This is a genomic window from Dyella japonica DSM 16301 (assembly GCF_001010355.1).
GTDB lineage: Bacteria > Pseudomonadota > Gammaproteobacteria > Xanthomonadales > Rhodanobacteraceae > Dyella > Dyella japonica.
Window position 1 is genome coordinate 1 of record NZ_JPLA01000035.1, and the last position, 42,562, is coordinate 42,562.

20 protein-coding genes, 1 tRNA gene and 1 pseudogene are annotated in these 42,562 nt (G+C 63.0%); 14 read left to right on the forward strand and 8 right to left on the reverse strand.

The annotated features are described in order from the left end of the window. Positions 1–360: 360 nt before the first annotated feature. Positions 361–1,239: an aldo/keto reductase gene (locus Y882_RS12965; RefSeq protein ID WP_046972357.1), complete on the forward strand. Its 879-nt coding sequence runs from the start codon at positions 361–363 to the stop codon at positions 1,237–1,239. 155 nt (positions 1,240–1,394) lie between these two features. On the opposite strand, the gene Y882_RS12970 is transcribed toward Y882_RS12965, so the two are convergent. The 3 genes from Y882_RS12970 to Y882_RS12980 form a co-directional block, all read right to left on the reverse strand. Next, positions 1,395–2,324 carry a 5'-nucleotidase gene (locus Y882_RS12970; protein ID WP_046972358.1) on the reverse strand — a complete coding sequence of 310 codons (930 nt, stop codon included), beginning with the start codon at positions 2,322–2,324 and terminating at the stop codon, positions 1,395–1,397. Positions 2,325–2,454: 130 nt separating this feature from the next. Continuing rightward, positions 2,455–3,216, reverse strand: coding sequence for an NAD kinase (locus Y882_RS12975; RefSeq protein ID WP_046972359.1), 762 nt, complete (start codon positions 3,214–3,216; stop codon positions 2,455–2,457). Between the two features lie 127 nt (positions 3,217–3,343). Then, entirely contained in the window at positions 3,344–8,278 is a 4,935-nt protein-coding gene (locus Y882_RS12980; protein WP_046972360.1) for an NAD-glutamate dehydrogenase, read from the reverse strand. Positions 8,279–9,107: 829 nt separating this feature from the next. Here Y882_RS12980 and Y882_RS12985 point away from each other — a divergent pair. Continuing rightward, complete coding sequence (locus Y882_RS12985; protein ID WP_046972361.1) at positions 9,108–10,322, forward strand: efflux RND transporter periplasmic adaptor subunit; 1,215 nt, start codon at positions 9,108–9,110, stop codon at positions 10,320–10,322. Positions 10,323–10,337: 15 nt separating this feature from the next. Continuing rightward, a complete protein-coding gene (locus Y882_RS12990) occupies positions 10,338–13,622 on the forward strand; it encodes a multidrug efflux RND transporter permease subunit (RefSeq protein WP_046972362.1) in 3,285 nt (1,094 codons plus the stop codon). Positions 13,623–13,762: 140 nt separating this feature from the next. Here Y882_RS12990 and Y882_RS12995 read toward each other — a convergent pair whose 3' ends face one another. Both Y882_RS12995 and Y882_RS13000 read right to left on the reverse strand, forming a co-directional pair. Beyond that, the gene (locus Y882_RS12995; RefSeq protein ID WP_046972363.1) at positions 13,763–14,707 is read right to left on the reverse strand and encodes a GGDEF domain-containing protein; all 945 of its coding nucleotides are present in this window, start codon (positions 14,705–14,707) and stop codon (positions 13,763–13,765) included. Positions 14,708–15,172: 465 nt separating this feature from the next. Then, positions 15,173–16,333 (reverse strand): acyl-CoA dehydrogenase family protein, encoded by a 1,161-nt coding sequence (locus Y882_RS13000; protein WP_046972364.1) that lies wholly within the window; start codon positions 16,331–16,333, stop codon positions 15,173–15,175. Between the two features lie 343 nt (positions 16,334–16,676). On the opposite strand from Y882_RS13000, the gene Y882_RS13005 reads away from it, so the two are divergent. From Y882_RS13005 to metH, 3 genes and pseudogenes are all read left to right on the forward strand, one after another. Then, a complete protein-coding gene (locus Y882_RS13005) occupies positions 16,677–17,603 on the forward strand; it encodes an ArsR/SmtB family transcription factor (protein ID WP_046972365.1) in 927 nt (308 codons plus the stop codon). A 16-nt stretch (positions 17,604–17,619) separates the two neighbouring features. Continuing rightward, positions 17,620–18,699, forward strand: coding sequence for a homocysteine S-methyltransferase family protein (locus tag Y882_RS13010; RefSeq protein WP_046972366.1), 1,080 nt, complete (start codon positions 17,620–17,622; stop codon positions 18,697–18,699). Between the two features lie 133 nt (positions 18,700–18,832). Next, positions 18,833–21,593 (forward strand): annotated as a pseudogene (metH, locus tag Y882_RS13015) (methionine synthase). A 269-nt stretch (positions 21,594–21,862) separates the two neighbouring features. Here metH and Y882_RS13020 read toward each other — a convergent pair. Then, positions 21,863–22,204, reverse strand: coding sequence for a lipid-A-disaccharide synthase N-terminal domain-containing protein (locus Y882_RS13020; protein WP_046972367.1), 342 nt, complete (start codon positions 22,202–22,204; stop codon positions 21,863–21,865). Between the two features lie 132 nt (positions 22,205–22,336). Here Y882_RS13020 and Y882_RS13025 point away from each other — a divergent pair. The 7 genes from Y882_RS13025 to Y882_RS20085 all read left to right on the forward strand — a co-directional run bounded on the left by Y882_RS13025 (position 22,337) and on the right by Y882_RS20085 (position 38,485). Continuing rightward, a tRNA-Val gene (locus tag Y882_RS13025) sits at positions 22,337–22,411 on the forward strand. 631 nt (positions 22,412–23,042) lie between these two features. Beyond that, the gene (locus tag Y882_RS13030) at positions 23,043–24,689 is read left to right on the forward strand and encodes a ShlB/FhaC/HecB family hemolysin secretion/activation protein (RefSeq protein WP_082121107.1); all 1,647 of its coding nucleotides are present in this window, start codon (positions 23,043–23,045) and stop codon (positions 24,687–24,689) included. Between the two features lie 60 nt (positions 24,690–24,749). Continuing rightward, positions 24,750–34,406, forward strand: a complete 9,657-nt coding sequence (locus tag Y882_RS13035) for a two-partner secretion domain-containing protein (RefSeq protein ID WP_046972368.1) — start codon at positions 24,750–24,752, stop codon at positions 34,404–34,406. Between the two features lie 684 nt (positions 34,407–35,090). Beyond that, positions 35,091–35,588, forward strand: coding sequence for a hypothetical protein (locus Y882_RS20070; protein ID WP_156171463.1), 498 nt, complete (start codon positions 35,091–35,093; stop codon positions 35,586–35,588). A 9-nt stretch (positions 35,589–35,597) separates the two neighbouring features. Continuing rightward, positions 35,598–35,870: a hypothetical protein gene (locus Y882_RS20075; protein WP_156171465.1), complete on the forward strand. Its 273-nt coding sequence runs from the start codon at positions 35,598–35,600 to the stop codon at positions 35,868–35,870. A 675-nt stretch (positions 35,871–36,545) separates the two neighbouring features. Continuing rightward, complete coding sequence (locus Y882_RS20080) at positions 36,546–36,830, forward strand: hypothetical protein (RefSeq protein WP_156171467.1); 285 nt, start codon at positions 36,546–36,548, stop codon at positions 36,828–36,830. Positions 36,831–38,212: 1,382 nt separating this feature from the next. Next, positions 38,213–38,485 (forward strand): hypothetical protein, encoded by a 273-nt coding sequence (locus Y882_RS20085; RefSeq protein ID WP_156171469.1) that lies wholly within the window; start codon positions 38,213–38,215, stop codon positions 38,483–38,485. Positions 38,486–38,586: 101 nt separating this feature from the next. Here Y882_RS20085 and Y882_RS13040 read toward each other — a convergent pair whose 3' ends face one another. Further along, on the reverse strand, positions 38,587–38,901 hold the full coding sequence (locus tag Y882_RS13040) for a HigA family addiction module antitoxin (protein WP_046972369.1): 315 nt from the start codon (positions 38,899–38,901) through the stop codon (positions 38,587–38,589). Between the two features lie 1,017 nt (positions 38,902–39,918). On the opposite strand from Y882_RS13040, the gene Y882_RS13045 reads away from it, so the two are divergent. Next, positions 39,919–40,827 carry a transporter gene (locus Y882_RS13045; RefSeq protein ID WP_046972370.1) on the forward strand — a complete coding sequence of 303 codons (909 nt, stop codon included), beginning with the start codon at positions 39,919–39,921 and terminating at the stop codon, positions 40,825–40,827. Between the two features lie 58 nt (positions 40,828–40,885). On the opposite strand, the gene Y882_RS13050 is transcribed toward Y882_RS13045, so the two are convergent. After that, positions 40,886–42,370, reverse strand: coding sequence for a tetratricopeptide repeat protein (locus Y882_RS13050; RefSeq protein WP_052949991.1), 1,485 nt, complete (start codon positions 42,368–42,370; stop codon positions 40,886–40,888). Positions 42,371–42,562 lie beyond the last annotated feature (192 nt).

The following is a 42,562-nucleotide window of genomic DNA, read 5'->3' on the forward strand; positions in this document are numbered from 1 at the left end:
CCCGGAAGGCGCGTCATCCGGGGGGCCCTTCTCTTTGGTTACTTTCTCTTGGGCAAGCAAGAGAAAGTAACCCGGCCTCCGGCAGGAGGACGGAAGCCCGCGGCAGGCGAGCCAGGTCGCCGTATCGCGAAAACCAAGCGCACAGTCACTGGATGACCAGCCATTCGGCTGTTGAAAAGCGCCTCCTGCTTTCGCAGGAATGACGAGTAAAAGCGCGCCTGCACCGCGATCACGAGCAACGAAACGTAGCCCAGTGCTCGATGCTCAACCAGTCAATCCAATCAATCTAAAAAGCGACCCGCTGGCGACAATCCCCCCACCTTGTCAAACTCCCGCCAAACCCACCTCAGCCATCGCCAAATGCCAACCCCCAACCTCCCCCTCTCTCCCATCGTCGCCGGCCTCTGGCGCATCACCAGCTGGCAATTCAGCGTGCCGGAGCGCGTGCGCTGGATCGAGCAGGCGCTTGAGCTTGGCATTACTTCGTTCGACCACGCCGACATCTACGGCGACTACCAGGCCGAAGCGCAGTTCGGCGAGGCACTCAAGGCCGCACCGTCACTGCGTGCACGCATGCAGCTGATCACCAAATGCGGCATCCGCCTTCGCTCCGCGCAACACCCCTATCGCATCAACTACTACGACAGCTCCGACAGCTACGTGCGCCAGCAGGTGGAGCAATCGCTGCGCAACCTGCACACCGAGCAGCTGGACCTGGTGCTGATCCATCGCCCCGACTATCTGATGGACGCGGCGGAGCTGGCAGAGACGTTCGACACGCTCACGCGCGAAGGCAAGGTCGCGCACTGGGGCGTGTCCAACCACACGACCAGCCAGTTCGCGCTGCTGCACCAGCATCACCCGTTGCTCACCAACCAGATCGAACTGTCGCCGCTGCAGATGGATGCTTTGGACGATGGCACGCTCGACCAGGCGCAGCAGCTGGGCCTGCGCCCGATGATCTGGTCGCCGCTGGGTGGTGGGCGGCTATTTACCGGCGAGGATCAACAGGCGGTGCGCGTGCGCGCTGAAATGACGACGATCGCGGATCGCTACGGCGTCACACTCACCACGCTGGCCTTTGCGTGGTCGCTGCGCCATCCGTCGCGTCCGCACGTGATCACCGGCACGGGGCGTATCGATGGTCTGCGCGAGGCGGTGGCGGCGCTGGATGTGAAGCTGGATGCCGAGGACTGGTATGCGATATGGACCGCCAGCAAGGGGCATTCGGTGCCGTAACTGCACTTGTGGGAGCGCACCCTGTGCGCGACTGCGACACGGCGACCTATCCTGCTGGCGGCCAACATGAAGGTGCCGCTCAACCGAGCGTGACTTTGCACTTGGGGGCTGTCGCGCACAGGGTGCGCTCCCACAGGGTGCCCTGAGGTCAGCGCTTAGCGGTTGCTCACACCATGCGGCACATGTCCCGTCGCCACATGCTTGCGCGCGGACTCCACATTCGCCGGCGAATCATCGAAGAAGATATCGGCGCCGAACGCGTCGAGGAACGGCCCCTTGTCACGGCCGCCGAGGAACAGCGCCTCGTCGATACGCACACCCCAGCGCCGCAACGTGAGGATCACCCGCTTGTGCGCCGGCGCGGAGCGCGCAGTGACCAGGGCGGTGCGGATGGGTGAATCCTCGGCCGGGAACGCTGCCTGCAGGCGGTGCACGGCGGTGAGAAAACCGCGGAACGGCCCCACCGAGAGCGGCTCGTTGGCCAGCTTGTGTTCGCTGCGATGAAACGCTTCCAGCCCTTCCTCGCGCGACACGCGTTCGCCTTCGTCGCCAAAGATCACCGCGTCGCCGTCGAAGGCGATACGCAGTTGCTCGGTGGCGCGTGGTGGCGCGACCGAGGGCAGGATGGTGGCCGCCGCCACACCGGCGGCCAGCGCACGGCCCACGTCTTCCGCATTGGCGGAAAGAAACAGGTCGGCCTTGAACGGCGCGATGTAATCGGAGGTGGGCGCGCCGCTGGTGAAGGCGGCGCGGCTGATCTCCAGCCCGTAATGCTGGATCGCGTTGAAGATGCGCAGCCCGGTGTCGCCGGAGTTGCGCGACAACAGGATCACCTCGACCGGCGGCACATCGCCCGCCAGCTTGTTCAAGCCCAGCAGCTTCTGTACCAGCGGAAACGCGACGCCCGGCTTGAGCAGCTCGTTCTCGTGCTCGATCTGGAACGCGCGATACGCATCCAGCCCCTGATGCTCGAACAGCTCGTGACTGTCGCCCAGGTCGAACAAGGCACGCGAGGAAATGGCCACCACCAGGCGGTTGTCGCCGGCAGAGGAAGGATCGTGGGCGTCGGACGCGGGGCGGGTCATGGGGGCAATTTAGCGCAAAAGGCGAGGAGTGAGTGGGAGGAGTGAGTGGAGAGGAGTGAGGAGTGAGAGAAAGCACAAGATCTGCCGCACGACTCTCACTTCTCACTCCTCTCCACTCACTCCTGCCCTTTCAGTCCGGAGCGAATTGCTCATCCAGAATGCGCTGTTCCAGATTGTGCTCCGGATCGAACAACAGGCGCACACCCTGCCCCGCCGACTGGCGGATCTCCACTTCCCGGATGTCGCGCACTTCGTGGTAGTCGGCGGTGGCGCTGACCGGGCGCTTATTGGGATCGAGCACGCGCATGGTGACCAGGGTGCGGTGCGGCAGGATCGCGCCACGCCAGCGGCGCGGACGGAATGGGCTGATCGGGGTCAGCGCGAGCACATTGGCATCCAGCGGCAGGATCGGCCCGTGCGCGGACAGGTTATAGGCCGTGGAACCGGCAGGCGTCGATACCAGGATGCCGTCGCAGACCAGGTTGGGCAGCTTCACGATGTCGTTGAGCTTCACTTCCAGGTGCGCCGCCTGATTGCTCTGGCGCAGCAAGGACACTTCGTTGAACGCCAGCGCGTGATGCACGTCGCCATTGACATCGACGGTGCGCATCTCCAGCGGATAGAGCACCGCGGCATGCGCGCGCGAAATGCGCTCTTCCAGCTCGTCGATGCGATGCTTGTTCATCAGGAAGCCGACGCGCCCCAGCTTCATGCCGTACACCGGCGCCGGCAGCGCGCGATAGGCGTGCAGCGTGCGCAGCATGAAGCCGTCGCCGCCCAGCGCCACGATCACATCCGACTGCTCAGGCTGCGCATCGCCATAGCGGTCGATGAGTTTGCGTCGGGCCTGTTGGGCGACATTGGTTTCGCTGGCGACAAAGGCGAAGCGCATAGGGTCGGGCAACGGTCAGGGCGAGGACGCCAGTTGAGCGTAGATGGACGAAGGGCGCAAGACCGTCGCCGGTTTGCGCCCTTCGTTGACCTTCACCGCGCCGGCGCCATGAGACGCCGGGTGGGCATTACTGGTTCACCGGCACCTGCGCCAGCTGGGCCAGGCGGCGGACCGCCACCGAGGCGATCGGGTAGTCCGCCTTCTCGGTGAGGATTTCCGCCAGCATGTTGCGCGTGTACTTGAGCGTGGCGTCGTCACGCTGCAGCCACGCCTGCACCGGCGAGACGTCCTTGGCGCTGCCGGTCATCGACAGCACCTGCAGGGCCAGCGCGCGATGCTGGTGGTTAAGCTCATCCAGCAGCGAACCGCGAGCCTGGGCGTGCCATGCACCTTCCACCGGCAGCGCTTCGATCTGGTTGCGCAGCCATTCCAGGTCCAGCGCCTCGCCCAGTTCGTAGAACACGCCGGCCACCTTGGCGATCGGCTGGCCGCTCTGCTGTGCCACTTCGACGATGTCGAGCATGGCGCGCAGTTCGGGCAGACGGGCCATGCGCAGGGCGAGTTCGCCCGGCATGCCCAGACCGTCCCACTTTTCCTGGCTGGTGGCGAAGTCCTGCTTGCCGGTTTCGGTGAGCACGTTCGGCAGGGCCGCACGCAGCTCGGTCACGCCGGTCTGGTAGCGCTCCACGTTGGCGTTGATGTCCAGCGTGCCGCCCGGGCGGTTCAGCAGCCAACGGGTGGTGTGACGCAGCAGCGACCAGATCTGCAGGATGGCGTCGATCTGGGTGTTCTCAGCGACCTTGCCGTCCAGCGCCTCGATCTGGGCCCACAGTTCACGCGCATCGAGGATCTCGCGCGCTGCCGTGTACGCCTTGGCGATGGCTGCCGGACCCTGACCGGTGTCCTCCTGCATGCGCATCATGAAGGTGGCGCCCATGCGGTTGATGGTGGAGTTGGTCACGGCCGTGGCGATGATGTCGCGCTTCAGGCGATGGCGCTGCATGTGCTCGGCGTACTTGCCGTGCAACGGCTCGGGGAAGTAGCGCACCAGCTCCTTGGAGAGGTAGGCATCTTCGGGCACATCCGAGTCGAGCAGCTGCTGGTACAGCTTGATCTTGTCGTACGACAGCAGCACCGACAGTTCCGGACGCGTCATGCCGATGCCGCGCGACTTGCGCTCGGTCAGCTCCGCTTCGCTGGGCAGGTTTTCCACCTGGCGATCGAGCAGGCCTTCCGATTCCAGCTGGCGGATGAAGTGCGCCATCGAACCGATGCGATGCACCGACTGGTGCTCCATCAAGGTGATGGCCTGGTTCTGGCGGTAGTTGTCCCACAGCACCAGCTGGCCCACTTCGTCGGTCATGCTGGCCAGCAGCGTGTTGCGCTGCTCGGTGGTCAGCTCGCCGCGCTGCACGGCGTCGCCGAGCAGGATCTTGATGTTCACCTCGTGGTCGGAGGTGTCCACGCCGGCGGAGTTGTCGATGAAGTCGGTATTGAGCAACACGCCATGCTGGGCGGCTTCGATACGGCCCTTCTGGGTAAAGCCCAGGTTGCCGCCCTCGCCCACCACCTTGCAGCGCAGCTCCACGCCGTTGACGCGCAGCGCGTTGTTGGCGCGATCGCCCACATCGGCATGCGTTTCGGCGCTGGACTTCACATAGGTACCGATGCCGCCGTTCCACAGGAGGTCCACCGGCGCCTTCAGGATGGCGCTGAGCAGATCGTTCGGCGCCAGCTGGGTCACGTCCGGCTTGAGGCCGAGCACCGCACGCACTTCCGGCGAGATCGGGATCGACTTGAGCGTGCGCGGATACACGCCGCCGCCCGCGGAAATCAGCTGCTTGTTGTAATCGTCCCAGCTCGAACGCGGCAGCTTGAACATGCGCTCGCGCTCGACGAAGGAACGCTCGACATCCGGGTTCGGATCGAGGAACACATGGCGATGATCGAACGCCGCCACCAGCTTGATATGGCGCGACAACAGCATGCCGTTGCCGAACACGTCGCCGGACATGTCGCCGACGCCCACGCAGGTGAAGTCCTGCGACTGGCTGTCACGGCCCAGTGCACGGAAGTGGCGCTTGACCGACTCCCACGCGCCCTTGGCGGTGATGCCCATGCCCTTGTGGTCGTAGCCATTCGAGCCGCCCGACGCGAACGCGTCGCCCAGCCAGAAGCCGTGTTCGACCGAAATGGCGTTGGCGATATCCGAGAAAGTCGCGGTGCCCTTGTCGGCAGCCACCACCAGGTACGGATCGTCGTTGTCATGGCGCACCACGTCGTGCGGCGGCACCACCTTGCCTTCGATCAGGTTGTCGGTGATGTCGAGCAGGCCGCTGATGAACATGCGGTAGCACGCAATGCCCTCGGCCAGCTGCGCGTCACGGTCGCCGTTCACCGGCGGACGCTTGACGAAGAAGCCGCCCTTGGAGCCCACCGGCACGATCACGGTGTTCTTCACCATCTGCGCCTTCACCAGGCCCAGCACTTCGGTGCGGAAGTCTTCGCGACGATCCGACCAGCGCAGGCCGCCACGCGCCACGGCGCCAAAGCGCAGGTGGATGCCTTCGACGCGCGGCGCGCTGACGAAGATCTCGCGGTACGGCACCGGCTTGGGCAGGTCCGGCACGCGGTGCGAATCGAACTTGTAGCTGATGTAGCTGCGGTACTGATCGTTCCACTGCTGGAAGAAGCTGGTACGCAAGGTGCCGCGGATCAGCGCCACGAAGCTGCGCAGAATGCGGTCATCGTCGAGGCTGGAGACGGTTTCCAGCAGCGTGCCGATGGCTTCTTCGACCGCCGCCAGCTGTTCGCCGCGCGGCTGGGACAGCGCCGCCACCAGGCCGTCGATCAGGGCCGGATGCGCGTGACGCAGCGACTCGGGGATCAGCACCTGCATTTCGTTGCGCAGCAGCTCGCCGGCGCGCTTGAGCTCATCCGTGGACAGCGACTCGCGGCGCGGATCGAACTTCGCCAGGAACAACTCCACCAGCAGGCCGGCAATTGCCGGGTAGCGGTTGAAGGCGTCTTCCATATAGCTCTGCGAGAACGCCACGCCGGTCTGCAGCAGGTACTTGCAGTAGCCGCGCAGCATGGCGATCTGGCGCCAGCTCAGCTTGGCGCCGAGCACCAGGCGGTTGAAGCCGTCGTTCTCGGCATTGCCGCGCCAAATCTGCTCGAACGCGTCCTCGAACAGCGTGCCCACCTGTTCCACGCTGAAAGCGAGGCTGCCGGCGGTCTGCACTTCGAAGTCCTGGATGTACAGCATAGTGCCGCCGACATGGATGTCGTACAGGTGCTCGGTGAGCACGCGCAGGCCCAGGTTCTCCAACTGCGGCAGCACTTCGGACAGCGCGATGTCGCCGCCGCTGCGATAGATCTTGAAGCGCAGTTCTTCCGGGCGCGAGGCCGGGTGGTAGAACGACATGCGCACGGCGTCGTCGCCCTTGAGCAGCGACAGCTGGTGCACGTCCTCGGCGGCGGTGGCCGGCGAGACGTCTTCCACGTAACCGGCGGGCAGCGCCTTGGCGTAACGGTTGGCCAGCACCACGCCGTCGTGGTCGCCCAGCGTGCGCACGAGTTCGTCGCGCACGTCATCATGCCAGTTGCGCACGATGGTGGCCACGCCCTTCTCGAGTTCGGCCACGTCGTAATGCACCTGGTCGCCGATCTTCGGACGCACCACCACATGCAGGCGCACCAGCGCGGCTTCGCCCATCAGCACGGACGAATCGAGGCTCTCGCCGCGCATGGCGTCCTTGAGCAGCGCTTCGATGCGCTCGCGCACCGTGGTGTTGAAGCGGTCACGCGGCACGTAGACGATGCAGGTGACGAAGCGGCCGTAGCGGTCGCGGCGCACGAACAGGCGCGTGCGTGCGCGCTGGCGCAGTTCCAGCGTGCCCATGGCGGTGGTGTAGAGCTCTTCGTCGCTGCTCTGGAACAGCTCGTCGCGCGGCAGCGTTTCCAGGATGTGGCGCAGCGCCTTGCCCGAATGCGAGTCGCGCTTGAGGCCCGAGCGCTCCATCGCGTACTCGAACTTCTGGCGCACCAGCGGCACGTCCTGCGGACGCGCCATATAGGCGTTGGAGGAGAACAGGCCCAGGAAGCGCTGTTCGGCCACCGGCTTGCCGTTGGCGTCGAACTTGAGCACGCCCACGTAATCCATGTAGCCCGGACGATGCGCGTGCGAGCGCGCATTGGTCTTGGTCAGGATGATGGCGTCGGTGGAACCGGACTGCGGCAGGTCGCTGGCCACCAGCGAACGCAGCGAACGCGGGGCGAGCGAGCGTTCGCTCTTGTGCAGGATGCCCATGCCCGAGCTTTCGTTGGCGCGCAGCACTTCCTCGCCATCGGCTTCGGTCACTTCGTATTCGCGGTAACCGAGGAAGGTGAAGTTGTCATCGGCCAGCCAGCGCAGGAAGGCGGAGGCCTCCTTGATGGCGGCGGCGTCCAGCGGCAGCTGGCGCGACGGCAGGTCGTCGGCGGTGGCGAGCGCCTGGTCGCGCATCTTCTTCCAGTCGGCCACCACCACGCGCACGTCTTCCAGCGCGCCTTCCAGTTTCGCCTTGAGCTTGGCCAGCTCTTCGTCGTCGGCCACGCGGTCCACTTCGAAGTGCATCACCGACTCGCTCTGCCCGTCGGCGGCGCCGATCTTCAGCAGCTTGCCGGAGGCATCGCGCGCCACCTCCACCACCGGATGGATCACGGCGTGGATCTGCAGCTGGTCGGCCGCCACCATGGTGACCGTGTCGACCAGGAACGGCATGTCGTCAGTGACGACCTGGATGTAGCTGCGGCCGGCGTGGCCGGTGGCCGGATTGACCACGCGCACCGAGGCGCGGCCCGGCTGGCGCTGCTGCACGAAGGTGAGCAAGTCGGCGATCAGGGCGGCCCACTCGCGGGCGGTGTGGAGTTCGAGATCGCCATCGGCGATGCGCGCGAAGAAAGCGCTGATAAAAAATTGCGCCTCATCAAGGCGCCCGGTAGGAAATCCGCTTTGCTTCAGTTCTTCGAAAACAACAGTGGGGAACGAGCTGTTGCTAGCCGCACGAATCGCGTTCATGGCATCTACTGTGTTGGGGAGACGGAATGAGGCTAAAAAAGCCTCAAAAGAATACGCCTCGCGCCATGCCTTATCCACACTTGCGAAAGATGCACTTCAGCTAGCGGCAGGTCATGACGCCCGTGCAGCAATGAGCCTGCATCGCTTTCCATGCGACGTTTGCATGACAACCAAGCGCTTGCGCACTTGGACGAAAACTTGCCGCGCTCGCGTGTTGCCGCTGCAACGCTGGCGATTCGTGTCCACCGCGGATCAGCCGATACCCCTGCGTATGTCATGGCGACGACGCATTCAAAACGTTGCAGCGCAGCAGATGAAATGGTCGACCTATGGACCGCCATGCCTGCTTCGGGCCTGCCCGTCCGCTCGCGCGACCGCTTGTTGCCAGCAAGCGCGCGACCGCCGCAACCGGACCATCGGCACAGGCTTTCGCAAGCCGCCGCAGGCACCATCCGGGCGACGGCCGTCCCCTGTCTTAGTGGCCGACACCCTTCCTTCACGGAATTCAGCCAAAATTAGGTCGCACGTCCCGTTGGGAGTACAGCCACCCAACCCAGCGGAACACATAGGACGCGTCTGAATGGCCCAGGGAGGCCGATCCGGCGTATCAGGGGTGTCTCTACAAATTGTAAACTGTACGGTATAGTCCAAGCTCGCCTGCCTGAACGAGCCACGGCTTTACCGACCCTGCCCTTCCTTGCCTGCCCGTTTACGGGACGCTCGGACTAGCGGGGCCGCTGCGTGTTCGTTGCAAGCCCCTTTTGTCGCCGCCCGGAGAGGCGTCGACGCGCTGCATCCCCGACCACATTAAAAAAGAAATGGAGCCCACATGAAGTCCACGTCACTGCGCACACCTCTGCTGTGCCTTGGCCTGCTCTCACTGGCCGCCTGTGGCAAAGGCAAGGATCAAGGCCCGCCGCAGGCGCCGCCGCCGGAAGTCGGTGTCGTCAAGGCCCAGGCCCAGAGCACGCCGCTAGCCAAGGATCTCGTGGGCCGCGTGTCGGCTTACCGTAGCGCCGATGTGCGCGCCCGCGTGTCGGGTGTGCTGCTCAAGCGCGTCTATCAGGAAGGCACCGACGTCAAGGCCGGCCAGGTGATGTTCGAGATCGACCCGGTGATCTACCAGGCAGCGCTGGACTCGGCCAAGGCCAACCTGGCCGCGGGCCAGGCGACCTACGTGAACTTCCACAACCTGGCCGAGCGCGACCGCAAGCTGCGCCCGCAGAACTACATCTCGCAGTCCGACCTGGACGCCGCCGAAGCCAACGAGCGCAGCGGTGCCGCCTCGGTGAAGCAGCTGCAGGCCGCCGTGGAAAGCGCCAAGATCAACCTGAGCTATACCCGCGTGGTGGCGCCCATCGACGGCCGCGCCGGTCAGCAACAGGTGACCGAGGGTGCCATCGTCGGCAACGGCGCCGCCGATTCCGGCTCCAGCTCGACGCTGTTGACCACGGTCGACCAGCTCGATCCGCTGTACGTGAACTTCACGGTCAGCGCGGCCGATCTGGACCGCCTGCGCGCGGCCCAGGCCGCTGGCAATGTGTCGCTGAGCGATCAGGGCAAGACCACCGTGAAGGTCACCCTGCCCGACGGCAGCAAGTACGACCAGGACGGCACGCTGGACTTCTCCGGCGCCACGGTCGATCCGACCACCGGCTCGATCAACCTGCGCGCCCTGCTGGCCAACCCGCAGCGCCGTCTGTTGCCGGGTACCTACATCACCATCACCGCCAACCTCGGCGAGCTACACAACGTGTTCCTGGTGCCGCAGGCGGCCATCCAGCGCGACGTGGTCGGCGCCTATGCGCTGGTGGTGGGTCAGGACGGCAATGTCGCCCGCAAGAACGTCACCGCGGACAACCTGGCCGGTTCGAACTTCATCGTCACCAGCGGCCTGAGCAGCGGCGACCAGGTGATCGTCTCCGGCCTGCAGACGGTGCAGCCCGGCAAGCCGGCCAAGGCGGCGCCGTTCGATCCGAACAAGAAGCCCGGCGAGCAGGGTCCACCGGCAGCAGCGGGTCATGCTGCTGGCGGCAAGCAGTAAAGGGAGTCGACCAACATGCCGAGTTTCTTTATTGACCGTCCCATCTTCGCGTGGGTGGTGGCCATCCTGATCACCCTGGTTGGCACCATCTCCGTGTTGAACATGGGTATCGAGTCGTATCCCAACATCGCGCCTCCCCAGGTGGTGGTGTCCGCGACGTATCCGGGCGCCAACGCCGACACCATGGAGAAGAACGTCACCCAGGTGATCGAGCAGCAGCTCACCGGTATCGACCACCTGCTGTACTTCTCCTCCTCCTCCAACTCCAACGGCACCAGCTCGATCACGCTGAGCTTTGAGACCGGTACCGATCCGGACATCGCCCAGGTGCAGGTGCAGAACAAGGTGCAGCTGGCCCAGCCGCGCCTGCCGACCGCCGTGACCCAGCAGGGCGTGGTGGTGGCCAAGAGCAACCCGGACTTCCTGATGTTCGTGTCGCTGGTGTCCAACAACCCGGACATCGACGGCAACCGCCTGGCCGACGTGATTGCGTCCCAGGTGGCGGACCAGGTCGGCCGTATTCCCGGCGTGGGCGCCACCCGCCTGATCGGCGCCGAGTACGGCGTGCGCATCTGGCTCAACCCGGACAAGATGCACGGCTACGGCTTGTCGCCCAGCTCGGTGTTCTCCGCCGTGGCGGCGCAGAACGTGCAGTTCGCCGCCGGCTCGCTGGGCGCCGATCCGTCGCCGAAGGAACAGGGCTTTACCGCCACCGTCTCCGCTGAAGGCCGCTTCTCCTCCCCGCAGGAGTTCGGCAACATCATCCTGCGCGCCAACAGCGACGGCACGGTGGTGAAGCTCAGCGACGTGGCGCGCATCGACTTCGGCCCGCAGAGCTACGGCCTGGGTGCGACGTGGAACGGCCAGCAGGTCGGCGGCCTGGGCGTGCAGCTGCTGCCCGGCGCCAACGCGCTGGACGTGGCCGACGCCGTCAAGGCCAAGATGAACGAGCTGTCCAAGGACTTCCCCGAGGGCGTCACCTGGTTCGCTCCGTACGACACCACCCCGTTCGTGACGATCTCCATCAAGGAAGTGGTGCACACCCTGATCGAGGCCATCATCCTCGTGTTCCTGGTGATGCTGATCTTCCTGCAGAACTTCCGCGCCACGGTGATCCCCACCCTGGTGATTCCGGTGGCCCTGCTGGGTACCTTCATCGGCCTGGTGGCGTTGGGCTTCACCATCAACCAGCTGACCTTGTTCGGCATGGTGCTGGCCATCGGTATCGTGGTGGACGACGCGATCGTGGTGATCGAGAACGTCGAACGCATCATGAGCGAGGAGCAGCTCTCGCCCAAGGAAGCGACACGCAAGGCGATGGGCCAGATCACCGGCGCGGTGGTGGCCATCACCGTGGTGCTCGCGGCGGTGTTCGTGCCGTCCGCCTTGCAGCCGGGTGCGTCGGGCGTGATCTACAAGCAGTTCGCGCTGACCATCGCCGTGTCGATGGGCTTCTCCGCGTTCCTCGCGCTGTCGTTCACGCCGGCCTTGTGCGCCACGCTGCTCAAGCCTGAGCACGAGCACAAGAAGAACATCGTCTACCGCAAGTTCAACCAGACCTTCGACTGGGTCACGCGCACCTATGGCGGCCACATCGGCAGTGCGACGCGCCATGCGCCGCGCTGGATGATCGTGTTCGCCCTGGTCGCGGTGCTGGCCGGCTTCCTCTACACGCGCCTGCCCACCAGCTTCGTGCCCAGCGAAGACCAGGGCTTTGCCCTGGCCATCGTCAACCTGCCGCCGGGTGCCACCCTGCACCGCACGCAGGACGTGATGGCCGAGATGCGCGAACGCGTGAAGAAGAGCCCGTACAACGATGACATCATCGGCATGTACCAGATCAGCGGCTTCAGCTTCATCGGCCAGAGCGAAAGCACCGGCATGGCCTTCATCAAGCTCAAGGACTGGGATTCGCGTGCAATTACCGCCGATGAGCTGATCATGAAGTTGAACGGCGTGTTCCACGGCATCCGCGACGCGCAGATCTTCGTGGTCAACCTGCCCACCATCCGCGGCCTCAGCCAGTTCGGCGGTATCGACATGTATCTGCAGGCCCGCGCGGGCCAGACGCATGGCGAGCTGATGCAGGCGATGGCCATGGCTGTCGGCAAGGCGAAGGACAACAAGGCCCTGTTCGGCGTGCGTCCCAACCAGCTGCCCGATGCGCCGCAGTGGGATATGAAGGTCGATCGCACGCAGGCTCAGGCGATGGGCATGTCGGTCAGCGACGTGTACACGGCCATCCAGCTCACGCTGGCGCCGGTGTACGTCAACGACTTCGTCTACGGTGGCCGCGTGAAGCGCGTCTATCTGCAGGCGGACCAGGCTTACCGCATGGGCCCCGACGCTCTGCAGCACATCTACACGCCCAGCAGCCTCGCGCCGGGCGCGGCGGCCAGCAGTTCGTCGACCTCCACGTCGTCGTACCAGGCTACGGTCAATCCGTACAACATGATTCCGATCTCCAGTGTGGTCAACACGAAGTGGGACATGGGCTCGCCTGCCCTGACCCGCTACAACGGCTACGCCGCGGTCGAAATCGTGGGTAACGAAGCGCCGGGCTACTCCACCGGTCAGGCCATGAACGCCTTGCAGGGCATCGTCGACCACGACCTGCCCAAGGGCTTCGGCGCGGACTGGACGGGTCAGTCGTACCAGGAAATCCTGGCCGGCAACTCGGCCACCCTGCTGCTGGCGCTGTCGATCCTGATCGTGTTCCTGTGCCTTGCCGCACTGTACGAGAGCTGGTCGATCCCGGTCGCCGTGCTGCTGGTGGTGCCGCTGGGCCTGCTTGGCACGGTCGTGTTCTCGATGTTGCGCGGCTTGCCGAACGACATGTACTTCAAGATCGGCATGATCACGGTGATCGGCCTGGCGGCGAAGAACGCGATCCTGATCGTGGAATTCGCGGTGGAGCAGCAACAGGACGGCAAGTCGCTGTTCGATGCAGTCATCACGGCGGCCCGCCAGCGACTGCGTCCGATCCTGATGACCTCGATGGCGTTCATCCTCGGCGTGTTCCCGTTGTTCATTTCGACGGGCGCCGGCGCCAACTCCCGCCATGCCATCGGCACGGGCGTGATCGGCGGCATGATCTTCGCCACCTTCCTGGGTCTGCTGCTGATCCCGGTGTTCTACGTGACGGTGCGCCGCGCACTGGGCGACAAGCTGGACGAACCGTCCCGCAAGATCCGCCCGGCCCATGGCGAAGCTGCCGCGCCGCAGGGCGGCGGTGGTACCGGTGGTACGCCGAGCAGTGCGATGCAGCCGTTCGATTCGGACCCGCGTCGCGGCGGTTAATCCGGACCTACGGTAGTCAAACGAAAGCCCCGGTCGAAAGACCGGGGCTTTTTTTGGCCCTACGCGGAGCGCCAGGAAAGCGACGCTGCTTTCCTCGTCATTCCGGCGCAGGCCGGCATGACGAGTTGAAGGTGCGTGCGTCAGTCGTCACTGCTGACCGTGGTGTTGCGACCCGCCTGCTTGGCCTGATAAAGGCGCCGGTCGACCAGTTCGAGGAACGACAAACGCTCATCGCCATGCATCGGCACCACCGTGCCCGCGCCAATGCTCATGGTCAGCGACTTGCGCGCCATCGAGCGCTCATGCGGAATCCACTCATGCTCGATCAGCGCGTGGCAGCGCTCGGCCACTTCGCGCGCCGCGGCTGCATCGGTATCGGGAAGCACCAGCACGAATTCCTCGCCGCCGAAGCGGGCCAGGAAATCGTGCGAACGACGCACGGCCTTCTCCAGCACCTTGGCCACCAGCTTGAGCGTGTAATCGCCCTGCACGTGGCCGTAGTGATCGTTGTACTGCTTGAAGTAATCGATATCGAGCATCAGCAGCGACAGCGGCTTGCCACTGCGGCGCGCCTGCTCCCAGTCCTCCTCGAACACGCTGTCGAAGCGGCGGCGATTGGCGATGCCGGTGAGGCCATCCTTGAAGGACAGCGCTTCGAGCTCACGCTGCAGTTCAATCAGGCGCTGCTCGGTGCGCTTGCGCTCGCTGATGTCGAACATGAAGCCGACCAGCGCGTCCACGCTGCCATCGTCCTTGCGCACCACATGCACCACGTCGCGGATCCACACATAGCTGCCGTCCTTGCACAGCGCGCGGTAATCGGCCTCGTGATCCACGCCGGCCTTGGACTGCGCCACGCAGAAGTTGACCGCCCAGTCGCGATCTTCGGGATGGATGCGCTCGGCCCAGTCCTGCACGCTGACCCAGCTGTCCGGCGCCCAGCCGAGCAAGTGCTCGATCTGCGGGCCGATATAGGAGAACGACAGGCTGTCCCACTGGATGCGCCAGGGAATGGCCTTGGTGGACTCGAGCAGGGTCTTGTAGACCATGCTCTCTACTTCCAGCTTCTCAACGACATCGGTCATGGGCGGCTCGCGGCAGGTGGTTTCAGATCCCTGGTGCGAAGCAACCATCGTGCCGTGGTGATGCTCGTGGGAGAAAGCCTGCAAAAGCCGCGTATGTCGCGCTTTGCGCCATCGGGCCAGTGGGCCCGCTTGAAGTCCGTGTAGCCCTGCTCGGTCAGTTCCCGACGCGGCGTGGCGAACGCGGTTGGGAGAGAGTCGCCATCCTTGGCGGGAGGGGACCTGTCTCCGTGGTGGTCGCAAGTATTTGCGATTGACGCGGCAACCGTCAACCAAACCGCCCCAAACCCACCGATGGAAATGGACCTTTGTGGGAGCGCACCCTGTGCGCGACGGTCCGAGGCGGCCTCGGACGCCACGCCGTCGCGCACAGGGTGCGCTCCCACAAAAAACACAGATTGCGATGCCCGGAAAAGAAAAGCCCCCGGTTCTCACCGAGGGCTTCTCCGCACGTAGAACCTGGCCGACTTAGCGCAGCCCCGTCTCCGCACGCGCAATCACAATGCGCTGAATCTCACTCGTACCCTCATAGATCTCGGTGATCTTGGCATCGCGGAAATAGCGCTCCAGCGGCATTTCGCGGGAATAGCCCATGCCGCCATGGATCTGCACCGCCTGATGCGAAATCCACATGGCCGCTTCCGAAGCGGTCAACTTGGCCATGGAGGCCTCGGTGCCGAAGCGGCCGCCGTTCTTCTCCGTCTCGCCCTTGGTCCATGCGGCGCGCAAGGTGAGCAGCATGGCGGCATCGAGCTTGCACTTCATGTCGGCGATCTTGGCCTGGGTCATCTGGAAGGTGCCGATAGGCTGGCCGAACGCCTTGCGGTCGCGCGACCACTGCACCGAAGCCTCGTAGGCGGCGCGCGCAATGCCCACGGCCTGCGAGGCAATGCCGATGCGGCCTGCATCGAGCAGGCTCATGCCCATGGCAAAGCCCTTGCCCTCGTCGCCCAGCATGTTTTCCTTCGGGCACACGTAGTCGGTGAACTCGATTTCACAGGTGGCCGAGGCGCGAATGCCCAGCTTGGGCTCGCTCTTGCCCGCATGAAAACCCGGCAACTGCGTGTCGATGATGAAGGCCGATACGCCCTTGGCACCAATGCCCGGCGTGGTGATGGCGAACAGGATGATGTAGCGGGCCACCATGCCCGAAGTGATCCAGCTCTTCTTGCCGTTGATCACCCAGTCGCCGTTGGCGTTCTTGGTGGCGCGGGTGTGCATGGCCGACGCGTCGGAGCCGGACTGCGGCTCTGTCAAAGCGTAGGCACCAATGGCTTCGCCCTGGGCAATCGCACGCACGTACTTCTGCTTCTGCTCTTCCGTGCCATGCTTGAGGATGCCGGTGCAGAACAGCGAATTGTTGACCGACATGATGGTCGCCGTGGCCGCATCGGCCGCAGCGATCTCAATCATGGCCAGCACGTAGGCAATCGGGTCCATGCCCGCGCCGCCGTACTCGGTGGGCACCTCGATACCCATCAGACCCAGCTGGCCCATCTCACGGATGTTGTCCAGCGGGAACTCCCCCTTCTCATCCAGCTCGGCGGCCACCGGCACAATGCGCTTCTGCGCGAAGTCGCGGGCAATGGCCTGGATGGACAGCTGATCGTCGGTAAAGCGGAAATCCATGGAAGGCTCCAAGGGGGATAGGGAAGCCCTCCATTTTAACCCGCTCTGCCCGCGGGTCAGTGTGCAGGTGCAGCAAGGCAACCGTCCCCTGTAGGGATCGCGCCACCCCAGAAGGCCGCCCCTCCGCCCGACTGTCGCCCACAGGGTGGGCTCCTACAGATAAGCAGCAAGGCCCCCGCCCCCTTGTAGGAGCGCACCCTGTGCGCGACCGCGGCCTCCAGGCTCGCCCCTCCGCTCGGCCGTCGCCCACAGGGTGGGCTCCTACAAAAGAACGGCTCGACTTGACGCCCCGCCCCCCGAAGCCTAGCCTTATGTATCTCTGCATCGCGATATAAGGATAACCATGGACTTGGCCACCGCCTCCAGCGTCTTGCGCCTGCTGGCGGATCCGACCCGGGTTCGCCTGCTGGCCTTGCTTGAGCGCGAGGAGCTGACCGTGGCGGAACTGGCTGCGGTGCTACATCTGGCGCAGCCGCGCGTGTCCACCCATCTGGCCAAACTCAAGGAGGCCGAGCTGGTGCGCGACCGCCGTGCCGGCGTGTCTGCCTATTACCGGGCCAACGCCGAGACGGACGAACACCTGCAGGTCTTGCTGAGGTCCCTGCGCGACAACATCGACGATGCCCTGCTGCGCGAAGATGCCGCGCGCCTACCCGGCGTGCTGGCCGAACGCGCCCGCGAAGAAGGCTGGGCCGACACCGTCGCCGGCGACATGGAGCGCCATTACTCCCCCGGCCGCACCTGGGAGACGCTGGCGCGCTCGCTGCTGCAATTGCTGGAAACCGGCGACGTGCTGGACATCGCTTCCGGCGACGGCATCACCGCCGAGCTGCTGGCGCCGCATGCGCACTCCATCGTCTGCGTGGACAGCAGCGAGCGCGTGACCGAGGCCGCCGCGCAACGCCTCAAATCCTTCGGCAACGTGGAAGTGCTCAAGGGCGACATGCATGCGCTCGACCTGGGCGAACGACGTTTCGACCTTGTGCTGATGCTGCACGCCCTCACTTATGCCGAACAGCCGGCCAAGGCTGTCGCGGAAGCCGCACGCGTGTTGCGCAGCGGCGGACGACTGCTCGCGGTCACCCTGGGCAAGCACGATCACCGCGCCGTGGTGGAACCGTTCGATCACCGCAATCTCGGTTTTTCCTCCGACGAATTGACCGGCTTCGCCAAGCAAGCCGGGCTTGAGTCCATGAGCTGTACCCGCTTGAGCCGCGAACGCAAGGCACCTCACTTCGAAGTGATCAGCCTGCTCGCGCGCAAGCCTTGAAGCGAGGCATCCATCCATGAGCACCCTCCCCTGGCTTCACCCCGAACGCGTCGCCCTGCTGGAACGCCTGCTGCGCGAGCGCATCCTGATCATCGATGGCGGCATGGGCACCATGCTGCAGCAGCATCCGCTGGACGAAGCCGCGTTCCGCGGCGAGCGTTTCGTGGAAGGCCACGACAGCTCGCACGCGCATGACCACCCCGGCAGCTGCGACCTGAAGGGCAACAACGACCTGCTCACGCTCACCAACCCGGACATCATCCGCGGCGTGCACGTGGCCTATCTCGAAGCCGGCGCGGACCTGGTCGAAACCAATACCTTCAACTCCACCCGCATCAGCCAGGCCGATTACCACCTCGAACACCTGGCCTACGAGCTGAACCTCGAAGGCGCCCGCCTCGCTCGCGCCGCCTGCGATGCGGTGGAAGCGAAAACGCCGGACAAGCCGCGCTTCGTGATCGGCGTGCTCGGCCCGACCAGCCGTACTGCGTCGCTGTCGCCGGACGTCAACGATCCAGGCTTCCGCAACGTCACGTTCGAAGAGCTGGTCAGCAACTACATCGAATCGGCCAGCGGCCTGGTCGATGGCGGCGCCGACCTGATCATGGTCGAAACCATCTTCGATACGCTCAACGCCAAGGCTGCGCTGTTTGCGGTGAGCGAGCTGTTCCGCGAACGCGGCGCGCGCCTGCCGGTGATGATCTCCGGCACGATTACGGACCGCTCCGGCCGCACGCTCTCCGGCCAGACCGCCGAAGCGTTTTACTACTCGGTGCAGCATGCGCGCCCGATTTCGGTGGGCCTCAATTGCGCGCTGGGCGCGGCTGACCTGCGCCCGCACGTGCAGGTGTTGTCGCAAACGGCCAGCTGTTTCGTCAGCACGCATCCCAATGCCGGCCTGCCCAACGCCTTTGGCGAATACGACGAAACACCCGAGCAGATGGCTTCCGTGATCGGCGGCTTCGCGCGCGACGGCCTGCTCAACATGGTCGGCGGCTGTTGCGGCACCACGCCTGCGCATATCAAGGCCATCGCCGAAGCGGTAAGCAACATCGCGCCACGCGCGCTTCCCGCCGCAACGCAGGAGGCTGCGTAATGCTCCCTCTCCCCTTTGGGGAGAGGGCTGGGGTGAGGGGCCAATCTAGCCTCACCCTCGCACTTTCGCACCTCGCCGCAAGGCCCGCCCCCTCACCTCAATCCTCTCCCCGTCGGGGAGAGGAGGAACAAGCATGATGCCTCGCTACACCCGACTCTCCGGCCTCGAACCGCTGGTCATCACGCCCGACCTGCTGTTCGTCAATGTCGGCGAACGCACCAACGTCACCGGCTCGGCGCAGTTCCGCAAACTGATCAAGGAAGAACGCTACGAGGAAGCCGTCGACGTGGCGCGCCAACAGGTGGCCAACGGCGCGCAGATCATCGACGTCAACATGGACGAAGGCCTGATCGATTCGGAAGCGGCGATGACGCGCTACCTGAACCTGATCGCCGCCGAGCCGGACATCGCCCGCGTGCCGGTGATGGTCGACTCCTCCAAGTGGACCGTGATCGAAGCCGGCCTGCGCTGCCTGCAAGGCAAGGGCATCGTCAATTCCATCTCGATGAAGGAAGGCGAAGAGGTTTTCCTCGAACACGCGCGCAAGGTGCAGCAGTACGGCGCCGCCGTGGTGGTGATGGCGTTCGACGAGCAAGGCCAGGCCGACACCTGCGAGCGCAAGGTGGAAATCAGCTCGCGCGCGTATGAGCTGCTCACCACCAGGCTCGACTTCCCGCCCGAAGACATCATCTTCGATCCCAACATCTTTGCCATCGCCACCGGCATCGAGGAACACAACAACTACGCCGTGGACTTCATCGAAGCCACGCGCGAGTTGAAGCGCCGCTTCCCGCATTCGCATGTGTCGGGCGGCGTATCGAACGTGTCGTTCTCGTTCCGCGGCAACAACATGGTGCGCGAGGCGATCCATTCGGTGTTCCTCTACCACGCCATCAAGGCGGGCATGGACATGGGCATCGTCAACGCGGGCGCGTTGATGATCTACGACGATCTGCCCGAGGACCTGCGCGAGCGCGTCGAGGACGTGGTGCTCAACCGCCGTCCCGATGCGACCGAGCGCCTGCTGGAAGTCGCCGATCAGTTCAAGGCGAAGAAGGGCGAAGTCATCGTCGAAAACCTCGCCTGGCGCGACAAGCCGGTGCGTGAGCGACTGAGCCATGCGCTGGTGCACGGCATCGACCAGTTCGTGGTCGAAGACACCGAAGCGGCACGCCAGCAATCCTCGCGCCCGCTCGACGTCATCGAAGGTCCGCTGATGGACGGCATGAACGTCGTGGGCGACTTGTTCGGCGCCGGCAAGATGTTCCTGCCGCAGGTGGTGAAATCCGCCCGCGTGATGAAGAAGGCCGTGGCCCACCTCATTCCCTATATCGAGGAAGAGAAGGCGCGCACCGGTGATGCCGGCAAATCCAACGGCAAGATCGTGATGGCCACCGTCAAGGGCGACGTGCACGACATCGGCAAGAACATTGTCGGTGTGGTGCTCCGCTGCAACAACTTCGACGTGATCGACCTGGGCGTGATGGTGCCCACGCAGAAGATCCTGGAAACCGCGATTGCCGAGAACGCCGACATCATCGGCCTGTCCGGCCTGATCACGCCGTCGCTGGAGGAAATGAGCCAGGTCGCGCGCGAAATGCAGCGCCAGAATTTCACCATACCGCTGATGATCGGCGGCGCCACCACTTCACGCGCGCATACCGCGCTGAAGATCGACCCGCACTACAAATCGCCCACCGTGTGGGTGAAGGACGCCTCGCGCGCCGTGGGCGTGGCCCAGTCGCTGCTGAGCAAGGAGCTGGTCGACAACTTCATCGCCAAGGTGCAGGCCGAATACGCCGAAGTGCGCGAACGCCACAAGCATCGCGGCGCGGGCAAATCGCTGGTGTCGCTGGAGAAGGCGCGAGGGCAACGCTACACCACCGACTGGGCGAGCTACGACCCGCCGCAGCCCCGGCAGCCCGGCATCACCGTCTTCAACGACTACGACCTGGCCGAACTGCGCCAGTACATCGACTGGTCGCCGTTCTTCAATGCGTGGGAACTGGCCGGCCGCTACCCCGCGATTCTCACTGACGAGATCGTGGGCAAGCAGGCCACCGAACTGTTCAACGATGCGCAGGCGATGCTGGACAAGCTGATCGCCGAAAAGTGGCTGACGGCGCGCGGCGTGATCGGCTTTTGGCCAGCCTATTCAAACGGCGACGACATCACACTTCTCCCTCTCCCCTCCNNCCCCCCCCCCCCCCCCCCCGCGGGGGGGGGGGGGGGGGGGGGGGCCCCAAGACTTGCCCGAACCCACGGGCAAGCCCATCGCCACGCTCCACCACCTCCGCCAGCAAGCCGACAAACCCGCCGAACGCCCCGACTTCTGCCTCTCCGACTTCATCGCGCCCAAATCCGCGAAGAAGCAGGACTGGGTAGGCGGCTTCGCCGTCACCGCCGGCATCGGCATCGACGAACATGTGGCACGCTTTGAGGCGGCACACGACGACTACTCGGCGATCCTGCTCAAAGCACTCGCCGACCGCCTCGCCGAAGCCTTCGCCGAGCGCCTGCATCAGCGCGTGCGCCGCGAATTCTGGAGCTACGTGCCCGACGAGTCGCTCGACAACGTCGCCCTGATCGACGAGAAATACACCGGCATCCGCCCCGCCCCCGGCTACCCGGCCTGCCCCGACCACACGGAAAAAGGCACCCTGTTCAAGCTGCTCGACGCCACCGCCAACGCCGGCATCGAACTGACCGACAGCTACGCCATGTTCCCCACAGCCGCCGTTTCCGGCTGGTATTTCTCTCACCCGGACAGCCAGTATTTCGTGGTGGGCCGCGTCACCCGCGAACAGGTCGACGATTACGCCAAGCGCAAGGGCTGGACGCGCGAGCAAGCGGAGCGCTGGCTGGCGCCGAACCTGGATTACGATCCGGATTGATCAAGCACGCCTATTGGCATCTGTCTGCGAAAGCGCTCCCCTCTGCGGGAGCGCTTTTTTGTGGGAGCGCACCCTGTGCGCGACGGCCCAACGAAGTGGCAGCACCCAACGCCGCGGTCGCGCACAAGGTGCGCTCCTACAACAGGTATTAGGTCGTGCTGCGACCCTGAAGGAGCGCACCTTGTGCGCGACCGCAGAGCCTCGTCGTCACCGCTCCGCCCGCTTGTCGCGCACAGGGTGCGCTCCCACAGGAGAGGCCAGACGCCCTCTCAAACCTCACTCTCAACCAACTCCCGCCGCCTGACCTCACGCATATGCACCACGAGGTTGTAGATCGACACAAACGCCGGGAAGAAATTGGACAGAATGCCCACCGAGTCATTCTTGCCAAAAATGAAATACGACAGCAGCAAGGCGCTGCCAATCACCGACAACCACCAGAACGACAGCGGCATCACCACCCGCTTGAGCTTGCGGGTGTAGTACAGCTGCACAAACCAGCGGCTGGTGAACATGATCGAGCCCAGCAGACCCACCACCTTCCAGGGCGTAAGCTCAAAGCGGCGCAGGGCTTCGAAGACATGGCTGAGTTCGTGGGTCAGGAAGTCCATGGACGGCTGCCGGTTAGCTGAAAAGCCGGATATTGTACTCGCCCACCTTTCAATCGCCTGCCATCCCGAGGACTTTTTTTGGCCGGGAGGCTTGACCTGTTGGGCGGCTCCTAATATATTTCCGGGCTCGGCGGGCGATTAGCTCAGCGGTAGAGCACTGCCTTCACACGGCAGGTGTCGCAAGTTCGATCCTTGCATCGCCCACCATCGAATCAAAGACTTAGGCCGCCTAAAAAGGGCGGCCTTTTTCTTTTCCGGTCTGCCACGTCGGAAAAATCGGACCCAAAAGTCGCTCTCTCTGCCGACTGATGGTCCGCCGTCGCCACGCCCCTTCGAGAGCGCGAACCGCGAAAAACCTCAGCGAGTGTCGCAGCATTTCCGGCGGCCGCCCTCTTCATCGACGCCACTGCGATACGTCAACGTATCCAAAACTGGCTGCCCAAGCCACGCGCGGCATCCTTTGGCGGCGCCTTCCCGGCGATGGCGCCCGCGTTCCGCATGAGTCCGCCACGCCAGCACATCACGATAAACCTCGTGCGCTCTTTAGGACGCGTCCGATAGCCGTCGCACCAGCCGATCCATAGGCTGCACTTGCCCTCTGGCGCATCGGTTTCTCATCCCCCGATCCGGCAGGACCGATGCGCTGGAAGGCGCTGTACGCGGAGAGGCGCGCCGCTTCGATAGCCCCGGCAAGCACCCTTCGGTTCATGGCATTCATCACGTGATGGCTACGACTTTCGGTCGTGGCCATTGCGCGTCCGCGCGGGAAGGTGTGCAAGTGACTCAAGGAACGAAGACCCTCAGCTCGTGGCTGGTATTGGCGAGCGTGTGCCTGCCAATGACCGCGGCAATGGCGCAGTCAGGCGACACTGCCGCGCAGGAAATCCTGCGGCAGCAGGAGCGCGAACGCGCACTGCGCGAGCAACAACAGACGTCGCCGGATGTGCGCCTGCCCACGCCGGCGCAAGCGCAGGTCGATCGCCTGCCCGCCAACGAAACACCCTGCTTTCCCATTCACACCATCCACCTGGATGGTGATGACGCGGACGCCTTCGCTTGGGCCGTGAAAGCCGCCAACGCGCCGCATGATCCGGCCACCGGCCGATGCCTGGGCACGCATGGCATCGACGTGGTGATGAAACGCGTCCAGAACGCAATCATCGCGCGCGGCTACGTCACCACGCGGGTGGTGGCCAAAGCGCAAGACCTCAAGGCTGGTCTGCTCACATTAACGGTCATCCCCGGTCGCATTCGCGCGATCCGATTCGCGCCCGGCACGGACGCGCGCGCCACGTCCTGGCGTGATGCCCTGCCCGCCCGTCCTGGCGACCTGCTCAATCTGCGCGACATCGAACAGGCGCTGGAGAACTTCAAGCGCGTACCTACGGCCGATGCAGACATAAAAATCGTGCCGGCCGATGGCGATGCCGCGCCTGGCGAAAGCGATCTGGTGATCGTTTGGAAGCAATCATCGCCCATGCGTCTGGCCATCACGCTGGACGACTCGGGTAGCCAGGGTACCGGCGAGGTGCAAGGCGGCACCACCCTGTCGCTGGACAACCTGCTGACCTTGAACGACCTGTTCTACGCCAACCTCGGCCAGGACGTGCTCGATGGCGACCACAAGGGCACGCGCAGTTACACGCTGCATTACGACGTGCCCTATGGCTACTGGCTGCTCGGCACCACCGCCAGCAGTTACAGCTATCACCAGACGGTTGCCGGTTACGCGCAGGATTACGTGTACAGCGGCACCAGCCACAACGCCGATGTGCGCCTCGGTCGGCTGCTGTATCGCAATGCGACCGTCAAGCTGGGCGCGTATGCACGCGCGTGGGAACGCGACTCCAACAACTTCATCGACGATACCGAAGTACTGGTGCAGCGCCGTCGTCAGGCGGGCTGGGAAGCGGGCTTTACCTATAAGCAATTCGTCGGCACAGCGACACTCGATGCCGATGTTGCCTATCGCCGCGGCACGGGCGCGTTCAATGCGCTGCATGCGCCGGAAGAAGCCTACGGTGAAGGCACCTCGCGTTCGGAAATCATCACCGCAGACGCCACGCTTACTGCACCCTTCCAACTCGGCAATCAGCGCTTCCGCTACATCGGCAGCTGGCGCGCGCAGTGGAACCAGACACCGCTCGTTCCGCAGGACCGCTTTGCCATCGGCGGCCGCTACACCGTGCGTGGCTTTGACGGCGAGCTACAACTCACCGGCGACCACGGCTGGCTGATCCGCAATGACCTCGGCTGGATGCTCGGCGGTGGGCAGGAACTCTACCTGGGCGCCGACGTGGGTCATGTCGGCGGACCACCCACCGCGTGGGAGCTGGGTCAGACCTTGGCCGGTGTCGCGCTCGGCTTGCGCGGAGGCTGGCATGGCTGGGCGTGGGACCTCTTCGTTGGTGCACCGATCAGCAAACCGCACGGCTACCCGACCGCCAATCCCACCACCGGTTTCAGCCTGAGCTGGTCGCTCTGAGCTGTCCGCACACCGCTCGCTTTTGCCTGCCCGACGCATTGCATTGAAAGGACCTCACGGATGAACAAGCACCTCTATCGCATCGTCTTCAACCACGCCTTGGGTCTGTTTCAGGTGGTGTCGGAACTGGTCCGTCGCCCGGGACGTGGTGCATCGAAAGGCGATGCACCCGTGACGACAGCCACGGTGCGATCAGTCAGCCTGAGTCTGTGGGTGGCCTTTGGCTGGGTTGCTTTGGCGTCGGTCGCCACCGCCGGCCAGATCGTGACGGACCCGAACGCGCCAGGTAACCAACGTCCGACCGTGCTGGGTTCACCCGGTGCAGCACCGCTGATCAACATCACCACGCCCAGCAAGGCCGGCGTGAGCCGCAACACGTACAGCGATTTCAATGTCGATGGCGCTGGCGTCGTGCTCAACAACTCACGCACCAACACCACCACGCAGCTCGCCGGAACCGTGGCGGGCAATCCGTGGCTGGCGACAGGGACGGCCAAGGTCATCCTCAACGAAGTGACCGGCTCCAACCCGAGTGCGCTCCATGGCTACGTCGAAGTGGCCGGCGATCGCGCGCAGGTGATCATCGCCAACCCGGCCGGTATCAGCTGCGATGGCTGCGGCGTGATCAACGCCAATCGCTTCACCTTGACCACTGGCACGCCGGTGCTGAGCGGTGGCAACCTGGACGGCTACCGCGTCACGGGCGGCGCAGTGCAAATCGGCGCGAACGGCCTGGATGCCACGCGCGCCGACTACACCGACATCATCGCGCGCGCTGTGCAGGTGAACGGCAGCATCTGGTCGCCGCAATTGCAGGTGACCACCGGCACCAATCAGTTGAATGCCGAGCAGTCGCAAGTCACTGCCATCGCGGCCAATGGTGAGAAGCCCACGCTGGCGCTGGACGTCAGCGCGCTGGGCGGCATGTACGCGAACAAAATCGTCCTGCTGGGTACCGAAAACGGTGTCGGTGCGCGCAACGCCGGCACTATCGGCGCCAGCGCCGGCGACCTGATCGTCACCACCGAGGGACGTCTGGAAAACAGCGGCAGCCTGCAATCGCAGTCCAATACGCAGATCAATGCGGCGGGTGGCGTCACCAATGCTGGCACGATCAGCGCCACACGCGAACTCGCTCTGAGCACGCAGGCTGACGTCGACAACAGCAAGGGCACATTGAACGCCGCGCGCATCGCCGTCGATGCCGCCTCGCTGCGCAACGCCGGCGGCACGATCACGCAATCGGGCCCGCAAGGCATGACGCTGGATGCAGGCGCCCTCTCCAACCGCAACGGTGGGCGCATCGGTGCGGCGGAATCCGCTGCGACTGGCTCGACGGACGCGCCATCCGATGGATCGGCAAGCGGCCAGAGTGGCGGCACCGCCGGAAATACCAGCACTAACGGCGATAACACCGCATCTGGCGGTGGCAGTGCTTCTATCACGCCGATCGTCCCGCTGGCCGACGGCATCCTGCATATCAGCGGCCTGCTCGACAACGATGGCGGCCGCATCAGCGCGGCGGCCGGCTTTGATCTTGCCAGTAGCGCCGGCCTCGCCAACGACGGCGGCCAACTGGAGCTGCGCAAGCTCAACCTGACCGGCGGCAACCTGAGCAACCAAGGCGGCACCCTGCTGATCGATGGCGCCTCCGCCATCCATGCGAATCAGATCAACAACGATGCAGGCAAATTGACCTTCGCCAGCGCAGTGGCGATGGACGCCCAAAGCCTGTCCAACCGCAGCGGCACGCTCACACTGGCCGACAGCGCGCCGATGACGCTGAGCGTGGCCGGGACGCTGGACAATACCAATGGCACGCTTGCCACCAACGCCACGCAGTTTGCGCTCTACAGCGGCACGCTCATCAATGAGCACGGCACGATCAACCATGCCGGTAGCGACGGCCTCTCGCTGAGCTCTGGCGATTGGTACGGCGCTGGCGGGACCGTCGTTACCGGTGGCAACGCCTCGGTCACCGCAGGCACGATGGATCATCAGGGCGCGATGCTGAGCGCCGCGCAACTGACGCTTCACGCCGCCAACCTCGACAACCGCGGCGGCGTCATCGTCACGGGCGGCGAGGCAAGCAATACGCTGCACATCAACGGCACCTTGGACAATGGCGACAAAGGCACTATCGAGACCAACGGCGATCTGGCCATCACGGCCACAACCCTGGGCAATGCCAGTGGCACCATTCAACAGGCCGGCACCACTCAAGGCGGCTCAGCCGGCACGCTAGCCATTCAGGCGATCACCTTGAACGGCCACGGCGGCACGCTCGCCACCAATGGCACCCTCGCCCTCAGCGGTACGACGACGGACCTACGCAATGGCACCACCTATGCGCATACGGTGGCCATCGATACCGGCACGCTCACCACGGCCGGTGGCACGCTACAAGCCATCGGCGATAGCGCCATGGTCGTGCGCGCCGGCGGCGCATGGGACAACAGCGATGGCAAGGTCGCCACCAACGGTGCACTGACGGTTAATGCAGGCGTCCTCGACAACACGCGGGGCACACTCAGCGCGGCCGGATCGGACGCCACTCAGCTCACGATCGCCCATACCTTCACCAACACCGACGGCAACCTCGCCAGCATGGGCGCCACCGCCGTGCACGCGGGCGCGTTGCTCAATCGGGGCGGCACGATCCAGGCGGCCGGTGCGCCGCTTATGATCACCGCCGATGCCCTACTGGACAACAGCGCGCACGGCGTACTGACCAGCAATGGCGACCTTACCGTCACCGCATCCACGCTCGACAACACCCAGGGCACGATCGCCCATGCCGGCACGGGGGCGCTAACGATCGCCGTCGCCACGCTCAACGGCCAGAACGGCCGCATCGCCAGCAACGGCGCCCTGACCCTCACGGGCAACACCACCGACCTGCGCGATGGCACCACTTACGCGCAGTCCATCGCCATCGACACGGGCACGCTCACCACCGCAGGCGGCAGCCTGCAAGCGCTGGGCACCGATCCGCTGATGCTCCACGTCCGCAACACGCTGGACAACACCGGCGGCACCATCGTCGGCAATGGCGCACTCGCTCTCGATGCAGGAGCACTGAGCAATCGAAACGGGCAGCTCATGGCTGCAGGTGCGAACGCCTCCTACCTGCGCGTAGCAGGCCTGTTCGACAACACCCGCGGCAAGCTGGGCGCGACGGGCGCGACGACGCTGCATGCCGGTGCGCTCGATAACACCGACGGGACGATCCAGGCCGTCACCTCCCAGGGTGGCTCAGGCACGGATGCGTTCAATGTCACCGTGGATGGCCAGCTCATCAATGAGCGTGGCGCGCTGCAAACCAATGCTGCGCTCGACCTGACCGCTGGTGCACTCAGCAACCACAGCGGCACGATTCAAGCGCAACAAGCCATCACGGCTCACATTGCGCGCACGCTCGACAATACGGCCGGCTTGATGGTGGCCGGCGGCAATCTCGACGTGCAGGCGCAAACCCTGCTGAACCGAGACACGGTCATCACGGGCCCTGCCGCTGCGGCGACCGGTCTTTACGGTCAGCGCGTGACGCTCGATACCACGACATTCGACAACACCCATGGCCAGGTGCAGGCGCGCGATGCGCTAAGCCTGATGGGTACCTCGCTCACCAATGCGGGCGGCGTTCTCGACGGGAGCGGTACGGTCAGCCTCAGCGGCGCCACACTGGACAATACCGGCGGCCAGGTGATCCAGCGCGGCGACGACGGCGCCCTCTTGCTCAAGCTCAGCCAGGGGCTAACCAATACAGGCGGTGGTTTGATCGGCGCCGAAGGCACCGCGGATCTTCGTACCGGCAGCCTCGACAACAGCGGCGGTACGACGTTCGCGCGCCACGACCTGCGCGTCAACACCGATGGCGACCTGCTCAACCGCGCTGGCGGTGTGCTCCAAACCCATGGCGCGCTCACGCTCAACGCTCAGGGCTCGCTCGACAACAGCGGCGGCAATATCGATGCCACGGGCACCGCCGCCATCAACGCCAAAAGCATCCCCAATGTGGACGGCCATATCCTCGCCGGCAGCAGTGACAACGCCGACGCGGCGTTGCAGATCACCGCCGGCAACACCATCGACAATCGCGGCGGCACCATCGGCAACCGGGGTGGCGACATCACCCTCACCGCCGCCAGCATCGACAACAGCAGCAGCGGCACGCTGGTAGCCCAACGCGACCTCAACCTCGATGCCGTCGGTGCGTTGAACAATGCCGACGGCACTGTCGTGGGCACGCACAACCTCAGTTACCAGAATGGAAACGCCACCCTCGACAACAGCGGTGGCAAGCTCGGCGCCAACGGCACCGCCTCGCTCACGCTTGGGACGCTCACCAACACCGGCGGTCGCGTGCAGGCGGATACCCTGTGGCTCACCACGCCCATCCTCAACAACAATGGCGGTGATATCGGGGCGAATGCCATACACGCCACGCTGACGACACTCAACGGGCTCGGCACGCTACATGGCACCGACTTGCTCGATGCCCATTTCCTCAGCGACTACACCCATGTGGCGGGTCAGCAGCTGCAAAGCGATGGCGTACTGGCACTCACAGTGGATGGCACGCTCACCAACCAAGGCACCCTGGAGACGCAAGGCAGCTTGCAGGTCACTGCGGCCAACCTGATCAACCAGGGCACGATTAACGCCAGCAACGGCGATGGTACGGCCAAGGCAAATCTCTCAGCGGCGGGCCTGATCGACAACCAAACCGGCGCCTCGATCGCAGGTGACACGCTGACGCTCAACGCCACGGATGTCACCAACACCAGTGCCCAGGGCATCACGGGCGATGTGGTGCAGATCAACGCCAACACCCTGACCAACGGCCGCGACCTGGGCACCGCCGATGCGGCCATGACTTACGGCGAAGGTTTCATCGGCGCCTCGCAATACCTGGACCTGCGCATCGGTCAGCGGTTGGCCAATCTGGACGGTGACATTTTCAGTGGCGGTGATCTCAGCGTCGCGGGCCGCGCCGACGGCACGCGCGTCGCCACGCTGGACAACGTCTCCGGGCGTATCCAAGCCGATGGCAACGGCAGTATCGCGGCGGACCTCATCAACAATCGCCGTCGATTCGTGGAGACCGAGCAGTACGCGCTCAGCCCCGCCGAGCAGTTTGCGTTGAATTCGGAACGACAGTACGACGCCGTCTACGCGTCGTTGAGCGCGGCGGAGCAGCAAGCGCTGGCGAATATGGGGCGCACTCCGCCGCAGCCTTCCGGGCTCTCCTTCGCCGATGAGCGCGCCCTGTTCGCCAAACTGGGTTGGGTGCACGTCGACGATGTCGCTGCGATCGATCCCGCGCTGAAAGCAGGCCTGGATGCGGTCTATCGGCAAGGCGCCATCAAGAACTGGAACGGCCTCGATGGCTACTACATCGGCCCGGTGGCCGCCGACGTCAAACAGTTCGATACCTACCTCACAGGCACGCGGGTAGCGCGCGAAAGCGCCGACAGTCAGATCTTGACCGGTGGAACCTTGTCGATCGACCTGGGGCAACACCTGACCAATGTCGCATCGACCATAGCGGCCACCGGCGATCTGAACATCGACGGCATCGCCTACAACGGCACACCCGATGCGCGCATCGACAACATCGCCGTGGCGGGCGCGTATACCGGCGAGCGCGCGACCACGGCATGGACGCGGGAAGGTGCGCCTGCAACCTTCCTGTACAAGGACGGCCGCTGGCTCAGCAATCCGGCGGCGAAGGAATCAGCGTCCGTCACCCAGAACATGACCTTCGCCGGCCCCGTTCTCGCGGCCGCCACCATCACTGGTCGCAATGTATCGATCAGCGGCCACGACATCACCAATACCGCCGTGCAAGCCACGGGCGGCATCATCGCCCTGACCGATAAGGACCTCAGCGGCCCTGAGAGCACCAGCCTCGGCACCGCAACCATCGCGCAGGCCGGAAACACCGGCCCCATGCAAGGCGCCCGAGGCAATGCCGTGAGCAACGCTGGCACGGTAGCCGGCAGCGGCGCGCAAGCCGTCAGTACTGCCAATTCTCCCCTGCCCAGCTACGTGCCGCCCTCCAGCGGCAAGTACAGCCAGAACGGCGACCCCAGCGCACCGTTTTTGGTGAACACGGCGCCGCGCTTTGCCAAAGGCCCGGTCACCAGCTCGGACTACCTGCTGCGCGCGCTCGGCGATGACCCCACCAACATTCACAAGCGCCTGGGCGACGGCTACTACGAGCAGAACCTCGTGCTCGACCAGCTCCTGCAACTCACCGGCCGCCGCACCTTGAACGGCGGCGACGGCCTGTCCCAATACACCGCGCTCATGGACAGCGCCGCTGCCGAAGCCAGCCAACTGGGCCTGCAACTAGGCGCGCCGCTCACCACCGGCCAGATCGCCGCGCTGTCCTCGGACATCGTGTGGCTGGTCGATCAAGTCGTAAACGGCGAGCATGTGCTGGTGCCGGTGGTGTACCTGAGCAAAGCGACGGCCGATCGCCTGAAGAGCGACGGCGCGCTCATCGCCGGCGATACCGTCAACGTCAAGGCCAGCGGCACGCTGCGCAATGACGGCACCATCACCGGCACGCAAGGCACCAGCCTCAGCGCAGATACGCTGATCAACCGCGGGGCGATCAACGGTGGCCAGGCGCTCAGCATCGCCACCGCACACGACACCATCAATCAAGGCACGCTCAGCGGCCATGCCATCGGCATCCTGGCCGGCGGCAGCGTCGTCAACGGGCCGGTCTTCGATGGCGTCGCTGCGCGCGGTGGCGTGATCAGCGCCGGCACCGGCGGCGTGCAGATCGTCGCCGCGAACGACGTGATCAACCAAGGCAAGATCGCCAGCCAAGGTGACGGCGTCATCGTCGCGGGCCGTGACTATGTGCAGAACGCCGCCGTGTCACCAGGCACCGCCCATGCCGCCGCCGGCAGCCTCAGCACCGCCGGCAGCGCCGCCGTCATCGCCGGCCGCGATGCCCTCTTCGATCAAAGCACGGTCAACGCGGGCCAGGTCGCGTACATCGAAGCAGGCCGCGATGCGCACTTCACCGCCGCCACCGTGAGCGGCGGCACCGGGCTGGCCGTCAAGGCTGGCCAAGACATCATCAGCGACGCCGTCACCGATCATGCGGTCTCGACCAACTACACCAAGCAAGGCAAAAATTGGTCGAGCACGGTCACCACCGAAGACACGGTCCGCGGCAGCACGTTCACATCCGGTGGCGACGCCACCATGCAGGCGGGGCGTGATATCAGCCTCACTGCGGCGATTGTCAAAGGCGATGGCATCGTGGGCCTCGTGGCGGAACGGGACATCAATCTTGGCGCTGGCCAAAACAGCCTTACCGAAACCACTGATAGTTTCAGTAAGCACGTCAAAACCAAAACCACCACGCACAGCGAAATTGAAGACACCACGACAGTAAGCACGACCATCAGTGGCTCGAAGGGCGTGGCAATGAGTGCCGGGCAAGATATCAACGCTGTCGCTGCCCATATTGCGAGTAGCGATGGCGCCGTGGCCCTGCATGCTGATCGCGATATCAACCTGCTCGCTGGCCAGAATGCGCGGGGCGAAACGGTCGAAACGCAGACGACCAAGAAGGGTTTCCTCAACAAGAAGGAAACCACCGTTCATGACGCGACCTATGACACCACCGCCGTAGGCACCACGATCAGCGGCAAGGAAGGTATTGCGCTCGATGCCGGCCGCAATGTGTTGGGCATCGGCACCACCTTGGAAAGCAGCGCGGGTGGCATTGCCGTCACCGCCGGCGACCAAGTCGCCTTCCTTGCAGCGGCCAACACACACGACACCGATCACAGTGAAAAAGTGCGCCGCTCGGGCGTCGAGTGGGTTCCGAACCCCAAGCAAGGCACGCAAAAGAAGGAAACCATCACCAGCACGGTGACCGCCGTAGGCAGCACGCTGGATGCTGCCGGCCCCATCGTCGTGGTCAGCGGCGGCGATCAAACCTATCAGGCAGCCAACATCACGAGCGACACCGGCACGGCCATGATCAGCGGCGGCGCCATCAACTTCGTCACCGCGACCAATAGCGAGACGTATCAACGCGATTCAAGCAAGCATAACGTCGCCTATCAAGCGCAGGACCATCGACTGCAAGTGGATACGACCGAGCAGCAGACCTCCATTACGGGTCCGGTAGCGATGGCAGCGGCTGATGGCATCACCATTGGCGTCGGACAGAACCAAGGCGAAACGCTCGATGAGGCGATTGCACGAGCGAGTCAGAAGGGCTCAGGTACCGGCTGGATTGCCGATATGCAAGGCCAAGACAAGGTGAGCTTTCAGAACATTAATGAACAACATATCGATGAACACCAGCACCATGAAGGGCTGACCCAGGCGGCCGCCACCGTAGTGGTGGTAGCGGCATCCGTCATGACGGCGGGCGCCGCCAGTGCTGCAGTCGGTAGCGCTGCCGGGGCGACCGCGGGCTCCGGTACGGCCTTCGCCGCCGCCGGTAGCGGCGTGGCCGCTGGCATGGGCAACGCCGTCGTGACCGGCGTCATCGTTGGCGGCGTGGGCGGCGGCGTGAATGCCGCCGTACAAGGCAACGACTGGAAACAAGGCGCACTGAATGGTGCTGTCAGCGGCGGCATCAGCGCCGGCCTTTTCTATGAAGCAGGAAGCATCGCGGGCAGCAACCGCTGGGTTGATGGCAGCTGGCAGAAAGTCGGGCTGCACATGGCTGCGGGCGGCACCAGTAGCGCCCTTACCGGTGGCAACTTCTGGAATGGCGCGATCAGCGCAGGCTTTGCCGAAGGTACCACTCCCTACTTGAAAGACTTGCCTGGTGGATCGTGGGGCCAAGCCGGAGGCGCGGCAGCTTCAGGCGCAGCGGCTTCGTGGCTCAGCGGCGGCGATGCGGGCCAAGGCGCCCTTAGTGGTCTTGCGGGATATCTGTTTAACCGACAGCTCCACCCCGAAGAGAAAGAACAGGCAGAAAAGCTCGCTTCCGAAAGTGATGGGCGTTATACAGCAGCTCAAATCGAAGATGCGATGAGAGCGAGTCCGAACGCAGCTCTGGGGGAATCCACGCAAACAGGCTTCCTTGTCAACGTGAATGATTCAGCCGGCATCTACGACGTGAATGCGCCGTGGTCATTGCAGGCCAGTCCAAATGGGCAAGACCAATTCTTGATGCAGCAACTTCCGAGCAACGTCAACCCAGGACTCGCGGACTACATCACCGCCAATACGGGTGGTGCAACTTCACCCTACTCTTGGACAAACGACCAACTCGGCGTCACAACCGCCAAGGAGCCTTACATACCGTATTTGGCAATTGTGCCGGACTACCTGTCATTGAGTGGCAACGCTTTCGGTATAGGCGGAGCGCTAGCCCTAAACATGCACACCGGGCAGCTCTATATGGGTGGCTCTGCAAGCGCACCGCTGATACCGGGAGGAAGCCTCGCCGCGGGTTGGCTACCCACGAACCTAGGGGAGAGCTCAAATGCAAGCGCCAGCAATACGCGCGATTTCCTGACCGGTCAAAGTTCCAGCGGAACGCTCTGCGCCGTTCTGTGCGTTGGCGCAAATCACGCGGCAGGTGGCGGTACATCCATTGAAGTCGGCGGTGGCATCAAAGTTCCAGCGAAGGGGCCAAGCATATCTACGGGCGTAATGTCACCAGTAATCAGCCTACCCTTCACCCAGGGTGACAAGGGCATTCAGCAGCCGCGAAAGTGATGCCGCCTGCAATACGAGAGAGACAGTAAATCCGTTCCTTGATGAGCTACGAGAGCGACGATGAAGCATAGGTTTCTTGCAGCATTCTTGCTGCTCTGGCTAGCGCTACTGGCCTATAAGATTTTCAATCCGGCGGACAGAGACGGAGAATCATTTATCACCCAACTGTCTACGAAAAACATTGGCTACATCGTCCTTCGTCCTACTGACGGTGACTCACCTATCGGTCGCACAATAGAAATTAGAGACCAAGATCAACTCGGGAGATTCGTAGCTATGTGGAAGGGTGCGGATACTTTCCTTGCCAATCATCCAAAGGACATTTGGTCCGTTTCTGTGTCGTTCCACACAGACAAAGGTGCCTATGAGGGAACGATGCGAGCAACAAGCAACCAAGGGGTCATGTTTGACTTCCAGAAAGGCCCAACAGGATGGCCGGTTGCGTCCCAATACCGGCTGGGCGCATCCCGCGAGCAAGTCGAAACCACGTTAAGGTCACTTCGGTGACGGCATGTTTTGCCACCACGAGACCAGCCAGTAACGGGGTCCAGTAACGGGGTCAGGTTCACTTATCGGACCAACGGCAGAGATGTAAGTGAACCTGACCCCGTTATTCTTGACGGTGTACCGGTCGCCGGACCAAGTGCGGGAGGCTGGGATCCGCAAGCACGTGCCGGTGTCGAAATGGGCCTGCTCATTCCCTTCGCAGCACCTGCGGCAGGTGCTCTAGCAGCAACGGGTGCAGCGACCACTGTGCCCGCCATCGGTGCTTGGGGTGTCGATGCTTTAGCGGCGTATCGAGCAGCCACGGCTGGCTATTCAGTGGTTGCTGGGGCAGCAACTGGCGCAACCACCGCGGGCCTGACGTATACGGCTGGCGCGGCAAGTGGGGCCTATTTTGAAGCTCGGCAAGGAAACACGGATTTTGCGACCGCCTTCGATCAGCGATTCTCGTACTGGGGATTGGGGGGCGCGACTGCAGTTGGAGCCATCGGTGGTGCCTATCAAACGCAAATGCTTCAGTGGGCGAACATCGAAAAAAAACTACTGCCAAGCCTGCAGACTCCCGGTGGATGGGTAATTCGCGCCAATAAAGCAATAGCGGGCAATCTCGCAGGAAAGGCAACGCAAGCAGCTGTTGAGGAACGCCAACCGCAAGAAGATAAGAAAGCAATTAAGTGAGGAACAAAAATGTTTGATGAACTCATATCAGGTTTGTTTGGCGGGATCTTCGCTAAATCTTTTGCTCGATTTTTGCGAAAATTTTCTCTATTGGCGACCTTTTTAGCTACGTTGCTAATGGTCCACAGCGCTGCCTTCGTGATTGACCTATGGTCAAACGGATGGCGAGGGGCAATTGAGCACACAAGGACATTTGTACTGACTCCGGTTGGTATTTTTGTCCCCTTTGGGATCGCGCTTGCCGTGGCTTTCATAGTGTTTATCAACGCACCAAAAAAATGACTAGCCACAAAGCGAGATACGGAGTTTACCTTCAGGGCAACGGCGCCACAGCGAAAAAAAAGGTTGCAGCATAGATCACCACCGCTTATTGGCTACCCCGCCCCGCTTGTCGAAGCTGCGGCAAAGGATAACTCTCGACCAGGCCAGGGGCACAAGCTAACTCCGTAAGGCCCTACTCTCTTTCGAAACTTCGGTAGAGCACACACTATTGGACCCTCAATTCATATCGCTGTGCGTCAACGCGATCGCAGCTCTAACACGAAAGCTTAGACCATCCCTTCGCTATCCAGTCGTCTTCGCTTCATCTTATCTATTGTTCTCGGGCGGCGCTTTCGCATATCTGCTCCTTGTAAAAGGGCGCATTGAAGCATTGGCGGGAGCCCGATGGCTTCTCACAAATTCAACAGGAGTCCTCATCGGGACGGCAGTGGGTGTCGTGGCCACGTTGGCAGTCTGGCTTGTCTTCGTCCTTGATCCGAGCAGAAATAAAAGCCTATGACCACCCGCCGTGGGTAGCAACCAAGAAGCGAAGCAGGGATCAGCGCAGACTCTTCTGGAGAAAGTGCACTCTGACCCCCGTTTTGCTAATAAGGCTGCAATCAGCACGACATCGGGCAAGGCGGCGCAGGCTGCCGTCAAAGATAGTGAGCAAGAGACGAGCAAATAGGGAATGACATGTTGGATGGACTGATATCAGGCATTATAGGCGGGCTATTTGCTCAACCTATCGCACGCTTTCTTCGGCGATTCAAATTATCGGCAATTTTTTTTGTGACATGCCTCGCCACATTTGGTCTTTTATTTCTGGCCGGCGTGCCATTGCAAGGCTGGAAGGGAGCCGCATTCTCGCTTTTCACTAAAGACTTGTATCTATCTCTTTTCATTTCGGCGGGATTTGGTTTCGGCTTAGCAATTGTTATATGGATAATTTCACCAAATAGGCCGAAAGATAAGAAGTGAAAACCGTGGTTTCGATAAACCAGTAACGGGGTCAACCAGTAACGGGGTCAGGTTCACTTATCGGACCAACGGCAGAGATGTAAGTGAACCTGACCCCGTTATTGAGTCACTCCATGACTCAAGCGGAGGCATTGGCAAATGATTCCACTTCGCCAATTAATAGTAGTTATCTCTAGCTGCGTCCTATTTGCGGGATGCTCGCATTTACCGGGGAAGGTCAATAATAGCGGTGATGATTTTCGAGATAAGCGATGTACTGCAACGCTTCCTGCGAAATGGGGCATGCATGATCATCAGGGCCCTCTCTATAAGACGAGCCCTGATAATTCGAAAAGTGCAATCATCATGTCACTTAAGCCCCATAGCCCGTTGAGCTATCGCGACTTAACAAGACCATTACCCGATGCCCCATATCTCAATCCCGACCATGAGGTCATTATTGAAAATGGAGATCTGTTTGTAGTGCGCAGATCGTCAACTGAAAAAGACGTCCGTTGGACAATTTATTTGAACTCAGCTCACGTTTGCAGTTTGATGATAACTGCCCGCACGCCAGTTGACTACACGTCAGTTATTCGACCTATCCTCATGACACTACGCGAAGATGTCGACCTCCCGTAGTGTGCCGTCTACCTGGCAGCCAGTAACGGGGTCAGGTTCACTTACCGGACCAACGGCAGAGATGTAAGTGAACCTGACCCCGTTATCCCTCCTGGCTACAGGCTGGCATCGGCGACGAGGAAATTGCGGCCATACGATTGCACCTGAAGCAAGGCCGTGCACGGGGTGATCAGCGATTTCAGGCCATGGTTGAAAAGACGCTCGGCCAGGTCGCCGCCACGAGACCATCTGGTCGTCCGCCACGTGCGCGAGTCATCGGAAACTAGCGCCGACGAGCCCGAATTAACGACCTCCGGTCCATTTTCAGCATTCGCTTTGACTCCCTGTTTTCACCCATCAAGAGGCCCGAAGAGATGCCTTTTCAAAAGATAAATGAAGGCGGCGCACGAAACGATTCTGGAGTCGTTGTCCAAATCAAACACCCTGACTACCTGGAGTATATAAATGGCGACCATTCAGCATACATCTCTCTTGGATACGACAAAGAAATGAGGAAAATCTATGTATATGCCTCTGACTTGACTTGCTGGGCCCACCCCATCCCAGGAGAGCCAACAACGAAAAAGGAGAATGAAGAGATATGCAGTGATGTTAAAAATGCTGTCAGATTGCTGAAGGGACGGTTCATAATTTGTTGACGCGCGCGACCACGAAGGACCGCAAGAACGGGTGCCGCATGGCGGACTCAGGTTCACCTTTTGAGCCCAGGGCCAAAACATATGGGACCTGATCTCAATTTTCTTGTACATCAAGGATAAGAAATGAATTCTGATGAACTGATGTCCATATTAGAGAAACTACACATTCCACGCATTGCCTACGGCATACGAGAACTATCCGCGTGGGATGGATTCTGTATCCTTGAAGCGGAAGGTCAGTGGAGTCTCGCTTATAGCAGCAGAGGAAAGGTCACGGCTTCGATTCACTGCGAAAGCGAAAGTCAAGCATGTAAGTTGCTTTTGGAGAAGCTAAAGGGTGAGTTCTTCAAAGATGGAGGAATACTCAATACTCCAGAGCAGATGGAACGGACTTAGTTAATTCGACAAATGGCGATGGGACTCAACTACCTCCGTCCCGTTTGTCGTGTATGACGACGGGACTTAACTACTCCGCTCCGATTGTCGTGCACTTGTCCTCAATCAACGAGCGGACGATAAGCCCGAACTACGGACTTCGCCCTCTCCAAATCGTACCGCGCCTGAAGCGCCAGCCAGTAAAAGGCCGTGGTGTCGAAGGCGAGGGAAAGGCGAAGGGCGATCTTGGGGGTGATGGGGTGGGTGTCGGCGATGAAGGCTTTGACGTGGTTGGCGGGTATGCCGGTGCGACGGGCGAGTTGGGCGGGGTTGAGGGCGTTCGGGATCAGGTAGGCGTGCAGCAGGATGTCGCCGGGGGCTCGCAGGGGTTGCGAGGGGTCTACTTCCGAATGCGGGGTGAGCTGGATCAGTTCCATGGTGGTTCCTCCCTGTCGGACACGGCCGCGCAGCGGCTCAGGCGCTTACAGCGCTCCGTGTCAGTGAATGCTTGGCAGCTTTGTCGGTGATCGCCCGAGTGCGGCGCATCGCCATGCCGGCCGATGCGCTGCAAACGCGATCATCGGAGGCGTGTGGTGTTCACTCGAGGCTCGTCACCAAGCGGGCGGCCGTACTGCTGGAGGCAGTGGATGGCCGTGCCCAGGCTGGTCGTGACAGCCACGGGAAGCGGCCATGGCAGCGGCCTGCCGGGGAATCCACGTGCCTGGGCGAGGCGACATTGCTCGCTGTCGACACGCAGGCGCGTGAGGGCAAGGACTGCCAGAGCGATGTCACCACGAGTGCCACGACGCAGGGTTTCGGGCCATGCCACAGCTGTGGATGACGGGTCGCCGGGCGGAGGAGTGAGGGTGTCGTCAGGGGGAACGGACGAGCGAATGCGTACCGTATGATCGCGGATAGCCATGATCAACTCTCGACTAGTTGGTGATGGTTAGCGGGTCGTGCGTGTTGCTAGCACTCACGGCCCGCGCCTCATGACCTGGTGGTCATGCTCACCCGCGAGGCCTTGCAAGACGACAGCGCGAGTGACTGACCGACCCTAACAAGCAGGGTTGGTATCGTCTGTCAGGGATCGGTGAGATGGGTGTCCACCTGGGCGAGGCGGTGCGTGACGGCGCAAGGCCGGCCGAATGTCAGCACCATTCCCTCGCAAAAACCGCGGTCGGAGCCGGTTTTTCATCGTGCCGGCGCTAGTGCCTGGAAAAGTGCATGCCGACCCCGGTTTTGCCGCCGCATTGGAGACTTGCCATACTGCGTCCCACGGCGTTCCGAAGGCGCCCGGCCAGAGGCGGAGCTGGTTTGGGCTTGGGTCGTGAAGCGCGCGTGCGGTTCGCACTGCTACCTCAATGAGTGGCACATCGGACGGGGAGAACAGATATGGCCTCACCTCTGGCGGCGCCCGGCATCGGTTTCCATCCACGATGATGCCGGCGCGAATGGCTCGCTCTCTCCTGAAGGCGTTGCTTGCCCTGCTGCTGCTCCACGCGGCAACGCTGCACGCGCAGGAACTGGAACCGCGAACCTATTCGCCCTCCCCCATCGGCACGAACTTCCTGGGCCTGGCTTACAACCGCCTCACAGGCGACGTGCTGACCGATCCCTCGCTGCCCATCGCCAACGTGCAGGCGCAGATCAACACCGTCGCACTCGGTTATGTGCGCACTTTCGGATTGGCTGACCACACCGCCTCGCTGGGCGTCGTCATTCCTGGCGTCAGCGGCGACCTCAGTGGCAATGTGATCGATGCGCCCACTGCCATCCACCGCGAAGGCATGGGCGATGTGCGCCTGCGGTTTGCGTTCAATCTCGTGGGTAACCCGGCGATGTCCCCCGAGGAATTCGCCAAGCGCACGCCGGAGACGTCGATCGGTGTGAGCCTGACGATGTCCGCGCCTTCCGGGCAGTACACGTCATCCAGGCTGGTGAACATCGGCACCAACCGCTGGTCGTTCAAGCCCGAGATCGGACTGATGCAGCCGTGGGGCAACTGGTTCATCGAGGCGTCTGTCGGCGCATGGATCTTCACGACCAACCACGACTACTACGGCGGAAAAACCCGCAGCCAGGACCCGCTGATGACCGCCCAGTTGAACGGCGGCTACACCTTTGGCCCGGGGATGTGGCTTGCCGCCGCCATCGGCTACGCGACAGGCGGACGAACCAGCCTCAATGGCGTCGACGATGACAACCGACAATCCAACACCCGATACGGCCTGACGCTGTCTGTTCCTTTTGCTCGTGGCTGGTCGGCGAAGCTTGGGGTATCCAATGGACTGGTGACGCGCGTGGGTGGCGACTACAAGGGTATTTCCCTGGCTGTGCAGTATCACCGGTTTGATCATTGAGTTATTGGCTGCAAAAGAGCGCGCCATGACCAAGACACGTCCCGCTATGACGTCTTGATCAATGCATGGCTTGCTCGGCGCGCGCCTCGCCCAGCACCGCGCCACGTCGCCCGGGGGCCTGGATCAATGCAGCGCGGTACGCCTCTCGCGCCGCTGCGGCATCCCCTTGTAACAGCAGCAACTCGCCCAATTGCTCGCGTGCGGGAAGCGCCGGGCCAGGCGTTACCGGGCGCTTCTCAAGGCTATCTTCGCGATCGGCGGCGGATTGCAGCAGCGCCCTCGCCTGCTCGGCATGACCCATGGCCTGGCTCTGCCACGCGGAAACCTCGTCGGTGAGGATGGCCGTTTGGGTGGCCCAATAGTCATCACCAGCGTCACGCAGTTGCTTTTCAATCTGACGAAGTTGCGCGACTTCTGCACTGGCGTCCGCTTGGCGACCAGAGCGCGCAAGTCCAATGCCCTTGGACCAGACTGCAATGGCGAGGATGGAAGGTGATGCGCCAGCCATCGGCACCACCTGCGCCGCATCACTCCAGCGATGGCGCTCGACCGCGAGGCGTATGGGCATGATGGTGGCCGCATAAGCGGTCGCAAACTCGGTCGTGCCCTGCACGTGGAGTGCCTTCATCTCTTCAACCACACGCGCGGCATCCCCATCTTTTCCTTCCTGAAGATAGGCGTAGACGAGATAGTCCATGGCATGAAGCTCGCCCATCGTATCGCCATGCCGATGTGCGGATTCCTTCGAGGCAAGATTGGACTGGATCGAATCGTCCCATAGGCCAAGGCGGGTGAAGATATGCGAAGGCATGTGCAGCGCGTGGGGTGCTGAAGGAGCGATCTTCGCGTACACGCGGGCGGCCGGCAGGCCTTGCTCTGCCAGTTCTTCGCTGTCGCAGGCATGGATCATGTAGTGGGCAAGGCCCGGATGGTCGGGATGCGCGCGAAACAGCGGTTCCAGGATCGCGATGGCGCGCTTCTGTTTCGCGTGGGTCTTGTCTGCAGGCGACGCGTTGGATAGCAGAGCCAGGGCGTAGAACACCTGCGCTTCCATATCCCTAGGATGGTCGCTGGCCACTTTCTCCATCGCCAGCTCGTAGGCTTCCGTCCTCTGGTTAGCCTTGAGCCCCGGAGCCGCCTGAAACAGTACATTGCCGGCGCGGATGAAGGCCGTTTCGCGTTCGGATGCCGCACCGAGCTCTACCGCCCGCCGCATGTCCCGCTGCGCCGGCCCAAAGGTCTCCGGTGGCAACGGTGGCGACCACACCGGATGAAAATGGGCCATCGCCAGCCCCCAATACGCCATGGCGCAATGCGGGTCCTTCTGCGCGATGGCCTGGAAGGCCTGCTCCGCTGGCGCATAGGCGAACGAATGCAGCAAGGCGATGGCGCGGTTGAATGGCGCCTGCTGCGATGGATCGCATGAGATCGGGAACGATACGTCTCCCAATTTTTCAGGGACGCCGTGATCGTGGGCCTCGTCCGCCAGCGCTGGCGAGGCGACCAGGACAAGCACATACAGAGCTCGCAACCATCGAGACATGGGCTACTCCCTGGAGTACGCAGGTATTGTGCATCACCGGCGGGCGGGAGTCTGTGTGCTGCACTCGGGCGTATGGCCTATTTCGTGGTTGGCGCGGGAGCGCAACCTCCTTTACGGCACGAGCCTGAGTCCTTCCCTTGTAGGAGCGCACCCTGTGCGCGACCGCGGCGCGGGAATGTACCGCTCCGTCAG

What these genes read in the sequence shown, in the direction of transcription:
- Y882_RS12965 (WP_046972357.1), top strand. Translation starts at nt 361, where the DNA reads ATGCCAACCCCCAACCTCCCCCTCTCTCCCATCGTCGCCGGCCTCTGG.
- Y882_RS12970 (WP_046972358.1), bottom strand. Translation starts at nt 2,324, where the DNA reads ATGACCCGCCCCGCGTCCGACGCCCACGATCCTTCCTCTGCCGGCGAC.
- Y882_RS12975 (WP_046972359.1), bottom strand. Translation starts at nt 3,216, where the DNA reads ATGCGCTTCGCCTTTGTCGCCAGCGAAACCAATGTCGCCCAACAGGCC.
- Y882_RS12980 (WP_046972360.1), bottom strand. Translation starts at nt 8,278, where the DNA reads ATGAACGCGATTCGTGCGGCTAGCAACAGCTCGTTCCCCACTGTTGTT.
- Y882_RS12985 (WP_046972361.1), top strand. Translation starts at nt 9,108, where the DNA reads ATGAAGTCCACGTCACTGCGCACACCTCTGCTGTGCCTTGGCCTGCTC.
- Y882_RS12990 (WP_046972362.1), top strand. Translation starts at nt 10,338, where the DNA reads ATGCCGAGTTTCTTTATTGACCGTCCCATCTTCGCGTGGGTGGTGGCC.
- Y882_RS12995 (WP_046972363.1), bottom strand. Translation starts at nt 14,707, where the DNA reads ATGACCGATGTCGTTGAGAAGCTGGAAGTAGAGAGCATGGTCTACAAG.
- Y882_RS13000 (WP_046972364.1), bottom strand. Translation starts at nt 16,333, where the DNA reads ATGGATTTCCGCTTTACCGACGATCAGCTGTCCATCCAGGCCATTGCC.
- Y882_RS13005 (WP_046972365.1), top strand. Translation starts at nt 16,677, where the DNA reads ATGGACTTGGCCACCGCCTCCAGCGTCTTGCGCCTGCTGGCGGATCCG.
- Y882_RS13010 (WP_046972366.1), top strand. Translation starts at nt 17,620, where the DNA reads ATGAGCACCCTCCCCTGGCTTCACCCCGAACGCGTCGCCCTGCTGGAA.
- Y882_RS13020 (WP_046972367.1), bottom strand. Translation starts at nt 22,204, where the DNA reads ATGGACTTCCTGACCCACGAACTCAGCCATGTCTTCGAAGCCCTGCGC.
- Y882_RS13030 (WP_082121107.1), top strand. Translation starts at nt 23,043, where the DNA reads ATGACCGCGGCAATGGCGCAGTCAGGCGACACTGCCGCGCAGGAAATC.
- Y882_RS13035 (WP_046972368.1), top strand. Translation starts at nt 24,750, where the DNA reads ATGAACAAGCACCTCTATCGCATCGTCTTCAACCACGCCTTGGGTCTG.
- Y882_RS20070 (WP_156171463.1), top strand. Translation starts at nt 35,091, where the DNA reads ATGGGCCTGCTCATTCCCTTCGCAGCACCTGCGGCAGGTGCTCTAGCA.
- Y882_RS20075 (WP_156171465.1), top strand. Translation starts at nt 35,598, where the DNA reads ATGTTTGATGAACTCATATCAGGTTTGTTTGGCGGGATCTTCGCTAAA.
- Y882_RS20080 (WP_156171467.1), top strand. Translation starts at nt 36,546, where the DNA reads ATGTTGGATGGACTGATATCAGGCATTATAGGCGGGCTATTTGCTCAA.
- Y882_RS20085 (WP_156171469.1), top strand. Translation starts at nt 38,213, where the DNA reads ATGAATTCTGATGAACTGATGTCCATATTAGAGAAACTACACATTCCA.
- Y882_RS13040 (WP_046972369.1), bottom strand. Translation starts at nt 38,901, where the DNA reads ATGGAACTGATCCAGCTCACCCCGCATTCGGAAGTAGACCCCTCGCAA.
- Y882_RS13045 (WP_046972370.1), top strand. Translation starts at nt 39,919, where the DNA reads ATGGCTCGCTCTCTCCTGAAGGCGTTGCTTGCCCTGCTGCTGCTCCAC.
- Y882_RS13050 (WP_052949991.1), bottom strand. Translation starts at nt 42,370, where the DNA reads ATGTCTCGATGGTTGCGAGCTCTGTATGTGCTTGTCCTGGTCGCCTCG.